The sequence below is a fragment of the Deinococcus multiflagellatus genome, from assembly GCF_020166415.1.
GTDB lineage: Bacteria > Deinococcota > Deinococci > Deinococcales > Deinococcaceae > Deinococcus > Deinococcus multiflagellatus.
Genome location: NZ_JAIQXV010000001.1, coordinates 390,923 through 447,205, shown reverse-complemented (window position 1 = coordinate 447,205; position 56,283 = coordinate 390,923). Strand labels below are relative to the sequence as shown.

Below are 56,283 nucleotides of genomic sequence, written 5' to 3'. Positions count from 1 at the left end.
TAGCGCACGCGCAGCACATTCTGGGGAATGGGAGTGTTTCCAGTGGCGGCTGTGGTGGCCGGAGCGGCGGGCGCAGAGGGTGTAGCAGGCGCCGCCTGCGCCACAGGCTGTTTTGTGGCGTCCACGTTTAGCGCCGCGCCCTTGGCGTAGGCCACGTTCGTACTCCCAGATTTCAGGAACAGTTCGCGGCCCTTATTCAGGTCAAACCACAGATCGGCGCCGGGGTCCTTGTCGTCGCCCTTGTGGACGATAAAGCCCACCTTCTGCGCGCCCGGCTTCAGGGGAATGTCGTAGTACGCGCCCCAGTCGTCTTTGCCGCTCTGGGTCAGCGGTTTGGTCCATTCCACCGTGGCCGTGGTGTCCTCCCACACATGCAGGCCCCAGCCGGCATAGTTGCCATCTGCACGCTGGTAATGCACGCGCGCGGTGTTGGCCGGCAAGGCACTTTGCGCCGCTGCTAGAGCAGCCAGCGCGACCGTTAGCAGGGTCGCCATTTTTTTCATGTTGAGAGAATTGTAGCGGTTCCAAAGAGCAGGTCAGCCTATGAAAACTAATCAAGAGAGGCGAGGGGCCGCCCCCGAGCCTGGGGCCCCGTGAGCAGGTCAGCCTATGAAAACTAATCAAGAGAGGCGAGGGGCCGCCCCTGCGGACCCGTTGAGGCTGAGGGCAAAGTGTCCCTACCAGGCGCCCAGGAATGGCCGAAGGCCAAAGGGCAGTCTGCTCTTAACGCCCTCCACACCCGCGCCCTGCCGCCCATGCCTACCCTGCCCCCATGACTGGACGCCACAGCGACGAAAGCCCAACCCGCCCCGAGGAACACCACAGCCACAGCGACGCCGAGAGCCTGCGCCACGTGCCGCACCACATCAGCGGCGTGCGGCAGGACAGCCCCGGCACCCAAGACATTGGGGTAGAGCACGGCGAGCCCAACCGCCAGAAGGACCCCGACAACGACCGGACGAACGACGGCTAAAACAGAAAAAAGCGGGGTCGGGCATATGCACGCCCGGCCCCGCTGTCTGACCGCTTACGGCACCACTTGCCGGCCCTGCGGGCCATAGTCGGCCAGTACCGCCTGGGCCACGGCCCCGGCATGACCGTCGCGCACCAGCGCCACCACCGCGCCGCCAAAACCTGCGCCGGTCATGCGGGCGCCGTACACGCGTGGGTGGCCTTGCAGGGCCGCCACCAGTTCGTCCACGCGGGGGTGGCTCACGGCGTAGTCGTCGCGCAGGCTGGCGTGGCTGGCGTTCATCAGGGTGCCAAAGCGCACCTCGTCCACCCCGTCTTCCACGGCGGCCAGCACGCGGGCATTTTCGGTGACCACATGGCGGGCCCGCTCGCGCAGCGGTGAGGGCAGGGCGTCCAGCGCCGCCACGTCCGTCACGTCGCGCAGCTGGGGCACGCCCAGCAGGCGGGCGGCTTCTTCCACCTGCGCGCGGCGTTCGTTGTAGCCGCTTTCGGCCAGCTGGCGCGGCACGCCGCTGTCCAGCACCAGCACCTGCGTGCCGGCCGGCAGCGGCAGGGTGCGGCGCTCCAGGCTGCGGGTGTCCAGCAGCAGCAGGGTGTGTTCGTCGGCCACGCTGCTGGCCATCTGGTCCATGATCCCGCACTGCACGCCCACGTAGTCGTGTTCCACGCGCTGGGCGATCAGGGCAATGCGTTCGTCGTCGGCCGTCAGGTCGCCCAGGAGGCGCAGGGCGCGCAGCACCGCCACCTCCAGCGCCGCGCTGCTGCTGAGCCCCGCGCCCATGGGCACGTTGGACGTGACATGCACGTTCAGCCCGCCAGTCGCGCCGCCCAGCGCCAGGGCCCCGGCCACGTAGCGGGCAAACGGCGCCTGGGCGTTTTCACCCACTGGGAACGTGGCGTGCTGGTCCAGATCGGCGGCGTACACATGGTGCTCGGCGGTGCCGTTGCGCCCCACGGTCACCGTGGTGACCTGCGGAATGGCCGTGGGCAGCACGAAGCCCCCCTGGTAATCGGTGTGTTCGCCCAGCAGGTTCACGCGGCCCGGCGCCTGGGCGCTCAGCTCGGGGGGTTGGCCAAAGGTGGCCTCAAAAGTGGTCATAGGGCGGCTCCAGCGTCGGGGTTCACCGCGCGCAGTTCGGCGGCGGCGGTTTCGGGAAACTTGTCGTTGGCGAACTCGCCCGCGCCCTGCTCGGTGCCGGCCAGATACTTCATGCGGCCCGGCGCGCGCAGGTACGGGTACAGTTCAATGTGCAGCGGAAAGGCCGGGTGCGGCCCATCCAGCGGCGCCTGATGCACCGTGAGCAGGTACGGCATGCGCACCCCAAACAGGCCGTCCAGCCGCAGCAGGGTGTCTTTGAGCACCCGCGCGAAGGCCGCGCGCTCGGGGGCCGTCAGGTCGGCCAGCAGGCCCACCGGCCGGGCCGGCACAATCCAGGTTTCAAAGGAGTAGCGCGCAAAGGGCGGCACCACGCTCAGGGCCGCGCCGCCGTCCAGCACCACCCGCTCGCCGCTCTCCCGCTCCTGGGCCACAAAGTCGGCCAGCCAGGGGCGGCCGTGCTCGGCGTGGTAGGCCTCGGCCTGCGCCAGCATGCGCGCCTGCACGGGCGGAATATGGTCGTAGGCGTAGATCTGCCCGTGGGGGTGGTGCAGGGTGACGCCCACCTCCACCCCCCGGTTTTCAAAGCACAGCACACTCTGGATGCGCCCGGTGGCGCCCAGGCGCGCGGTGCGGTCGGCCCACACCGAGAGCAGCAGGTCCAGCTGCGCTTCACTCAGGTCGGCCAGGCGGCCCCGGGCGTCCTGGCTGAACACCACGACCTCGCACGCGCCCACCCCCGCGCGGGTCTGCGCCGGGCCGCCTTCGGGATCCGGCGCCCCCAGGCTGAGGCTGGGAAAGCGGTTGTCGAACACCGCAATGTCGTACTCGCCGGTGGGCAACTCGGTGGGGTGTTCGGGGTCGGTGGTGGGGGCCAGCGGGTTGTATTCGGGCGGCGGCAGAAAGGTGCGGTTCAGGCGGTGGGCGGCGTACATCACCCACTCGCCGCGCAGGGGGTGCCAGCGCAGGACCGGCCGCGCGTCCACCGGCTCCGGGCTGGGGCTGGGAATCGCGCCCGTCACCCTCACCGGGCGCAGGCCATAGAGCGTCAGCGCGCGGCCATCGGGCTTGGTGAAATTGGCGGCGTACAGGGCCGTGGGGGACGGAATGGGGTCAGCCATGTGAGCCTTCACGGTACGAGTGTGGGCGCAGCCCCGCCGCCGTGGTGTCGGTTAGGTTAAAGGTGCCGCGCGAAAAATGAGTGGTGGCCCCACCAAAACTCTGAGAAAGCGTGATCGGGCGGTCCGGCGTGCTCACAGTGAGGCAGCGGCGCAGCAGGGCGAGGCCCGCGTCGTCGAGCAACTCAATGGGGTCGCTGCTGGCGCGCAGGCCGCCTATCACGTCCAGCATCCCGGCCACGGCCTCCCGCTCGTCGTGGCCCAGCAGGCTGAGTTCGCGGCGGCAGATCGCCACGTCCGGGTCGGGCTGATACCAGGGGTGCTGGTACCAGCGCGACAGCGCCGTGTGCAGCGCGTTGCGGGCGCTGGGGCCGGTGGCGTCGCCCAGCCACACGCGGCGCGACTCCTCATCCCAGAAGGGCGCCACGTCCGGGCCGGTGCGCATGGCGTCCACCAGGCCAATGCTCTGGGCCAGCGGGGCGCCGCAGCCCAGCAGGAAGGCGTCCGGGCCGGCGCCGTCGCGCAGGGCCTGCAGGCCCATGCGGTAGGCCTGCGCGCGCCCCACCTCGGGGTCGTGCCGCACGCCGGGCAGCGCCGCGCCGTACAGGAAATCCAGCTTCAGGTAGGTGTAGCCCCAGCCGCGCGCGGTGGCTGCCAATTCGCGCAGCCACGCCAGTACCTCGGGGTGGGTGGTGTCCAGCGCAAAGTACGGCCCGCCCCAGTTGTGGCCCACCGGCAGCGGCTGGCCGCCTTCGCCGCGCAGCATCCAGTCCGGGTGCTCAGCAAACAGGCGCGAGGTGGGCGAGGCCAGAAACGGCGCCAGCCACAGGCCCGGGGTGTAGCCCAGGGCCTGCAGGGGGGCGGGCAAGTCGCGGGCGTGGCCGCCGAAGTGCGCGCTGGGCTCGGTCCAGTCGCCCAGGTCGGCCTGAAAGCCGTCGTCCAGCTGAAACACGTCGAAGGGCAGCCCCGCCGCCCTGGCCCGGCGGGCGTTGTCCAGCATGGCCTCCAGGGTGACGGCGCGGTAGTACGAGTACCACGAGCACCACACCCGCAGCGGCGTAGGCGTGCGCGCGTGCATGGCCTGTCCCAGATCGGCGGCGCGCGCTTCGAGGGTGGCGATCACATCCCGGGTGTCCTCCCAGTGCAGGGGAACCTCGGGGCCTTCCAGGGCGCAGGTGACGGTGATGTGGTCGCCGTGCGCGCGAGCCTCCCACTGAATGAAGGTCTGGGTGGCGTCCCCGGCCATGCCCACCCAGCCGCTGCCGTCCGGGCGCACCAGCGCCAGCATGGTGTGACTGCGCCACACGCCCGCCTGACCGCTGGGCAGAAAGCCGGGGTCGTGGCCCTGTTCGTGGCGCCAGCGCATCAGGGGCACGGCCTGGGTGTCCGTGAGGGGCCGCAGTTCGGCCTCGCTCCACGACTGAAACCCGCTGACCAGCACGCGCACTTCGGCGGGATTCACGTTCAGGGTCCATTCACGCATGGTCGGCCTCCGGCAGCACCTGAAAGCTCACGGGGAGCAGGGTCTGGCCGTTCCACTCGGCAGGCGTAGGGTTCCAGTTCTGCACCAGCACCCGCCCCGCCCGGCGGCTAAGGCGCACGCCCTCGGGCAGCGGGGTGACGGGCACGCCCGCCTCGCTTACCACCTCGGCCAGCACCGCGCGGATCAGGGCCTCGCTGTGCGCGCCAATGACAGTGGCGGTGCCGTGGCGAACCACGGCGGCTTCGCCGTCCAGCGGCCCGCCCGCGTAGGTGGCGAGCACCTGCGCGCCGGTGGGCCGGTAACTTTCTGCCCAGGTGTGGGCCTCAAAGGTGGTGTCCAGTCCCGTCACGCCCTGGGTCAGCCCCGGCCGCAGCGAGTCGTACAGCGACAGCCGCGCGCCCAGCAACTCTGCAAGGGGGCCCGGTTGCCCGGTGACCCAGGTGCCACCGCCCGGGGTGCGAAAGGCCGTGCGCGGCCCGCAGACCAGCGCCGCGCCCGCTTGAACCGCCGCCGCCCAGTGCCCGGCCCGCTCGTCACTCACCAGTGTGACCGCCGGGGCCACCACCACCGCGTAGCCGCTCAGGTCGGCGTCCGGGTGCACCACGTCCACATCTACCCCCAGCGACCGCAGCGCCGAGTAGTAGGTCACGGTCTGGCCCCAGTACGTCAGGCCCGCTGTGTGCGGCTGGGCGTCGTACAGCCACAGGCTCTCGTAGTCGTGCAGCAGGGCCACCCGCGCGGGCACCGGCCCCAGTGGAAACTGCGCCTGCTCCAGCGCCCCCACCTCCGCGTGCCCCGGGCTGGGCGTTTCGTCGTGCCGCAGCAGCCCCGAATGCATGACCTCCTGCGCCATCGTCGCCGCCCGCCAGCGGAAGTAGCTCACCACGTCGGCCCCATGCGCCCACGCCTGCGCCGTCCACAGCGCCGTGGCGCCGGGCGCCGGCTGCGCGTTGTAGGGCGCCCAGTTGACCGGGCCGCACTGCTGTTCCATGACCCAGAAGCCCGGTGAGTGGTGAGTGGGCAGTGGTGAGTGGTCTGGCGCTGTTTCCACTTCCCACTTCCCACTTCCCACAACCCCCCGGTACAGATCATGGTTAAACCCCACCAGATCCGGGTGCCCGGTGCGGGCGTAGTGGGTTTTCAGCGCCTCGTTCACGCCGGGGGGGGCAAAGAATTCCAGCATGCCGGTGGGGTAGTTGTCCCAGCTGGCAAAATCCAGGCCGCGCGCCACCTCGTAGTGGTCGAAGCCGGACTCGAAGATCATGAAATTGTGCGTGATGAAACGGCCCGGCGACAGCTCGCGCAGCAGGGCCACCTGCTCGGCCTGGAACTGGGCAATCAGGCCCGAGGCGAAGCGGGCGTAGTCCAGCAGATGGGCGGGATTGGGCTCGGTCACGGTGAGGATGGGGGGCTTAATCTGCGCCCAGTCGCTGTACTCCATGCTCCAGAACACGTTGCCCCAGGCGTCGTTCAGGGCGTCCAGGGTGCCGTACTTGGCCTGCAGCCACGCTGGAAACTGCTCGGCACTGGCGCCGCCATACGAGCGGCTGGTGGCGTGGCAGCCGAATTCGTTGTCGGTCTGCCAGCCGGTCACGGCGGGATGCCGGCCGTAGCGCTCGGCCAGCGCGCGGGTGATGCGCCGCGAGTGCTCGCGGTACACCGGCGAGGCGAAATCGTAGTGCCGCCGCGAGCCAAATTCGCGCACGCGGCCCTGGGCGTCCACCGCCAGCATCTCCGGGTGGGCGCGCACCAGCCACGCGGGCGGGGTGGCGGTGGGGGTGCACAGGACAATCTTCAGGCCAGCGGCGGCGTAGGTCTCGACCGCTTCATCCAGCCACGCCCATTCGTAGTGGCCGGGGGCGGGCTCCAGGCGGCTCCAGGCAAATTCGGCCAGGCGCACATACGACAGGCCCAGGGCCCGCTGCTGCGCGGCGTAGGGGGCCCAGCGGTCCTGGGGGACGTGTTCGGGATAGTCACAACTGCCAAGCAGCAGGTGAGACGGGAGGTCAGGGGCAGTCATGCAGGGGTGTCCTTAAAAGTGAGAAGGGAGGGGCGCTCAGGAGTGGCTGACCTCGCTCACCCCCTCCCAGCCTCCCCCCTGAAGGGGGAAGAGTGAAGGATCGTGAATCGCGTCAGGCAGGTCTGAAGGTGTCCAGCAGGAAATGCGGCGGCTGAGATTTTGTCCATCAACTTTCAACCATCTACTATTCCCCCTCAGCCATCACCCTTTCACCGCGCCGGTCGCCAGCCCGCCCTGCCAGTAACGCCCCAGGGTCAGGAACGCGGCCACCAGGGGAATGATGCTGACCAGGGCGCCCAGCACGATCACGGTGTAAATGGGTTCCTGGCCGCTGGTGCTGCTGGTCTGGTTCCACACGCTCAGGCCCAGGGTCAGGGGAAACAGGTCGTCGCGGCTGACCGCCACCAGCGGCAGGAAGAAGTTGTTCCAGGCGCCCACGAACGAAAACAGACCCACCGTCACCAGGCCGCCCTGTACCAGCGGCAGGCCCAGGCGCTGGAAGATGGTCCATTCGCCCGCGCCGTCAATGCGCGCGGCTTCCATCAGTTCCTTGGGAAACCCGGCGTCCCAGAACAGCCGCATCAGGTACAGGCCAAACGGATTGACCAGCCCCGGCAGAATCACTGCCCAGTAGGTGTTCAGCAGGCCCAGCTTCTGCATCATCAGAAACAGGGGCAGCACCAGCGCGGTGCCCGGCACCATGATGGTCACCAGAATCAGCGCAAACAGCGCGTTCTTGCCCCGGAAGGTGTAGGCCGAAAAGGCGTAGCCGGCCAGGGCGCTGACCAGTACGCTGCCCAGCGCCGTGGCCCCGGCATACACGAACGAGTTCAGCAGCCAGCGCCGGAAAATCCCGTCCTGGCGCGTGAGGAGGGTCTGCATATTCTCGGCGAGGTGGCTGGGGCTGGCAAACCACAGCCCAAAGGTGGAAAACAGCTGCCCGTTGTCCTTGAACATGGTCACAATGACCCACCACAGCGGCAGCAGGGCGTACACCGCGAACAGCGTGAGGGCCAGCAGTTGCAGCGGCGTGAAGCGGGCGCGGGCGCTCACAGGTCACCTCCCCGGCGGGTAAAGCGCAGAAAGACGGCGCTCAGCAGCAGGGTGAACAGGGCCAGCAGAATCGCCAGCGTGGCCGCGTAGCTGAAGTTGCCGTCGCGCGTGGCGACCAGATACAGGTAGGTGTTCGGCGTGATGTTGTCCGGCACGTAGCCCAGCGGCCGGATCACGAACGGCTCGCTGAAAATCTGCATGGTGCCAATGATCGAAAAGATCAGCACCAGCAGCAGGCTGGGTTTGAGCAGCGGCAGCTTGATAAAGCGCGTGAGGTTCCAGCCGTCGGCGCCGTCAATGCGCGCGGCCTCGTACAGGTCGCTGGGGATGTTCTGCAGCGCGGCGTACAGGGTGATCATGTTGTAGCCGGTCCAGGTCCAGGTGACGATGTTGGCAATGCTCCAGAGCACCACATCGCTGCCCAGAAAGTCGAACGAACGCCCGGTGATCTGGTTGAACGGCGAGAGGTTCTTGGAATACAGGTAGCCCCACAAGAGGCCCGCAATGACGCTGGGAATGGTGTAGGGCAGGTAAAAGGCGGTGCGGAAAAAGCCCTGCAGGCGCCCCCGGCTGGCGTCCAGCGCCAGGGCCAGCGCGGTGGCGAGCACAATCATCAGCGGAATCTGCACGGCCGCAAATTTCAGGATGTTCAGCAGGCTGGCCAGGAAATCACTGTCCTGAAAGGCCCGCACGTAGTTGGTCAGGCCACCAAACACTTCTTTGGCGGGGCCAAAACCTGCGCGCTTTTTAATGAACAGGCTCAGGTATCCGGCGTACAGCACCGGGGCCACGTAAAAGGCGGCAAACAGCACCAGAAATGGGCTCAGAAACAGCCACGGTACAGCGCGCGGCGGTTTCATAGGGTCTCGGGTCCTCTTGCGGGCAACAGCGGTTCAGGCCAGCCGAAGCCAGCAGGAGAAGCGGATTTCAGGCGGGGCATGAACACCCCGGTTCGGTTCCGAGGTGTCCATGAAACAGGCAGCATCTGGTTCATAGGGTCCCCGGGGGGGCAGCGTGAGTCATAGGCACCTTCTCTCAAGGCGGGGGGCGCAGGACTGTTGCGCGCGTCCTGCGCCCCCCGGGTCTGGCGCTCAGCGCACGTCGTAGCCCTGTTTCTTGGCCTCGGCCAGCGTTTCGCGCTGCCACGCGTCCAGCGCCTGGTCGGGGGTCAGGCGGCCCTTGAGCATCAGGTCCATCTGCTTGTTGAAGTTGTCGTTGGCGAAGGGGAACCACGGCGCCCACTGGAAGTTCACGTTCACGCCCCGGCTGGCGCGGGCGTATACCGCGCTGATGTCCTGGCCGCCGAAGAACTTGCTAGGGTTCTTGGTCTTGTCTTTCAGCACGGCGAAGTCCAGCCCGGCGTCGCTGGCGGGGAAGAGACCGCCGTTGACCCAGTTGTTGGAAATGGCGCTCTGCGACAGGTTCAGCCACAGGCTAAAGAGCATGGCGGCTTCCTTGTTCTTGCTCTGGGCGGTGACCACGTTCGAGCTGCCGCCCCAGTTGCCAGAGCGCACGGTGCTCCCGGCGGTCCACTGCGGCAGGTTGGCCGCGCGCCACTGCCCGGCGGTCTTGTCTTTCAGGCTGCCTGCGTAGCCGCCCGGCCCCCAGGCCGCTTCCATGTTGCTCAGGACCTTGCCGGCGCCCACGGCGTTCCAGTAGTCACTGGTAAAGGCGTTCAGGGTGCCAACGTGGCCCTTCTTGATCATGCCGTACCAGTAGTTCAGGACCTTCTTGGCGGTGGGGTTGTTCAGGGTCTGCACCCAGCGGTCGCCGTCGCGCTTGAAGAACTGCGCGCCGTCGGCCCAGGCCAGCGCCATGAACCACGGGGCATAGGTGGCGTAGAAGTTGCCCAGCTTCACCTGCCCGCCGCTCTTGGTGTACACCGTGGCGGCGGCTTTTTCGTACTCGGCCCAGGTGCGGGGCACGCTCACGCCGTACTTTTTCAGCCCGGCGTCGTTGTAGACCATCGCAAAGGGGCCGGTGTCCTGCGGAATGGCGAACACCGCCTTGCCGTCGGGGCTCACCTGTCCCCAGGTCCAGGGCACAAAGTATTTCCTGTAATTGTTCGCGCCCAGGGTGCTCAGGTCGGTCAGGCCGCCCGTGTCCACGAAGGCGGGCAGAAAGCCGTACTCAATCTGCGCCACGTCCGGCGCGCCGGTGCCGGCCTTCAGGGTGGTCAGCAGCTTGGTGTAGGTCTGCGGGCCGCCGCCCAGGTTGGTCACCTTCACGTCAATGTTCGGGTACGCCTTTTCAAAGGCCTGCACGGTCTTGTCCAGGCCGGGCACCCAGGACCAGACTTCCAGCGTCACCTTGCCGCTGGGCGCCTTGGGAAAGGCTGGATCGGCGGCCAGGGCAGAGCCAGCCAGCAGGGCAGTCAGGGCGGTCATCAGCACTTTGTTCATAGGTCCTCCGGGTGGGAAGAGAAGGGGTGCGGGGGTTTGGGGGGCTTGGGTCAGGGGGCTCAGACGAGGTGCAACTCGCGCACCGCGCCGCCCAGGCCCGGGGGGGGTTCGGGGCCCCGGCGGTTGGTGATCAGCGCCGAGACGCCGCCAATAGGTGCAATGTGCGCGCGGCTCACCTGCCCCAGCTTGCTGTGGTCGGCCACCACCACCACCTCCCGGGCCTGGGCCACCATCAGGCGTTTGACCTCGGCTTCCTCGTGGTTGGCGTTGGTGACGCCGTGTTCGGGGTGCACGCCGTTGCAGCCCAGAAACAGGCGGTCGGCGTGAATGTGTTTCAGGACGTCCAGCGCGTAGGGGCTGACCAGCGAGTGCTGCAGCGGGCGCAGCGTGCCGCCCGTGACGATCACCCGCACGCCGCTGAGGCGTTCCAGTTCCAGGGCGATGTTCAGGCCGTTGGTGACCACGGTGACCCCCTGCAGCGTGGGCGACAGGGCGCGGGCGACCTCGGTGGTGGTGCTGCCCACATCCAGAAAGACCGTTTCACCGTCGCGCACCAGGGCCGCCGCCGCGCGGCCGATGCGGCGTTTGGCGGCGCTGTGCTCGTGCCGCGTCTGTTCGAGTGGCGACTCGCGGCGCAGTTCCAGTGGCGGGCGCACGCTGCCCCGGGTGCGGCGCACCTGCCCCGCTTCGGCCAGGGCTTTCAGGTCGCTGCGCACCGTGACTTCCGAAACGCCCAGCAGTTTCGAAAGTTCCGCAACGGGCAATTCGCCGTGGCGATGAACAAGCGAGAGAATCTCGCTTCTGCGCGATTCGATCAAGGAGGCCCCCAAAGAAGTGAGTTTCGTTACTTACGAATCTTATGTTGAAAAGTTTTTCACCGTCAAGCCCTGGGTATGGAGAGGAGGGGAGCGTGGGCGTGGCGTGCTGGGGCTGCGAGAAGGCCCAGGGCCGCCCTTGCGCCGTGTTTGGAAGCGTGCCCAACGGGAGGAGGGCTGGTCGGCGGGGCCGGGTTTTTTCCTCTGGACGCGGAGAGATTGGGCGGCGTTGATCGTCGTGAAGCCAAGGGGAGGTGCAGGCTGGTGGCCTGACCGTGCAGGTTGCATGTGCCTTCCATCGCGGCGTGGGGCCTGCTGTGATGCACTGCCCCTCAATGGTCATCAGAGCAGAGGGCTTCCGCCTCCCGCTCTTCAGATTCCCAGGCATGCTTGCTTCAGCTGGGAAAACATCGGACCTGTCGTGCTGCCGGTGTGCCGCTGATCGGGCCCGCTGATCCCACCAGCCTGCCAACACACGAAAAGCGCCGGAAAGCGGCTGGGCTTTCCGGCGCGGTTGAGAACTGGGGCTTAGCGCACGTCCACCAGTTCCACGTCAAAGATCAGCGTGGCGCCGCCGGGAATCACGCCGGGTACGCCCGCTGCGCCGTAGCCCAGGTGGGCAGGAATGGTCAGTTTGGCCTTGTCGCCCACGCGCAGCTGCGCAATGCCCTGGTCCCAGCCCTGAATCACGTAGCCCACGCCCAGCGGGAACTCAATCGGTTCGCCCCGGTCGCGGCTGCTGTCGAACTTCTGGCCGTTTTCCAGCGTGCCGGTGTAGTGCACCCGCACCATCTTGCCGGTCTGGGCGGGGGCGCCGTGGCCCTCATGGTATTTCTCGACTTTCAGTCCACCTGCGTCAGCGGTCATGCGCGACAGGGTAACGGCTGAGCTGGGGCGCCGTCACGTCGCCGGTTCACTCTGAAGTGACCATGAAGCCAGTTCGGGCCTGAGGCGCCGGCCTTGGCAGGTCCGGGCAAGGCAGCACAAGGCCCGCTGCCACGTTGGGAACCTGCCAGGAGGCGCTGGGGCTGGGCCGTCCGTTCGCTCGCCCCGGTGGCTAGACAACTGCGCCTGTCTGCCCGGCCCCCACCAGAGGCGCTACCCTGGGCGGTCGTGGCCGACCGTTCCTCCTCTTCTGGCTGGCGGGCATGGGTGCTGGGGGGCCTTTTGCCTGTCTACCTGCTCACCACCTTCGGGTTCACGCTGGCGCGGGTGCGCGGCGATTCCATGCAGCCCACCCTGCACAGCGGCGACGCCCTGCTGCTGCTGAAATATCCGCGCTGGCTGCATGCCGCTGGCCTGTGGCGCAGCTATCCCCACCGGGGCGACCTGCTGGTGTTCAAGGCGCCGCAGGACAGCGGTTACGCCTATGAAACGGTGTACGGCCTGCGTCACCGCCCGTACAACATCAAGCGGGTGGTGGGCCTGCCCGGCGACACCGTGGCTGTTCAGGACGGCCGCGTGGTGGTGAATGGCAAGGTGCTGGCCGAAAGCTACGCCAGCGAAGGTTTCGTGCAAGATCAGGCCGCCCAGCGCGTGCCCCCGGGCAAGGTGTGGGTGCTGGGCGACAACCGCCGCCTGGGCGAAAGCCTGGACAGCCGCGCCTACGGCTTCGTGGCCCTGCGGGACGTGGCTGGGCCAGCCAACCTGCGCCTGTGGCCCCACCCGGGGCTGATGAACCGCTGACGGCTGAGCGGTGATCGTGCCCATCTGCCCTGGGGTCAGCACTCACCTTGGCCTGCTACGGTGCGCCCCATGAAGGTTGTTGCCGCGCTTGGTCTTGCCACACTCCTCTCGCCCCTGGCCCAGGCCCAGACCCTGGTGCCGTTCAGCGATCCCCAACTGCCCTTTACCGTCAGCCTGCCCAAAGGCTGGCTGGGCGCCGACTTTCAGGACGGCACCAGCGGCGTAAGCCTGGTGTCGGCCAAGGCGCCGCCCGCCACCATGATCCGCCTGCTGTTCACGCCCAGGAACGGCACGTCGCCCACCCCGGCGGGCGAGTTCCAGAAGTTCGAGGCGGGGATCAAGGGCACCGGCGCCACCCCCAAGCAGACCAGCAGCCGCGCGGTCAGCTACGGCGGCGTGAGCGGTGTGGAGCGCCAGTACGCCGTGACCCACCCCAAGGGGCAACTCACCATGCGGGTGTGGTACGGCGTGGGGGCCAAGAACCTGTATTCGTTCCAGATGACCGATACGCCCGCCCGCTTTGCCCAGGCCAGCGCGCTGTTCAGCAAGGTGCTGGCCAGCGTGCGCTTCAAGCGATGAGACGGGTGCCGGCAGCGGGCGGCCTGCGCGCCGGGCTTCTGGCCCTGGCCTTGCTGGCGTCTGGGGCGCAGGCCAACGAACGCCTGCCCGTCACCGACGTGCGCTTCTCGGCGGGCGCCGAGCGGGTGCTGGCCGTGGTGAGTGGCGAGCGCGATGGCAGCGGGTTTGGCTACGCGGCCCTCACGGTGCTGTCCACGGGCAGCGGGGCGGTGCTGGGCAGCCGCACCGTGGAGGACAAAAACGCCACCGCCGCCCAGGCGCGCCAGACCTTGCTGTCGTCCAGTCAGAGCCTGCTGGGCCGGCTGGGGCTGCTGGGCCGGGTGCCCAGTGTGCCCCGCTATCAGCGCGCGTATCCCACGCCGTACCCGCGCTGGGAAGACGGGGTGCGCCCCGGGGCCGCGCAGGTGACCCCGGTGCGCCTCTGGAGCCGCGCGGTGCCGGTCAGCCTGAAGGTGGTGCCGCTGCCAGCCTCGGCTTGCGCCGAGCCCGATCTGCTGCTGCCGGGCGAACGCCCCGCCGGCTTCGAGCTGCGGGTGAATGGGCAACTCGTGCGGCGCGAGCTGGCCGCCGGGGGCCGCTGCGCCTCGCGCTACAGCCTGGAGCGGGTAGATGTGCAGGGGAACCGCGCCCTGCTGACCGTACGCGCCTACGCCATGGGCTTTGAAGGCCCCGACGCCCTGCCGGTGTTCGTGGCGGTGACGTTACGGTAAGACGAACTGCGGTTCATTTCTGGACCATCAAGTCCTACCCTGACTGGCCCCCACCTTCTGTTCCTTTCAAGTCCAAGGACCGGATATCGGTCCCTGGTTCTGCAGGTTTCTCTGCTGAGGAAGATTCCTGCACACCTGGCGCAACGTTTTGGAAGACGGGTAAAGCCGGTAGAAGGGGCGGCGGCCCCACCCGCTTGCAACATGGCAGAGGGCCCCAGGTGTGGGGCCCTTGTATGCGGATCAACAGTTTTACGGTGCCTGTGCCGCCCAGCCTTACAGCGTTCCTGCCACCTGTCCCAGCAGCGCCCGCGCGGCGTCCAGCTCTTCGCGGTTGATGCTGTGGCCCAGGCCCGGCAGCACGCGGGCGTCCACGGCGGCGCCGCGTGCGCGCAGGTGCTCGGCGGTGTCGGTAAAGCGCCCCAGTGGAATGTGGCTGTCGTGGGGGTCCACGCCCATAAACACCGGCAGGCCCCCCAGGTCGCCCGTGCGGTCCAGGGTGATCAGGCCGCCGCTGAAGGCCACCACGGCGCCGGGACGCTGGGCCGCGCGGCTGGCGTATTCCAGCGCCAGACAGGCCCCCTGGCTAAAGCCCGCCAGCACCACGCGATCGGCGGGAATACCGTGCTCGGCGAGGTGGGCAAAAACCGCGTCCACCGTCGCCAGGGCCTCGTCCAGCTGCGGCTGGTTCTGCTCCACCGGGGCCAGGAAGGAGTGCGGATACCACGTGTTCCCCGGCGCCTGCGGGGCCAGATACGCAAAGGCGCTGAGGTTGAATTCGCGCTCCAGGCTCAGGATGTCCTGCGCCGCGCCGCCCCGGCCATGCAGCAGCACCGCCGCCACGCGGGCCTCGCCCAGGGGGCGGCCGGCGGTCAGCACGTTCACGCCGGGGGCCTCGGCCGGGGCAGGTGCCGCGCCGCCCAGGGGCCGGGTGCCCAGCGTCACGCCGTATTCGGGGCTGCGCAGCTGGGGCAGATGGGCTTCAATCTGCGGGCGCTGCGCCTCGTACCACGCCGGCAGTTTCAGGTGGCGGCCCAGTTCGGCCACCGGCTCATCGCTGGGAAAGCCCGGGGCGTCGGTGGCAATCTCGAACAGCACGCCGTTCGGTTCGCGGAAATAGATGGAATGGAAATACTGCCGGTCCTGCACGGGCGTGGGCCGGTAGCCAGCGGCGTCCAGCGCCGAGAGGTACGCGGCCTGTTCGGCGTCGTCCCGCGTGCGCAGGGCCACATGGTGCACGCTGCCCGCGCCAAAGTGCCCGCGTGCCAGCCCCGGGCGCTCCACCATGTCCACGTACAGGCCCACGCCCGCGCCACTGCCCTGAAAGCGGGTGCGGGGCGAAGCGGTGGCGGGGTCGGCCTCGGTGCCGTGCTCGGTGAAGCCCAGTTGCCCGGCCAGCAGCGCGCGCACCGGGGCCACGTCCCGCACCCAGGCCGTCACGCTGTGAAAGCCGCGCAGGGCGTGTTCGGCGGGCACCGGCGAGGCGGGCCAGGGCTCAACGGCGGCGCCGTCCTCAAAGACCAGTTCGGTGGTCGTGCCGTCGGGGTCCTCGAAGACCAGCACCTCCTGCCCAAAGCGCCGCTGCAGCGTGGCGGGAAAGCCCGCGCTGTGCAGCCGCTCTGCCCAGTAGGCGCGGGAAGCCAGGGGCGCGCTGTAGGCCACCGCCACCACCTCGCCGCTGCCGCGCGTGCCCCGGCGGGCGCCCGGCCAGGGAAAATGGGTCATGACCGTGCCGGGTTGCCCGGTCTGGTCGCCGTAGTACAGGTGATAGGTGCCGGGATCGTCGAAATTCACCGTGACCTTCACCAGCCGCTGCCCCAGCACCCCCGTGTAGAAATCCACGTTGCGCTGCGGATCGCTGGCCATGATGGTGACGTGGTGCAGGCCCTGAACAGGGGTGGTGCCGGGCGGTGTGGTCATGCGGCCATATTACTTAATGTTAAGCGATTCTGGGTGAGAGACAGAGAAGGGGCGCGGGTCATTCGCGCCTCCCTACCGCCGCCCCGTCCGTTCGGCCCCGGCCACTTCATCGCCCTGGGCCTGCAGCGCGCGGCCCAATTTGCGCGTCAGGCGGCTCAGCTGGGCGGTTTCCTCTGGCGTCAGGACGCTGAACACATCCCGAATGCCCTGCACGTGGCGCGGCAGGATACGCTCAATGAGCTTCTGGCCGGCCGGGGTCAGCGACACGCGCATGATGCGGCGGTCGTGGGGGTCGCGGTCACGCCGCACCAGCCCGTCGCGCTCCAGATTGTCAATCACCATGGTCAGGTTGCCGCTGGAGCGCAGGATTTTCTCGGCCAGTTGCCGCTGGCTCAGGGGCCCCAGGTGGTACACGGCCTCAATCACCCCAAACTGGCTGATGGTCAGGCCGTATTCGGCCAGGTGCCGGTTGGCGCTGACCTCCACCGCGTGGGCCGCGCGCCACAGCTTCACGTACGCGTCGAGCGCCGCGCGGTCATCGGGAGAGCCAGCGTAACGGTTGGGCATGGGGCCTATGCTCCGGGTGGGTCTTCATGAAGTCAAGGTGACGCGCCGTGCAGCTGGGGGGCTGCTCTCCCTGTCCGGCGGGCGTGGACGATCTAGGCGCCGCTGACGGGCCGCGCGCGGTGTTCCTCGGTGGCGAGGCGAATGCAGGTGGCCACGGCGCGCATGGCCTCGTACACCTCCTCAACGGGGGGCCGGGTGGGGGCCAGGCGGATGTTGCGGTTGTGGGGGTCCTGGCCGCCGGGGTAGGTGGCGCCCGCCGGGGTGAGGCTCACGCCCGCCGCTTCGGCCAGGGCCACCACGCGCGCCGCCACCGGCTCGGCGGTGTCCAGGCCGATAAAGTAGCCGCCCCGGGGGGTGGTCCAGGTGGCGTACTCACCGCTCCCTCCCAGTTCGGCGCGCAGCACTTCGTCTACCGCGCGGAATTTCGGGGCAATCAGCGCGGCGTGCTGCGCCATCAGGCCTTCCAGGCCGCCCGGGTAACCCTGCAGGAATTTCACATGCCGGGCCTGCTCCAGCTTGTTGGGCCCAATGCTCTGGGCGTTCAGGTACCTGGACAGCCAGCGCACGTTGTCCTCGCTGGTGCCCACAAAGCCCAGCCCCGCGCCCGCAAAGGTGACCTTGCTGGTGCTGGCAAACACAAAGGCGCGGTCCGGGTGGCCCGCGTCGCGGCACAGGGCCACGAAGTTCACGGGGGTGTCCTGCTCGGCCGGGTCGGGGGAGAGGTGGTGGGCGCGGTAGGCGTCGTCGGCCAGGATCGTGAAGTCGGGGGCCGCCGCGTTCAGACCGGCCAGACGGCGGGCCTTCTCGGCGCTGATGGTTTCGCCGCCCGGATTGGAGTAGGTGGGCACGAACAGCAGGCCCTTGACGGCCGGGTCCGCCGCCAGGGCTTCAATGGCATCTACGTCGGGGCCGTCGGGCTGCATGTCCACCGGCAGCAGCTCAAAGCCCAGCGTCTGCAGCAGCAGGAAATGGCGGTCATAGCCCGGCGTGGTCACGATCATTTTGGGCCGCTGGCCCGCCCAGGGCTGGCCGCCGCGCCCGTGCAGCAGGGCGAAGGTCAGCACGTACCCCTGCAGTTCCAGGCTGGCGTTGTTCCACACCACCATGTTTTCCGGCTTCAGGTCCAGGTACTGCCCAAAGAGCGCCCGCGCGGACGGCAGCCCAGTCACGCCGCCGGGGTAGTTGCGCAGGTCCAGGCCGTCCATGTGGGTGTCGGCCGGGCCCAGCACCCCCAGCAGGTCGTTGCTGAGGTCAAAGTCGGCGTCGGCGGGCTGGCCGCGCTGCATGTTCAGCTTCAGCCCTTTGCGCTTCACCGCGTCGTAGGCCGCCTGCGCCTGGGCCAGGGCCGAGCCGGGGGTCGCCTGCACGTCACTCGTCATGGCCTTACCCTACCCGGCGGCCAGGGGGCAGGCGCGCGGCGTGTCTACCAGAGTCGGCCTGATGCATTGAAAGCAGTGGTTTGCCACAGCCGTTTGGTTCAAATCACGCGAGCAGGGGAGGGGTGGCCGTTTGGGCGAAGTAACCACTGTGGCGATGGGGCCCAGTCCGTCACCCCAAGGCAGCCCTCCAGGCGCAGAGAGAACCTCTTGGCCCTCTTCCCAAGAAGTTGGCGGAAGGGGCAGTCTCCGTATTACACTTCGGCCGGCCTGCGCGCAGGCTCTCTTTTTTCCGGCCGCCTTTTTCCCGACCTCGCCTCCCCGTCCGCGTCCCACCCAACAGGAGAACCCACAATGCAGTACGTCGTGCACCGCCCCCGCGTGGGCGTCTTTATTGACACCCAGAACCTCTACCACTCGGCCCGCGACCTGCTGGAGCGCACGGTCAACTTTGAAACCATCCTGAAGTGCGCCACCGACGGCCGCGAACTGGTCCACGCCATCAGCTACACCGTGGAGCGCGAGAACGAGGCCACCGCGCGGCCCTTTATCTATAAACTTTCCACGCTGGGCTTCAAGGTGCGGCGCATGAACCTGACCCTGCACCACGTCACCGACGGCGGTAAGGCCATCTACGAGGGCAACTGGGACATGGGCATCGTGGCCGACATGGTGCGCCTGATGGACCACCTTGATATCATTGTGCTGGGCAGCGGCGACGGGGACTTTACCGACATCGTGGAGGTGCTGCAGGAGCGCGGCAAGCGCGTGGAGGTGATCGCTTTCCGCGAACACACCGCCCAGAAGCTGGTGGACGCCGCCGACCGCTTTACCCACCTGCCCGACATTGAGCATGCCCTGATGCCCGCCCGCGCCCCTCGGGGCGGCAAAGCGGAGGAGTGAGGCGTGGCCGCCTCTTATCCCCAGGACAGCACCCACGCGGCCCCCGACAGCGCCGACGCGGTGCTGGCGCGGCTGCACTTTGAGCTACCCGAGGACCGCATTGCCCAGACCGGCGCCCAGCCGCGCGACGCCAGCCGCCTGATGGTGGTGGGTGAGCCGCTGGAGCACCGCATTTTCCGCGAGCTGCCCAGCCTGCTGCGCCCCGGCGACCTGCTGGTGTTCAACGAAAGCCGCGTGATTCCGGCGCGCGTGATGGCCCGCAAGCCCGTGGACGCCGCTGGTTTTGGTGGCGGACAGGTGGAAGTGCTGCTGCTGCGCGAGGAAGAGAACAACGTGTGGAGCGCCTACCTGAAGCCCGCCAAGCGCGCAGGCAAGGAATTGTGGCTGGGCGGCGCGCCGGGGCAGGGCCACCGCGCCGAGGTGGTGGGCACCCTGGACGACGGCGCGCGGCTGCTGCGCTTTGACCACGACATCAAGCCTCACCTGGACGAGATTGGCCGCCTGCCCCTGCCCCCCTACATTCAGGCGGGCGACAGCGACGAAACGTGGCGCGAGCGCTACCAGACGGTGTATGCCCGCACCCCCGGCAGCGTGGCGGCGCCCACGGCGGGGCTGCACTTCACCCCGGAACTGCTGGCGCAGCTGGACGCCCTAGGCGTGGAGCGCGCGCACGTCACCCTGCATGTGGGGGCCGGCACCTTCAAGCCCATCACGGGCGCGGTGGCCGACCATGTGATGCACGCCGAGCGCTACGCGGTGAGCGAGGACACCGCCCGCGCCATCAACCGCGCCCGCGCCGAGGGCCGCCGGGTGGTGGCGGTGGGCACCACCACCGTGCGCACCCTGGAAAGCGCCTGGAACGGCCACGAGGTGGTGCCCGGCGAGGACGAAACCCGCATTTTCATCACCCCGGGGACCGTGGTGCAGGTGCCGGACCTGCTGATCACCAACCTACACCTGCCCGGCAGCACCCTATTGCTGCTGGTGACCGCCTTTGCCGGCGAAAAGCGCATCCGCGCCGCCTACGACGCCGCGCTGCAGGAGGGCTACCGGTTCTACTCGCTGGGGGACGCGATGCTGCTGGAGAACAGGAAGTGGGCAGTGGGCAGTGGGGTGTAGGGGCCAACGCTCTATGCACTCGCCACAGCTGGTTTTTCCACTTCCTACTGCCCACTGCCCACTTCCCTGACCAGCGTCACCAACGCCGCTTCCCGCACGAACCCCAGCCGCCCGTTGATGCCCAGCATGGGGCGGTTGATCGCGTGGTTGCCGGTGCGCGAGTGGGTGAAGCCGCGTGCCAGGGCGGCGCGGGCGGCGGCCAGTTTCAGCGCTAGGCCCAGCCCCCGGCCGCGCCACGCGGGCAGCACGCCGGTCAGGCCGTTGTGCAGCATGCCGGGGTGCGTGGGCACTGGCTGGGCCAGCTGGCTGGTGCCGATCCACTCGCCGTCCGGGCCCAGGGCGATCATCAGGCCGCGCGGGTCCGGGTTCAGGGCGGCCATGCGGGTGCGCCACAGCTCGTAGGGCCAGACCACAATCGGCTCGCGGCTGGGCACGTCACTCAGCAGGGCGTGAATCAGGGCGTAGTGGCGCTCTGGTTCACCGTCCCAACCGCCCAGGTCGCTGAGGGGGTGAATGGTCACGCCGCCGGCCAGGGCCCGCGCTTCTTCCGTCGCATAGGCGGCGAAATCCAGGGTGCGCAGGTCCAGGGTGCTCAGCCACATCCGGTCGAATTCGCGCCAGCCCTGGGCCAGCAAAAACCCGTGGTCCCACCAGTGTTCCCGCACCCGCGTCACGGCCGTGTGGGCGCCCGCCTGGGCCAGCGTGGTCAGCCCGCGCCGCAGCAGCTCACCTGCCAGCCCGGGGTCTGGTTCGGCGGTGGTCACAGTCAGGTCCAGCCAGCCCTCGTGGGCGTCCATGCGCGGCACACCCGTCTGCACGGCGCCCACAGCCGTCCTGCCCACAAAGGCCCCCTCGCGGGTGAAATGCTCGTCGCCCTGGCGCCCGGCAGCGATCCGGGCCAGGTCGTCCTCGCTCACTGGGTGGTCGGGGTGGGCCTGCGAGAGCAACTCGGCGTAAGCCCGGTCGGGCAGCGGCGCAAAGGTCAGGGGTTCAGGGCGCTCCATACAGGAAGAAAGCACGGCGCTGCTCCGCCGTCACCCCGCCAGGATGCTTAGGCGCCGCGCCTGCCGGGGCGCCTATACTGGCCGGTGATGACGCAAACCATGTCGGCGGCGACCGACGCGAGCAGCAATCCGCTGCTGAACGTCGGCTTTCGCATTCCCTTTGACCAGATCCGGCCCGAGCATGCCGAGGGCGCCGTGGACACGCTGCTGGCCCAGACCCGTGAGCGCATGGAGCACCTCGCCGCCGCAGGCGAGCGCGGCTTTGCCGACTTCATGGACGATCTGGACCGCCTGACCGAGGGGCTGAACACGGTCACGACCATCGTGGGCCACCTGGACAGCGTGTGCAGCACGGACGGCTGGCACGAGGCCAAGATGGCGATTCTGCCCAAGGTCAGCGAGTTCTACACCGCCCTGAGCCTGCACGAGGGCCTGTACGCCGCCGCCAAGGCCTTTGCGGCCACCGAGGCGGGGCAGGCCCTGGACCCGGTGCGCGCCCGGCACCTGAAGCTCACCATTGAGGAGTTTCAGCGCGAGGGCGCCGAACTGCAGGGCGAGGCCAGGGCCCGCCTGACCGACCTGAACACCCGGCTGGCCCAGGTGACCAGCGAATTCGGCAAGAACGTGCTGGACGCCACCGCCGCCTACGAACTCTACGTGGGCCCCGAGCGTCTGGGCGGCGTGCCGCTGCGCGTGCAGGAGGCCACTGCCCGCGACGCCGAAGCCAAGGGCCAGGGCGGCCAGCACCGCCTGACCCTGCACGCCCCGGTGCTGGTGCCGGTCATGACCTACGCCGATGACCAGGAACTGCGCCGCGAACTGTGGGAAGCCAGCGCCCGCCTGGGCGTGGAAGAGGGCCGCGACAACCGCCCCCTGATCCGCGAGATTCTGAAACTGCGCCGCGAGAAAGCCGAGCTGCTGGGCTTTGAGAACTTTGCCGACTACGTGCTGCAAGACCGCATGGCGGGTAGCGGCGCGCGCGCCCTGGCCTTCGAGCGCGATCTGGACGCCCGCACCCGCCCCGCCTTCGAGCGCGAGAACACCGAACTGGACGCTTTCTACCGCCAGCAGGCCGGGGCAGACGCCCCCGCGCTGGCCCCCTGGGACGTGGGCTACTGGGCCGAAAAGCAGCGTCAGGCCAAGTACGACTTTGACGAGGAAGCCCTGCGCCCCTACTTCGCGCTGGACCGCGTGCTGGCTGGCCTGTTTGAAATTACCCGCCGCATCTTTGGCATCACCGTGACCGAGGATCAGGCGCCCGCGTGGCACCCCGAAGTGCGCTACTACGCCATTCACGATGAAGCGGGCACCCACCTCGCCAGCTTCTACACCGACTGGTTCCCGCGCGACAGCAAGCGCGGCGGCGCCTGGATGAATGCCTTCATCACCGGCGGCCCCCGCGAAGACGGCGTCGAGCCCCACCTGGGGCTGATGTGCGGCAACATGACGCCCCCCAACGGCGACACCCCGGCCCTGCTGTCTATCCGCGAGGTGGAAACGGTGTTCCAAGAGTTCGGCCACCTGCTGCACCACGCGCTGTCCAGCGTGCCGGTGCGCAGCCTGAGCGGCACCCAGGTCCCCTGGGATTTCGTGGAGCTGCCCAGCCAGATCATGGAGAACTGGGTCATGGAGCGCGAGGCCCTGGACCTGTTTGCCCGCCATTACCAGACCGGCGAGGCCATTCCCGACGATCTGTTTGCCCGCATGGTCGCGGCGCGCAACTACCGTGCGGCCAGCGCCGCCATGCGCCAGTACTCGTTTGGCCTGACCGACCTGTCACTGCACGTGGAGTTTGACCCCACAGGCGAGGCCGATCCTATCACCTACGCCCGCGACATCATGGCCACGTTCTCGCCCACGCCGCTGCCCGAAACCTACGCCATGATCGCCTCGTTCAACCACCTGTTCAGCAACCCCGTGGGCTACGGCGCCGGCTACTACTCCTACAAGTGGGCCGAGGTGCTCGACGCCGACGCCTTCAGCCGCTTTGCCCAGGAAGGCATCTTCAACCGTGAAACCGGGCGCGCCTTCGTGCAGAGCATCCTCAGCCGGGGCAACAGCGCCGACCCCGCCGAGCTGTACCGTGAATTCATGGGCCGCGACCCCGACGCCGACGCCCTGCTGCGCCGCAGCGGTCTCCTCCCCGCCTGACCCTGAGCGTGATGTGAACAGAGGCTGTGCCGCGAGGCGCAGCCTTTTTTAGTGCTGGGAAGGGGAAAGATTTGGCTGTGCCCTGGGCGGGGCGCTGATGAAAACAGGGGCCACTGCTGAAGCCGAGGTCCAGGGGATTTCAGGACGTTCGGTAGAGGAGACGTTCCAACCGGGCTCGTGCGAAGTCCCTCTCCTTGTGCAAAGCTGCCTGCGTCCCACCCGGCCGCTGGGCAAGCTGGCCCCGTTCCCGGTCAACGCGAAGCACCAAGCACGCCCGTGCCAGTAGCCTCTGTCCTGGTGCCTGCAGGGCGGGTGCAAGCGGGCCGGGTGTCAGGCGAACAGCCTTCTGCCTGAGCGCCTGTGCTTTGCGACACTCGGATGCGGCACGCCTGCCCAGCCTCTCGCCGCTCCACTGCGTACGGCCTCTCATGCTTGCGGAATTTTTCTCATGCTCCTCCATGAACGTGGGTTAAGATTCCCTCACATGCTGAACGTGACCCCCCAGCGGCTGCTGGGCACGCTGGCGGCCCTCGTGGCGCTGGCAACGCCCGCTGCAGCCCAGACCACGGCCGAAAGCCAGCTTGTCTCGCGCCTGAACGAGGTGCGTTCCCAGGGGGTCAGCTGCCCCGGCAGCGGCAAACGGCCGGTGGCGGGCCGGTTAACGTACACCCCGGCGCTGGCGGCCGCCGCGCGGCAACAGGCGGCGTACATGAGCGCTACCGGGCGCATCAGCCACACCGGGGCCGGGGGCAGCACCCCGCGCGTGCGCGCGGCCAGCACCGGGGTCAATGCGGTCAGTGTGACCGAGATCATCTTCATGGGCAGCGGCGTAAACCCCGAAAGCGCGGTCCGCTGGTGGCTGAATTCCCCGGTGCACTGCTTCTGGATGAATGAGGGCCGCTACACCAATGTGGGCGCCGCCGTGGTCCAGGGGTCGCGCGGCACCGCTTACGTGATGGTCCTGAGCAGCCAGCCGCGTTAACGGCAGAGCCAGCAGGGGACAGGCCATGAGCGACTCAACCGTGTTGCTGGCCGCGTTTCCTACGGGTGGTGGGGGGCACTCGACCTCGGCTCCACCCCTCCCTCCCTCCGTTTCTCAGCGGGGATAGGGAGTTGCTCACGGCACAGGGGCCCGTTTCTCATCGGGCTTAGGTGGGCCTCGCCGCGCTGTCATGTCGGGGCGGGGGACGCGGGCCTACAGTGGCGGTATGGCCGCGCCCACCCTGCCCACTGGCTCTGTGCCCTCTTCTGCGCTGGCCAGCAGCGCCGGGCGGGTGACCCCGGCCAGCGGGCGCCTGACTGCCCTGGACGCCTTTCGTGGCCTGACGGTCATGCTGATGCTGCTGGTGAACAACGTGGCGCTGGGGAGTGCCACCCCCGCGCAGCTTCAGCACGCGCCTTTTGGCGGCCTGACCCTGACCGATCTGGTGTTTCCGTGGTTCCTGCTGTGTGCCGGGGCGGCCCTGCCGTTCTCGCTGGCCGCCATGACCCGCGCGGGCCTGACAGGCGGGGCGCGCCTGCGCCGAGTGCTGGAACGGGCCGCGCTGCTGTACCTGCTGGGGGCCTTTGTGAGCAGTGTGACCGCCCACCGCCTCACCCTGGGGCTGGGCGTGCTGCAACTGATTGCCCTGGCCACGCTGTGCGGGGCGCTGCTGGCCCCCCTGCGCGCGCGCACCCAGGCGCTGGTGGCGCTGCTGCTGCTGGCGCTGTACGCCGCGTTCCTGACCGTGGGCACCCACCCGGCGGGCACCGGCATTCTGGACGAACTGCGTAACCCTGTGCAGGCGGTCAACGACCAGTGGCTCTCGCCGCTGGGGCTGCGTGGGTTGCTGTCGGTGATTCCCACCACCGCGCTGGTGCTGCTGGGCGCCCTGGCCGCCCGCCCCCTGGCCACGCGCGAGCCCCGGCAGATCTGGGCCCTGTTGCCCGTGGGGGTGGGGCTCGCGGCGCTGGGTGTCGCCTGGGCCTCGCTGGGTGGGCCGCCCCTGAGCAAGACGCTGTGGACCCCGCCGTACATCTTCACCTGCGCGGGGCTGGGCATGCTGGGCCTGCTGATCTGCTGGCTGTTGGCGGATTCGGGCCGGGTGCGCGGGGGTGCCGCGGTGCTGGCGCCGCTGACCATTCCGGGGCGCAACGCCCTGGTGGCCTATGTGCTGCCCATTCTGGTCAAGGTGTGGATTCTGCAAGACTGGCTGGTGGGCTGGACCGGGCGGGCGCAGCCCATGGGCGCCGCGCTGCTGACCCTGGCGCAGCGGCACCTGGGGCCGGTGGGCGGGGGGTGGACCTATACAGGGGCCTACCTGCTGGCGGTCTGGCTGGGGCTGGCGTACCTTGCCCGGCGTGGCTTGATTCTGAAACTCTAGTGGGTGGAGGTGGTGGGCACAGGGTGGCCGCTTGAAGGCAGGAAGCGGCAGAGGATGGATGGGGCGCCCGCTACAGCGTGGGGTGCCGTTCAGCGTTAGAAAGACCGGGGCCGCGTGCCCCAAAGAGGTAACCTCATGTTTGGACGTTCTCGGTGGTTTCCCGTACTGGCGGCCTCGCTGGCACTGACTTCCCCCCCGGTGGCCCTGGCGGCGGCCCCCGTGGCCCCGCCCGCACCTGCCGATCTGCGTCTGGGCAGCCCGGCGCTGCGGGCCCTGACCGCCGAGTCCTACGCGCGCGCAGGCCTGCAGGGCGATTTCGGCGCGTGGCTGGCCGAGGCCTACCGCCGCTCGTCGGTGCGGCTGGAGGGCGCCGCCACCCTGGACGCGGCGCTGACCGCCCGCCGCGCCCGCCTGCAGGCCGCCAGCGGTGCCGAGCGCGAGCGCCTCGCCCTGGACACGGCGGCCTGGGCCCACCGCTTTCTCAAGGCGGCTATTCCCCGCTTCAGCCTGGAGCGCGGCTTTGAATTTGCCAGCGTGGTTCAATACGGCGAGCGCCAGTGCCTGCTACAAAGCACCCTGCTGGCCGGGCTGCTGCAGGGCACGGGCCTGCGCGCCGGGCTGGTGATGGTCTGGAAAAGCCAGACCGGGCAGGAAAGCAACCTGGGCCATGTGACCAGCGTGCTGCGCCTGCCGGGCGGCGACGTGCAGGTGGACGCCAGCGAGCCCACCCCGTTTGCGCGCCACCAGGGCCTGCTGGGCTGGGTGGCGGGCGGCTGGCGGTTCGTGGCGCCGCAGTTTCAGGGCGACCGCATGGTGGCCTACCGCCTGCAGGGCGCGGCGGGCGAGGTCAAGCCCGAGCAGTTCGGCACCCTGAGCCTGGGGTATCTGCGCTCGCAGTACGACTACTACCGCGCCGAGCGGACGCCGGGCGGCGTGCTGGGCACCGGCACCGGCCGCGCCACGCCACAGGGCCTGGCCACCAGTGAGGCCCTGCTGCGCCGCGCCCTGCGCGAGGAACCGCGCAACGCCCTGGCTGCCGGCGTGCTGGGCACGGTGCTGCGTAAGCTGGGCCGCACGGCCCAGGCCCGCGCCCAGTACCGCGCCGCTGGCGCGCTGTACGCCGCGCAGGGCCACACGCCCGCCGGGGTACAGGCGAACGTGGCCTGGGCCGGACAGACCCGGGACACTGCGGAGACCCGGTGAGGGGAGGGCGCCGCTGGGCCCTCCTCGGCGTGCTGCTGGCCGGACTGCTGGTCCCGGCCCACGCTGCACCCCCACTGCCTGGGCAGGTGCAGCCGGTGGCCCCGGGCACCCGTCCGGCCCCCGCGCTGCCCACCCTGACCCTGGTGCCCCCCGTGCCCGAGGTGCAGAGTGTGCATGTGCTGGGCAACGGGTTTATCACCGTGGCCCACGCAGTGATCACGCTAAACGCGGCGCGCCATGATCAGGCGCGCGCGCTGTCGGCGCTGGTGGCGGCGCGGGTGCTGGCCGCCCGCCCGGACCTGAGCGAGGTGGACCTGAGCGTGTACGACGCCGGCACCTACGCCGGTTTCGGGGGCCCGCTGCCCCTGCTGACCGCCAGCGTACCGCGCACCCGCCTGGCCGATTTTCAGGCGTGGACCGCCGGGCGCGCGGCCTACGAGCGCCAGTGGGTGAATCCGGGCCCCAGCGCCCTGCCCACCGAGCGCGACCCGGACCGCGTGCCCGAGGCCAGCCCCGCCCTGGTGCCCGGCGAAGCGGCCCCCCGCGCAGCGGCGGCCAGCCGGGCGCAGGTGACCGCCACCACGGCCCTGGTGGCCGGGGGCGTCCACGGCGGCCTGCTGTACCGGGGCCGCCGGGACGCGTCGAATGTGGCCGCCCTGACCTTCGACGACGCGCCGCATCCCCTCTACGAGCCGCTGCTGCTGGACCTGCTGCGGCGCAGCGGCATGCACGCCACCTTTTTCGTGATTGGCCGCAATGCCCAGGCCTATCCGTACTTCGTGCGCGACATGGTGGCCCAGGGCCACGAGGTGGGTAACCACACCTACCACCATGTGCGCTTGCCGCCCCTGTCGCCGGGCGCGGCGCGCGACGAACTGCAGTGGGCCAACACGCTCCTGAGCAGCCTGACGGGCCGCCCAGTGCGGTACTTTCGCCCGCCGGGGGGCGACTACACGCCCACCACGCTGGCGGTGGCGCGCTCCCTGGGCCTGACCACGGTGTTCTGGACCAACGACCCCGGCGACTTCCAGAACCCTGGCGATCAGGTGTTGCAGGCCCGCTACCAGCAGCACCTGCGCCCCGGCGGCATTGTGCTGCTGCACGACAACGCCCCCGAGATGCTGGACGTTCTGCGCGACTTCCTGCGCTACGCCCGCGCCCGGGGTGTCACCCTGACCACGGTGGGCGGCCTGCCCAAGTAGGGCGGGGCGCAGGTGTGTGGAGGGGCGTCCGCCCGCCAAGCCCATGACGCCGGGTTGTCACCGGCACTGGGCGGGCGCCCAGGCAGACCAAACGCCCGTTAGGTGTTGTGCCGTACACTGTCTGGCAATGAACAAGGTGTACTCAGACGCTCGGGCGGCCCTGGCCGATGTGGTGCGCGACGGTCAGACCATTGCGGTGGGGGGCTTCGGGCTGTGCGGCATTCCCGAACAGCTGATCCTGGCCCTGCGCGAGACCGGGGCCCGGGACCTGACCGCCGTGAGCAACAACGCGGGCGTGGACGGCTGGGGCCTGGGGCTGCTGCTGGAAACCCGCCAGATCCGCAAGATGATCTCCAGCTACGTGGGCGAGAACAAGGAGTTCGAGCGGCAGTTCCTGGCCGGCGAACTGGAACTGGAATTCACCCCCCAGGGCACGCTGGCCGAGCGCATGCGCGCCGGCGGCGCCGGCATTCCCGGCTTCTACACGAAAACGGGCGTGGGCACCGTGGTGGCCGACGGCAAGGAGCACAAGGACTTCGACGGCGAAACCTACATCCTGGAGCGCGGCATCCGCGCCGATGTGGCGCTGGTCAAGGCCTGGAAGGGCGACCGCGCCGGCAACCTCGTGTACCGCAAGACCGCGCGCAACTTTAACCCCATGGCCGCCACCTGCGGCCGGGTAACCGTGGCCGAGGTGGAAGAACTCGTGGAGATCGGCCAGCTGGACCCCGATGAGGTGGACACCCCCGGCATTTTCGTGCAGCGCGTGGTGCATAACCCGGCGCCCGAAAAGCGCATTGAGCAGCGCACGACGCGCCCCGGGTAAGCAGCTGCGCCGCAGTGGAGGGACGGGCCGCGCCGCACAGACAGCGGTCTTGCGTTCCGTTGAGGGGTGCTTTCCTCCCCTCTACGCCACGCCCATCGCCCTCTACCGCGGTCACTCGCGCCGCTCGAACCACATGACCTAAAAGCTTCGCCTTCAGGTCATGTGGTGAGCGCTATCACTCGCGCAGAAACTTCAGGCCATCTGTCACCTGCTCAAGACACACGCGCCGGGGGCCTGGGTACGCCGACCACCGTTCTGATCGCTGCTCCCGCATGTCGGCCGTCCAACTGCTGAACACTTCTTGCTGCCGCCCGGTCAGAAAGTTCACGCTGAGCAGGTCGGTGCGGCCAGTGTTGCGCTCATGGGTGGTGCGGTCATAGCCGATCACCCGGAAACAGCCATCCTGAAAACGCACGGTGAAGATCACGCTGCTTTCTGTCCATGAGCCGGCGCTGAAAAACTCAGTCAGCAGCAGGGAAAAGCCGCCTGGGCGCAGGTTCAGGGCCTCGAAGGGGTCACTCATGGTGGCCTCCTCATGGCGGGGAATCACCCGGCTCTGAAACGCCAGGCGGTATCCGCCTGAACGCTGGCCGAAGGCGCCCACCAGCAAGCGGGGATTCGTGTTCAGCGGCCACGCGCCCAGCGCAAAGCCGGCGGGTTTCCTCAAGAGATTGCGAGGGTCATTCATCCGCAGCACCAGCAGGGTATCGGCCATGTGGTCGCCGTTAAAATCTGCGTTCAGCCGCTTCTCGATCACCCAGCCACGCGGCACCAGCGCCTGTACACTGGCGCCAGCGGCAGGCAGGGTGGGAAAGACCACAGGCGGCGCGTCTGTGGCGCAGCTCAACGAAACGCCCAGCGCGGTGCACAGGCTCAGAAGAGATCGGCGCATTCCTCCAGCGTAAAAGACCGCCCCGCCCCTGGCGCGCCACTTTGCCTACGGCTTGGCCGCTGGTGCTTTTGCGCGTGCGGCCCGGGTCTTGTAAACCTGATGCATCTGGTCCAGTTCGCCCGTACACGGCTGCTGGGTGTTCAGCGGCAGGGCGCTGCCTTTGTCATCCAGGGTCACGCACCAGCGCGCGGCGAACATCTTTTTCACGGCCTTCAGGGCTGGGCCTGACCCTTCGCCGCCGTTCTGGAAAAAGGCCACGACGGCAAAATTGGGGCTGCCCAGGGGGCCATAGCCCTCGTACCACGCATGGGTGTAGGCCAGGCCATTTCTCTGACTCAGACCGTTTTGTGCGGTGCCTGTTTTGCCGCCTGTGCGGACCGGAAACAGCCGTGGGCCGATCTCATGCTGGGCCGTGCCGTAGCGGGTGCCGGCCGTGGTGCCACTCATGCCTTCTTTGACCAATTGGAACACCTGCGTGTTGCCCTTGCGCACCACACTCACTGCCGGCTTGCGGGGCTGCACCTTGCCCCCAATGGCCTTGAGGACCGTCAGCGGCCGTTTCTGACCGTCGTTGATGATTGTGGACATCACCGAGACCACCTGCGCCGGGGTCACGTCCACATCGCCCTGTCCAATGCTCATGTTGAGGGCAAACCCCGGAAACCAGGGAAACTGCGGGTTGGTGTATTCCTCCGGGACCATCAGGCGCCCGGTCTTTTCGCCCACCAATTCCAGACCCGTGGGGCTGTTGTAGCCCAGTTCGGTCAGGCGTGTCTTGAGCTGGTGCGCGTAGTCGCTGGGGCCAGCGCGAACGGCCGAATCGTAGTACCAGGGGTTACAGGAATAGGAGATGGCGAGCCGGGCGTCCACCATGCCCAGGGGAAACCGCGCCCAGTTCCGTTTGGCCGAGCGCCCGTAGTAATAGACCGGATTGCACGGCAGGGTGAAATTGCCCCACTTTTCCACATACATCAGGGTGGTGGCGATCTTGAACACGCTGCCGGGGTTGTACTCCTGCACCACGCGGTTGCTGGTCACGGCGTCCAGTTTGGCCAGGGGACGCGTGGAGTCTATGGCCCAGTTCTTGGCGGCCGGATCGGCGCTGGGCACGCGGGCAAACCAGTTGGGGTCGTAGGCCGGGCTGCTGGCCATTGCCAGGACTTCATTGGTGCGCGGGTCAATGGCAATGATGGCGCCGCGTGTGTAGGGCTCGGGCGGCTTGCCATGCTTGACACGTCCGGCATTCACATCTGCCAAACCTTCTCGAAGCGCCCGCTCTGCGGTGCGTTGCAGCAGCGAATCAATGGTCAGGGTCACGTCCTGCCCCTTGGTGCCGGGGTCAATCACCCGCTCGGTCTGCGGCTTGCCCCCGGCCGTGACTTCGCGGCGGCGCAGGCCATTTTTGCCCTGCAAGGTGCTTTGCAGGCTGTATTCCAGCCCGGAGCGGCCCACCAGATCGCCGGGGGCGTAGCCGTCGTCCTTCACCTGGGTCTCGGTGGCTTCCTGCACGTAGCCCAGCAGGTGCCCGGCCATCTTGCCCTGGGGGTAAACGCGCTCCACGCGCTCGCGCAGTTCCAGGCTGGGCACCAGCACGGTGTATTCGTACAGGGCGGCCAGCTTGTCCTGGGGGATGTTGCGCGACAGCACCGTTTCGGTTTCGCGCTCGAAATTGGGCTCGCGCGGCTGACCGTTGACCAGCACGTCGCCCCCAATCCCGGCCAGATAGACGATCTTGTCCCAGGCGGGAATGGCCTGCTCCGGGTCGGTGGGGCGCCGCCGCCCGGTGTACACGAGGTCCACGGCGAGGCGGTTGGTGGCCAGCAGCACGCCGTCGCGGGTGCGGATCTCGCCGCGCAGGGCGCGCACGATCTCGTCGCGCTGGTAGTTGCTGGCCGACTGCACCGCAAACTGGTCGTGCTGCACCACCTGCAACTGGTACAGGCGCGCGCCCAGCCCCAGCAGACACAGGTTGAACCCCAGCGCAATCCAGGCCACCCGCGTGGCCCCCTGGCGCGCCTTGCGCCGGGCGCGGGCGCGGGGCGTTCCGGCGCGGCGCCCGCGCTTGCGGCGGTCGATCAGGTCGCCGGCGCGGCTCATCCCAGGCCTTCCTCGGGGCCGGTGCGGGGCCCAAAGGCCCAGCTCACCACCCGCTCCCACAGCGGAAACACCAGCAGCGTGCCCAGCAGCAGCGTGGGCAGGGCCCCGCGCAGCAGGTCCAGCGTGACCAGCGTGGAGCGCAGCCAGTAGGTGAGCAGCAGGAACATCAGCCACTGGCCGGCCACGGCCAGCAACACCGTGAACACAGCCTGCAGGGGCCCGGAATCCGCCATGTAGCGCCGCACGCCCAGCACCAGCAGCGCCCCGCCCATCACGCCCGCCGCGTGCAGGCCCAGCACGCCGCCGCCCAGCAGGTCCTGGATAAGCCCGGCGCTGTAGGCCCCGGCCAGCGCCCAGGCCGGTTTCAGGCGCCACGCCAGCGCCGCGCCGGTCAGCAGGAACAGGTCCGGGGCACTCAGGCCAGCGGCGTCGCCCAGGCGCGAGAGCACGCCCTGGACCAGCAGCAGCAGCAGCACGTAGGCGCCGACGCGCAGCCAGCCCGGGGGGCCCCGCCGGGGCCGCAGAACGTCACGCCTCATGCCCCTGTCCCCCGGCCCTTCACAGGCCCTCCAGAATCGTCACGTCTTCCACCACGCCCACATCCACCGCCGGCTTGATGATCACGGTGCGGCCCAGGTCGTTGGGCCCCAGCGGCAGCACCTTCTCCACCGTGCCCACGGGAATGCCCACCGGGAACACGCCCCCCAGGCTGTTGGTGACCAGCACGTCGCCCGGCTTGACCGGCACCGAGCGCGAGAACTGGGCGCGAAGGCGGTCTGGCGGCACCCCCCGCGCCACGCCGCGCCCGCCCCGGTTGCCCTGCAGGGTCACGCCCACGGTGCTTTCGGGGTCCACCAGGGCCAGCACGGTGGCGTGGCCCGCACTCACGTCCGTGATCTGGCCCACCAGGCCGCGCGGCACCGTGACCGGCATGCGCAGCCGCACGCCGTCGCGCGCGCCCTTATTGATGTCCAGCCGGGCCAGCAGCGGGCTGGGGTCCACCGCCACCACCTGCGCAATCCCCAGGGCGTTGGGCGCCTGGGTGGTCGTGATTTTCACCACCTGACGCAGCCGCGAGACCTCGCGGGTCAGCAGTTCGTTGCGCTGGCGCAGCACGTCGTTTTCCTTTTGCAGCGTGCCCACCTGCGCCGCCAGATGCCGCTCGGACACCAGGGTCTGGTAGGCGCGGCGCACGTTGTCGGCCGAGACCACCGCCAGCTGCGAGAGCGGCGCAATGCCCGAGCGCAGTGCGCCGGGCGGCACCACCTGAAAGCGGGTGGTGACCATGCTCAGGGCCAGCAGCCCCAGCAGGGTCAGCAGCGCGGCGCGCCCCTTCACGCCCCGGGCACCCCGGCGGCCTGCCCCCACACCGGCACCCCGGCGGCGCGCAGCAGGCGGGTGGTCACCGTCAGCGGCAGGCCCACCACGTTGGCGTATTCGCCGTCCACCCGCGCCACCAGGGCCATGCCCACCGCTTGAATGCCGTAGCCCCCGGCCTTGTCCAGGCCCTCGCCCGTGGCGGCGTAGTAGGCGATTTCGGCGTCGCTGAGGGCGCGGAAGGTCACAGCGGTGCGCGCCACCTCCACCTGTTCACGCCCGCCTTGCAGCACCGCCACGCCGGTGAACACCTCGTGGGTGCGCCCCGAGAGGCGGCGCACAAAGGCCTCGTTCTCGGCGCGGTCGGCGGGTTTGCCCAGCAGCTCACCCTCAATGGCGACCACTGTATCGGCCGCCAGCACCACGGCTCCCGGCGCCGTGCGCGCCACCGCGCGGCCCTTGAGGCGCGCCAGTTCGGCCGCCAGCCGGGCGGGGTCCGTGTCACTGCTGTCCTCGGCCTCACCGCTGACCTGCACGGTAAAGCGCACCCCCAGCAGCCCCAGCAATTCCCGGCGCCGGGGGCTGCCCGACGCCAGAATGACCTGCGGCCCCGCGTCTCCGGCGCCGCTGCCTTGGGGGGTCACTCAGTACCCCTCGCCCAGCTGTTCACCGGCCACCAGCGCCACCCCGCCCGAGGTGCCCAGGCGCGTGGCCCCTGCCTCGATCATCGCCTTGGCGTCCTCGGCGCTGCGCACGCCGCCCGCCGCCTTGATCTGGGCGCGGCCCGCGATCACGTCTCTCATCAGGCGCACGTCGTCGGGGGTGGCGCCGCCCGTGCCAAAGCCGGTGCTGGTCTTCACGAAGTCGGCCCCGCCGCGCACGGCCGCTTCGGTGGCGGCGCGCTTTTGCTCGTCGTTCAGGTAGCAGGTTTCGATGATGACCTTCAGCACCGCGCCCGCCGTGGCTTCCCGCACGGCGCGCACATCGGCCTCCACGCTGGCCCAGTCGCCGTCCAGCGCCGCGCCGATGTGAATAACCATGTCCACCTCGTCAGCGCCGGCCTGCACGCTGGCGCGGGCCTCGGCGGCCTTCTGCTCGGGGCTCACGGCGCCCAGGGGAAAGCCGCATACGGTGGCCACTTTCACGTCGCTGCCGGCCAGCTGCGCCTTGGCGAGCGGAATGTAAACCGGATTGATGCACACGGCGAAGAAGCTGTGCTTGCGCGCTTCCTGGCACAACTGGATGATGTCTGCCCGGGTGGCGGTGGCTTTGAGGAGGGTGTGGTCAATGTACGGCGCAAGCTTCACGCCCCCCAGAATACCCCCGATGTCTTGAGAAAGATTGAGCCGAAAGGAGGAGGGGGCAGGGGTTTGGTGAGGAGTTGGGGGCGGGGGTAGGCGGCTGTCGGGGAAGGGTCGAGAAGTCGAGGAAAGGTCGAGGGGTCGAGACCAATGGTGCGGACAGTCCTCGGGCCCGGCGGGCGGCATTTGCGAAAATGTCGTCCCGAACGCCATGCCCGCTTCCCCCCTCTGCTGCGCCGCTTTTCAAGCCCCAGCCTCTGCTGCGCAGCTCTGCGAGTCCCCCACAAGGGGGGAGGAGAAAAACAGCGTGTTGGTCGGTTCGCAGCCTGCGAACTGTTGCCACTGTCCGAGCCATTGCGAGAGGGGGTCTGGACGGGACCGGGATTGGCCGGGAAGTGGAAGGCCCTCCAAAACCTTCCTGTCGTCCCTCCCCTCGACTTCTCGACGCCTTGACCCCTCGACCTCACACAGCGCCACGCCGCGACCTCGTAGACCTGTCAACTCTCCTCGCCCTCTTGACCCTCAATCCTCCGCCCCGCGCTACCCTGAACGCCATGAGTGACGCGTCCCCCGCCAGCCCCCAGCCGGGCCAGCCCTTTCCCGACTTCGCCCTGCCAGATGCCCAGGGGCAGACGCACCGCCTGTCTGACTACGCGGGGCGCTACGTGGTGCTGTACGTGTACCCCAAGGACGACACCCCCGGCTGCACCAGGGAAGCCTGCGATTTCCGCGACAACGCGCTGTTAAAGGCCCACGGCGCGGCCATTCTGGGCGTGAGCGCCGATGACGCCCAGAGCCACACCCAGTTTGCCGAGAAGTACAGCCTGCCCTTTCCTCTGCTCAGCGACGACGGCGCGGCGTTCCTGCGCCAGATCGGCTCGTACGGCACGAAGAACATGTACGGCAAGGTCACCGAGGGCATCAAGCGCCAGACCTTCCTGATTGGCCCGGATGGCACGCTGGTCAAGGGCTGGCTGGCGGTGAAGGTGGACGGCCACGCCGATCAGGTGGCCGCCGCCATTGACAAAGACCGCGCCGCGCGGGGGCCCGCATGAGCGACCTCGAAGCCCTGAAAAAAGAAGCCGCCCTGCGCGCCGTGGCCCTGGTGCAAAGCGGCATGCGGGTGGGCCTGGGCACCGGCAGCACCGCCAAGTACGCCATTGAGGAAATTGGTCGCCAGTTGCAGAGCGGCGAACTGCGGGACGTGGTGGGGGTGGCGACCAGCGAGGCCAGCGACGCCCTGGCCCGGCAGGTGGGCATTCCGGTGGAGGCGCTGGACCCCCGCCCCCTGGACATTGCCATTGACGGCGCCGACGAGATTGCCCCCAACCTCGACCTGATCAAGGGCCTGGGCGGCGCCCTGCTGCGCGAGAAGCTGACCGAGGTGCAGGCGCGGCGCTTTCTCGTGATTGCCGACCACACCAAGCTGGTGACGCGCCTTGGCGAGAAGTCGGCCCTGCCCATCGAGATCGCCCGGTTTGGCTTCCTGAGCACCATCGAGCGCCTGCGAGAGGTGCTGCCCGCCGGTCGCCTGCGTCACAGTGGGGCCCAGCCGTACGTGACCGACAACGGCAACCACATCTTTGACGCCCAGATTCCGGAGGGCCAGGACATTGCCGCGCTGGAACGCACCTTGAAGGGGCTACTGGGTGTGGTGGACACCGGCCTGTTCCTGGGCATGGCGGAGCGGGCCTTTGTGGCGGCCCCGGACGGCGTGACCGAACTCACCCCGGCGCGCTAAGGGCCCCGGGACCAGCAGGCGCGCGCCCCATGTCCAGTCCCTCACCTGCAGGCCCCCCGCGCCGCTGGCTGGCCCGCTCCCCGCGGTTCTGGGCCCTGGGGGCGGCGCTGATCCTGGGCCTGGTGGCCGCCTTTGCCATCAACGCCACGCCCGCCGTGGGGCTGCTCTATCCGCGCGCCCGGGCCGAGGTGGCGGCCCTGCCCCCGGCGCCGGGTTTTGCGTCGGGCCGCCGCGTGCTGCTGGTTAGCCCCCACCCGGACGACGAGAGCCTGTGCTGCGCCGGGCAGCTGCAGGAAGCGCAGCGGGCCGGCGCGCAGGTGTACGTGGTGTGGCTGACCAGTGGCGACGGCTTTGAGCTGGACGCCGCCGCCCTGGGCCGCACCGCCCGGCCCCACGGCGGGGCCACCGAGCGCCTGGGCGCGCGCCGCATGGCTGAAGCGCGGGCAGCGGCGCGCGTGCTGGGCGTGCCGGCGGCCCACCTGACCTTCCTGGGCTACCCGGACGGCGCCCTGCTGCGGCTGTACCGCGCGCCCCAGGCCCAGGTGGTGCGCTCGCCGCACACCGGGGCCACCCGGGTGCCGTATGCCGGGACCCTGCACCCCGGCGCCGCTTACACCGGGGCCAACCTGCGCCGCGATCTGGCCGAGGTGTTTGACCGCGTGCGGCCCGACGTGGTGCTGCTGCCCAGCAGCAAGGACGCCCACCGCGACCACCGGGCCACCAGCCTGCTGGTGCAGGACCTGTTGCAGGCGCGGGGCCAGACCGCCCGCGCGCGCTACTGGGTGGTGCACGGCGGCCTGGAATGGCCGCTGCCCAAGGGCCTGCATCCCCAGGTGCCGCTGCTGCTGCCGCCCCGGGGCCACAGCCTGACCTGGACCCGCGCGGACCTCAGCCGCGACGAGACGGCCCGCAAGGCGCAGGCCATCGCCGCGCACCGCTCGCAGATGGCGGTGATGCCGCGCTTCTTGCAGGCCTTTGTGCGGACGAACGAACTCGTGGCCCTGGATGATCCCCATTCGCCGCAGGGTGGTCATGGCCGCTGACGGGCTGGTGCTGCGCCCGGTGGGCCCCCAGGACGGGCCCGCGCTGGCGGCCGTGGCCTACCACACCGCCTTTTTCGGTGAGAGCGCCGCCGCCTTTTTCCCCGATGCCGCCCTGTTCGCCGCGCTGTGGACCGCGCCGTATCTGCACGCGGGCTTTGGCGGCCATGTGGCCCTGCGCGGGGCCGAGGTGGTGGGCTTTATCCTGGGGGCCCCGGACCCGGGGCGTTACCGCGCCGCGCTGCTGGCCCAGGTGGCGCGCGTGCTGCCCACCGCCCTGGCGCGGGCCAGCGGCTGGGCCAGCCTGCCCTACCTGCGCCGCACGGTGTCCTGGCCCGCCCCCCACGCCGATGAACATGCTTTTCCGGCCCACCTGCATCTGAACCTGCTGCCCCAGGCGCGCGGGCTGGGTGCGGGTGAGGCGCTGCTGCGTGCCCACCTGCGCGTGCTGGCGGGCGCCGAGGTGCCGGGGGTGCAGCTGTCCACCACCACCGAGAACCGCGCCGCCCTGGGGCTGTACCACAAGCTGGGCTTTGCGGTGACGGCCCGCCGCGTCACGCCCCTGTGGGTTCCGTGGCTGGGCCACCCCGCCGAGCACCTGTGCCTGACGCGGCGCCTGCAGCCGGCCGACCTCGCACTGTGATAAAGGCATGCCGACCGGGTCGCTGACCGGACCATCCAAGCCGAGTCGCCACCGGCAATGATGCGAACCTTCGCTCAACCCGGTCAAAGGGCAGTTGAGCATGGCGGCGGGTGGACGCCACGCCTGTTCATCTCCTCCTGCGGCGCAGTTTTCCCACCTCGAAGGATTGGCAGCGCGGTTCTGCGAATTCCCCACGAGTGATGCGAAAAAATCCATTCTGTTCATCGAGACGCGGCGATGGACCCGCGCCGTGCCCTTCCCCCACCTGCAGCCCTTCTAGCCCAGGGCCGAAAGCTGCCGCTCCAGCGTGGCCGGGTCGCGGGTGGGGAGGTCGCAGGCGTGGTTCACGCACAGGTAAGCGGTGCCGTCCCCAGGGCGGCCTTGCACCAGTGGTAAGGTGCCGCCCGGTTCGGTTAGGGCCAGGGCGGTGAAGGGCAGGCTGAAGCGCGAGGCCACCTGTTCCAGTGGCGCGCGCTGCTCGGGCGTACCCAGAATTGCCAGTTCGGTGTGCGGCGCGTGCACGAAGGCTGCCGCCTGCCACAGGCCCCCAAACCCCCCGGCCGCCGCCAGCATGTCCCCCCGGAACGCCGAGAGCACCCGCCGGGCCCTGGCCTCGCCCGTCTCGTCACCGAAATAGCGGTGCATCCACAGCCCCAGCAGCGCGCCCGCCGCGTTGTCCGACAGCACGGCGCTGTCAAAGCCCGGGGCGGGGCGGGTGAGCAGGGCCTCGGCCCGCCCGCCCGAGGCCAGAAAGACGCCCGCCTCTTCCTGCCAGAAGTCGCGCGCGCACACGGTCCACAGCTCGCGGGCCCAGGCCAGCCAGCGTTCGTCGCCGCTCGCCTGGAACAGCGCCACCAGCCCCAGGCCCACCAGGGCGTGGTCTTCGGTCAGGCCCTCCACCCGCGCCTGCCCGCCCGCCCAGACGTGGTACAGGCCACCGCCCGGGGCCTGCATCCGGCCCTGCAGGAAGCTGGCGATTCCCTCGGCCACGGTGAGGTAAGGCCTTTCGCCCAGAATCCGCGCGGCGTCGGCAAAGGCGGCCAGCGCCAGCCCATTCCACGAGGTCAGCACCTTGTCGTCGGTGCCGGGCTGGGGGCGGCCCTGGCGCAGCAGGAAGAGGCGGGCTTTCAGGCGCTCCAGATGGGTGCTCAGGCCTTCCTCGCTTTGGCCCCGCTCGGCGGCGAGGTCTGAGGCGGGCACGGCCACATACGGCACGCTGCGGCGCCCCGCGTCCGGGCGGTGGGGGTCGTGGAAGTTGCCGGGGTCCTGAATGCCCAGGTGCCGGCAGAGCAGTTCGGCGTCGGCTTCGTCATTCAGGGCGGCATGCACTTCCGCCGGGGTCCAGGTGAAGGTCAGGCCCTCCACGCCGTTGGTGTCGGCATCCTGAGCGCTGTAGAAGCCGCCATCGGGTGAACGCATCTCGCGCGTCAGGTAGGCCAGGGTGCGCCGCGCGGCGTCCGCGAAGGCCGGGTCGCCGCTGACCTGAAAGGCCCGCAGCAGCGTGCGGGTCAGCTGCGCGTTGTCGTACAGCATCTTTTCAAAGTGGGGCACCCGCCACTGCCCGTCCACGCTGTAGCGGTGAAACCCGCCGCCCAGCTGGTCGTGAATCCCGCCCGCGATCATGCGCCGGAGCGTGTGCAGCGCCATCAGGCGGCCGTCCGGGCGGGTCAGCAGGAAATCCAGCGTGGTGGGGGCCGGGAACTTGGGCGCGCCGCCAAAGCCGCCGTTCGTCTCGTCGAACACCCGGCGCAGGTTGGCCGCCGCGCGCTCCACCTCGTCCGGGCCCACCTCGCTTTCGCCCGCGCGGGGCTGGGTGGCTTCGCGCACATGCTCGGTCAGGGCCTGGGCGTTGCCCAGCAGTTTGGGGCGGTCCTCCTGCCACGCCCGCGCCACGCTGGCCATCACGCGCCCAAAGCTGGGCATGCCGTACCCGTCGCGCGGCGGAAAGTAGGTGCCGGCATAGAACGGCTCGCCGTCCGGGGTCAGGAACACCGTCATGGGCCAGCCGCCCTGCCCGGTCATGGCCTGGGTGGCCGCCATGTACACCGCGTCCACGTCGGGGCGCTCCTCGCGGTCCACTTTCACGTTCACAAAGTGCGCGTTCATGTAGGCGGCTGTGGCCTCGTCCTCAAAGCTTTCGTGGGCCATCACGTGGCACCAGTGGCAGGTGGCATACCCCACCGACAGCAGCACCGGCAGGTCGCGCGTGCGGGCCTCGGCAAAGGCGTCTGGCCCCCAGGGCCACCAGTGCACCGGGTTGTCCGCATGCTGGCGAAGGTACGGACTGCTTTCCTGCGAGAGGCGGTTCATGCGGGCAGCGTAGCCTGCGGGGGAGGGGGCCCGGGATGAGGCCACGGGCAGGAGAGGCTTCACGGGAGAGAAGGAGGAGGAGCGGGACGCCTCATGGTTGGAGGGGCCGGACCTGGGGGGCGGGCCTACGTTCTGCTCTGGGTGACGCCCGCGACCTCTGGTCTTGAGAGGCGGCCCGCACTCCGGCGCGCCTTGTCCCCAGCGAAAGGCAACAGCGGCCTCCTGTCGTCAGCCGCCGCTCTAAGCTCACCCTATGCCGCTGTTCTGCCCACCAGCCACTCTCCTTCGTGTGGGCTTGCGGAGCGCCCTGCTGCTGCTCGCCCTGGGCCCTGTCGCTTCAGCCCAGCGCTTCACGTTGCAGGTGCCGCCCTCGCCGCTTTACCTGGAGGACACCGGCCAGATCACCCTGAGCGCCGTGCTGGACAACACCGGCCCGCGCCCCGTCACCCTGACCTGCCTGAGCCCCGGCGCCCCCATCCTGCGCGGCGACCTGGGGACGGCGGCCGGCTGGGCGGGGCAGACGCGTCTGGTCCCCCAGGGCGCGGCGCCCACCTGCACCCGTACCGGGCAGGTGCTGACTGTCCCCCCGGGCGCCCGCTACGAATACCACCGCCGCGTGCCCCTGCGCCGCGCCGGGCAGGGCCAGTACCGGGTGGGCTGGAATGTGCGCCCCGCGTCGGGCCGCGCGTGGCTGGTTGCGAACCCGGTCTGGGTGGTGGTCAGTCCCGGCCGGGCCCCCCGCCCCACCCCCACCCCAGAGGCCTACCGCGCCGCCCTGCGCGAAAGCCGCGCCGGGGTGGCGGGCCTGAGCATGGTGGGCCCCCGCCTGCAGGTGACGGTGGTGGACGACCTGTCGCGCGTAGCTTTCCTGCAAGCCTTAAAACGCCGGGGCCTGGACCCGGCCGCGCTGGACCTGACCGTTCTCCCCCCTGTGACCTTCGGCGCCCGCGCATGGCCCCACCGCGCGGCCCTCACCGTGCGGCGCCAGGGGGAGGGCTACCTGCTGACCCTCATGGTGACCAACCGGGCTGCCCGGCCGCTGACCGGCATGACCGGCCCGTGCCATCCGCTGGCCGTGACCGCGCTGAGCAGCGGCGTGCGCGTGTGGCAGGACGGCCACCGCCTCTGCGCCGACCTGGGCGTGACGGTGCGGCTCTCACCCGGCGCCGCGCAGACGGTGACCTTCCGCTGGAACGGCCGCACCAGTCTGGGCGAGCGGGTGCCAGCGGGCCGTTACCGGGTCACGGCAGGCTGGTTCGGCTTCTCGGCCTCGGCGGTGCTGGCGGTGCCGTAGCCGCCTCCCGTACACTGCGCAGTTATGGACTTGAAGGCACAACTTAGGGCAGCGGTGGAAGCGGCGGCCACCCAGATGGGCGCCCCGCTGGACGCCGCCATTCAGGAAACCCCGGCCAACAAGCCCGGCGATTACGGCACCCCCGCCGCTTTTCAGATGGCGAAGATGCTGGGCCAGAACCCCGCCCAGGTGGCGCAGACCCTGGCCCAGACGGTGCAGTTGCCGGCCGGGATCAGCCGCGTGGAGGCCGCCGGGCCCTTCCTGAACTTTTTCGTGGACACGGCCGCCTTCGTGCGCGGCGTGGTGGAGACCCCCTTCGCCATGCCCGCGCAGGGCGGCAAGGTGGTCATTGAGCACACCTCGGTCAACCCCAACAAGGAACTGCATGTGGGCCACCTGCGCAACGTGGTGCTGGGCGACTCCATGGCGCGCATCTTCCGCGCGGCGGGGTTCGCCGTGGAAGTTCAGAACTACATTGACGACACCGGCCGTCAGGCCGCCGAGAGCCTGTTCGCCATGAACCACTACGGCCGCACCTGGGACGGCACGCAGAAGTACGACCACTGGCTGGGCGAAGGCTACGTGCAGCTGAACGCCGATCCCGCCAAGGAGAGCCTGGAAGCGGGTATCCGCGAGGTCATGCACAAGCTGGAAGAAGGTGCGCTGCGCCCGCTGGTGGAGCAGACCGTTCAGGCCCAGCTGGACACCTGTTTCCGCATTGGCGCCACCTACGACCTGCTGGTGTGGGAGTCCGACGTGGTGGGCAGCGGCTTTCTGGCCCAGGCCATGAACATTCTGGAGGGCAGCCGCTACACCTCGCACCCCACAGAGGGCAAGTTTGCCGGCGCCTTCGTGATGGACGTGTCCGAGTTCATGCCGGGCCTGGAAGAACCCAACGTGGTGCTGCGCCGCAGCGACGGCACCGCCATGTACGTGGCCAAGGACATTGGCTACCAGTTCTGGAAGTTTGGCCTCTTTGAAGGCATGAAGTTCAGGCCCTTCATGCAGGACCCGGCCGGCCACACCATCTGGACCAGCGCCCCCGACGGTCAGCCCGACACCGAGAAGCGTTTTGGGCACTGCGACGAGGTCATCAACGTCATTGATTCGCGCCAGAAGCACCCGCAGATGCTGGTCAAAAGCAGCCTGGGCGTGGCCGGGGAACAGGAAAAGGAAGCGCGCTCGATTCACCTGAGCTACGAATTCGTGAACCTGAACGGCCAGACCATCAGCGGGCGCAAGGGCATTACCCTGGCGGTGGACACCGCCCTGGAAGAAGCCAGTGGGCGCGGCTTTGCCGAACTGAGCGACAAGAACCCTGAGCTGGCGGGCCGCGCCGACGCCCCGGAAATTGCCCGCCGCATCGGCGTGGGCGCCCTGCGCTTTGCCATGCTGCGCAACGAGCCCAGCCGCTCGTTTGACTTTGACCTTGAAAAGGCCAGCAGTCTCAGTGGCGACACCGCGCCGTACATCCAGTACGCCGCCGTGCGCGCCGCGAACATTCTGCGCAAGGCTCAGGAGGCCGGGTACGCCGTGGACGGCACGGGCGCCAACTGGGACGCCGTGCCCGAGGTGGACCTCATTCTGGCCAAGCAGGTGGCGAAACTGCCGGAAATCGTGGCCCAGGCGGTGCGCCTCCACTCGCCGCACGGGGTGGCGCAGTATGCCCTGGATCTGGCAACCAGCTTCAACGCCTGGTACAACGCCAAGGACAAGCAGGGCAAGCCCGCCACCAACGTGCTGCAGAGCCCTGAAGGGCTGCGCGAGGCCCGTCTGGCGCTGGTGGCCCGTCTGCGCGCGGCCTTTGAAGACACGCTGGGTCTGATTGGGATTGAGATTCCGGCAGCGATGTAAGGAGCGGGAAGCGTGGCGTGTGGAGCGTGGTCCAAGGGCCGCGCTCCACCGCTTTTCTGAAGTGATCAGCTGGGGGAGGCCACCCGGCCTTTCAGCACCTGCTCAATAAATTCGCCTTTGAGAGCGGTATAAACCCGGCGCTGCTCTGGGTGGGCCTGGGCCAATGTTTGCTTGAGGCGGGCGTAGTCGTCGCGCAGGTCCGCACTCTGGCGCAATGCGTCCCGGAAAGTCAGGTAGGCGTGCCAGTGCGGGTGATCGGCGCTCAGCACATGCAGGTAATGGGTGCGGGCCTCGTCGCTGCCCCGGGCAAAAAAGGCCTCCCCCTTGCCCACCGGGTCCCCCATGAAGACGTACCCCAGGGTGGCGAGGGGTTGCGCACAGGCGACTATCGCCTGCTGGTCCGGCACGGCCACCGCGAGGTCCAGCACCGGTTTGGCCACCAGCCCCGGAATGCTGGTGCTGCCGATGTGCTGGATACCGCTGGCAAGAGGCCCCAGCACCCCGGCCACGCGGGCGCGTTCCTGTTCAAACAGCGCCGGGTAGGCCGGCGACCAGGGCCGCAGTTCGACCGTGCCCCGTTTCAGCCCAAGGGTCATGGGGGCAGTGTAGGGCGCGGGCGTCGCTGGAAACGGCAGGGCTGGGCAGCCTTATGGGTGAGTTGCCAACTCCTTCAGCGTCACTGACCTCAATCCCCGCTGTTGCATGGCCCGCAGCAGGTCCGGCAGCATGGGCACCGTGACCCGCGCGCCGGGTCCCGCGTCGTGCAAGACGACCACCGCGCCAGGGCGCAGGCGGGGAAGAAGGGCCTGCACCGTGCCCTGCGGCGTTGCCCCCTTCTGCCAGTCGCCGCCCTCCACGCTCCAGTGGGCGCCGCGCAGCCCTGCCGTCCGCTGGCCCAGAATGGTCGCCAGGGTGTAGGCCCCGTGGGGCGGGCGGTGCAGGGTGACCGGCTGCCCCGTCACGGCCGCAATGCGCCGCGCCGCCTCACCAGGGTCCAGAAACGCCGACCACGGCGACCGCACCCAGGCATGGAGGTGCCGCGCGGCGTGGGCCTGCACCTCGTGGCCCTCGGCCAGCAGGCGCCGCACCAGGGCCGGGTGCGCCTCGGCGTGGGGGGCCAGCACGAAGAAGGTGGCGTGCATCCCCGCCGCCTTCAGGGCGTCCAGCACAGCGGGCGTGGTCTGGGGGTCTGGGCCGTCGTCAAAGGTAAGGGCCAGCTGCCCGGGGCGCGGCGGCCCCTCGCGCAGCACCCCCAGATTCAGCCGCTGCACCAGCAGGTACGGCAGGCCGATGTACCCCAGCAGCAGGGCGCCCCCCCAGGCCAGGGTGCGCCTCATGCCCGCCCCAGGCGGCGCAGCAGTTCGGCGGCCACGCGGTCGGCGGCGTCGGGCTGGCTGGCGGCGCGGGCAGCGCGGGACATGCGGGCGTGCTCGTCCCTGTCCAGGGCGCGCCGCACGGCCGGGCGCAATTCGGCCAGCGTGCGGGCCCAGATGGCCGCGCCTCGGCGTTCGAGGTACAGGGCGTTGTATTCCTCCTGGCCGGGGATGGGCGCGTGAATCACCATCGGCACGCCCAGGGTGGTGGCCTCGGCCACGGTCAGCCCACCCGCCTTGCCCACCACCAGATCGGCGGCGGCCAGCAGTTCGGGAAACGAGGTGGTAAAGCCCAGGCGGTGCAGCGTGGCCCCGCCCAGCTCCGCCACTCCGTGCCCGTCGGCGCCGGCCAGCACCAGCACCTGCACGCGCACCCCCAGGTTTGCCAGTTCGGTCAGCACCCGGCCCTGCGCGCGGTAGCTGCCGGTGCCGCCTGCCGAGAGCAGAATCAGCGGCAACTCTGGGTCCAGGCCGTGTTTGGCCCGCAGCGCCGCCTTGTCCGCGCCTATCAGTTCGCGGTAGATGCCGGCAATGGGAATGCCCGTGACCGCCACGCGCTCCGGCGGAATGCGGCAGCCCAGCATCTGCTCGCGCGCCTCCTCGCTGGGCACCATCAGCAGGTCGGCTTCAGCGCGGGCCCAGTGCTGGTGCACCCGGTAATCGGTGACCACCAGCGCGTTCAGGAATTCGGCCCCGGTGCGGCGGCGCACGTTGTCGGCCAGGGCCACGGGCGTGGGGTACGAACTCACCACCGCTTCCGGGCGCACCTCGTGCACGTCGCGGCGCATGGCGCGGTAGCCCAGCCAGCCGAACACCTGCGCGGTGGGCGCCTGCTCGCGGTCGGTCCACTGGTAGAAGGCGCGGTACACCGCCGGCATGTGCCGCACCCACAGGTCATAGGTGCCCGCCGTGACCGTGCGTTCCACCGGGCTCATGTATTTCAGCAGGTCGGCGTGGCGCACCTGCAGCGGTACGCCCCGGGCCCGCAGGGCGGCGTCCAGCGCCCCGTTCGCCTGGTGGTGCCCACTACCGAACGACGCCGACACGATCAGCGCGCGCAGCGGGTCCCCGGCGGTCACGCGCGCCTCAGCAGGGTCAGCCCCAGGGCCAGAAACGCGATATTCGCCAGCCACACACCCAGTTCAGGGAAGGCGGGAGAAGCCCCCGCCACCGTGAGCCCCACCAGAAACAGCAGGTAATACGCCACGGCCAGCGCCAGCGCCACCCCCAGGCTGACCCCCAGCGTGCGGCCAAAGCGCAGGGCGAACGGCAGCGCCGCCAGCGCCAGCACGAGGTTGGCAAAGGGCAGCGCCAGCTTGCGGTTCAGGCTGAGGCGGGCCTGCTGCCGGTCCTCGGGCTTGGCCGCCGGGTCGCGCAGGATGGCGGTCAGCTCGCGCCATCCCTGGGCATCGGCCCCGATGGCGTCGGCGTATTTCGCCAGCGTCTCCTTGCGGCTCAGGCCCGTGTCCACGGTGAGGGGATCACTGGTCTTTTCCGGCACGATCACGCTGGGAAACACCGCCTGCACCGCCGCGCGAAAGGCCGCCGGGTCGCCCTCGGGCAGCCGGGTAAGTTGCCGGGCCGCTGCGAAATCCACGGCAAAGGTGGCGTAGTCCCGCAGGGTCAGCCGCTGCCCTTCGTAGGTCCCCCGCTCGGCCAGGATGAGGGTGCCGCGCTGGTGGTTGTCCGCCTGCCACTTCTCCACCCGCACGCCCTGCAACTCGCGCGTTGCGGCGTCATAGCCGCGCAGGTACAGGGTCAGGCCACCTCCCAGGTCCACCGTTTTGCCTGCCAGCTGCCCCAGCCCGGCGCCGGTCAGCGTGTCCCAGTACAGGCCGCGCGTCTCTACATTGGCGCGTGGCGCCACCCACAGGCTCAGCCACACGCTCAGCGCTGTGACCAGCAGGGCAGTCACCGCCGCTGGCCGTGCCACCTGCCCCAGGCTGATCCCCCCCGACTGCACCGCCACCAGTTCGCGCTCGGTGTTCATGCGGCCAAAAGCCACCACGGTCATCAGCACCACCGCCATGGGGAGCACCTTCACCAGCGTGTCGGGCACCTGATACGCGATCCATTGCCCCACCAGCCCCAGCGGCACGCCCTGCAACCACTGGCTGGACACGAAAAAGTACCCGAAGCACAGAATGGCCGTGAACAGCGCCGTCCCGGCCAGCAGCGGCGGCCACAGCTCGGCGGTGACAAGGCGGGTGAGTCGGGTCATGAGGGGCCTTCGGCCCCGGAAGTGGGGCGTGGGTTGTGGGAAGTGGGGAAAGGCAGAAAACCAGCTCCCCTGGTCCGCTTTGCCTGGAAAAAGGGCCTAGGGCTGCGTTGTTTCCACTCCCCACTCACCACTGACCACTTACCCTTTGGCAACGGCAAACAGAATCGTCGCCTCCGCCGCCAGTTCCCCGTCCACCTCGGCGCGGCAGGTGGTTTTGCCCAGGCCCCGGCGCAGGAATTCCAGCTTGACGTGCAGGTGCAGCTGATCGCCGGGAATCACCTTGCGTTTGAAGCGGGCGCCTTCCACGCCGGCCAGATAGCCCACGGTGCCGGGTTCCAGTTGCCCGTGCAGGCAGAACATGCTGGCCTGCGCCAGGGCTTCCACGATCAGCACGCCGGGCATCACGGGTTCCTGGGGAAAGTGCCCCGGAAAGTAGGGCTCGTTCACGCTGACATTTTTCAGCGCATGCACGGTACCGCCCTCGGCCGAAAGCACCCGGTCCACCAGCACAAAGGGAAAGCGGTGGGGCAGGGTCTGCAGGACCTCTTGAATCAGGATGGGGGACATGAAGCCTCCTTTTGAGCTCTGGGCTCTGGGCCATGAGCCATGGGCAAAAACAGGGGAGAGCGCGCCGGGGCGACCCTCTCCCACCTCATGGCCCAGAGCCTCTGGCCCACGGCTGTCTTTTTACCGCCGCAGGTAGTTGTCGCTGCTGACCAGGCTGTCGCCCAGGACCGGAATCATTTCCAGGGCCATGCCGGTGCCCACGGCCACGGCCTCCACGGCGTTTTCGGCCACCGCCACCGGAATGCCGGTGGTCTGGCGCAGCAGTTCGTCGAAGTTGCGCAGCAGCGAACCGCCGCCGGTCATCACGATGCCACGGTCAATGATGTCGCTGACCAGTTCGGGCGGGGTGATTTCCAGCACCCGCTTCACGCCCTCCACGATCTTGGTGACGGGTTCCGACAGGGCCTCGACCACATCGGTGGAATCCAGGCTGATGGTCTTGGGCAGACCGTTCACCAGGTCGCGGCCACGCACCTCGGCGGTCAGGTTCTCGGCGTCATCGAGCAACATCGCTGCGCCCACCTTCACCTTGATTTCCTCGGCAGTGCGCTCACCAATCAGGACGTTGTGCTTGCGCCGCACGTAGCGGATGATGCTTTCGTCGAACTCGTTGCCTGCCACGCGCATGGACTCGGAGACCACGATGCCGCCCAGCGAGATCACGGCCACGTCAGTGCTGCCCCCGCCGATGTCCACGACCATGCTGCCCACCGGCTCGGCGATTTTCAGGCCCGCGCCAATGGCGGCGGCCAGGGGTTCTTCGATCAGGAAGGCGCGCTTGGCATTGGAGTTCAGCGCGGCGCGCAGCACGGCGCGTTTTTCCACGTCGCTGACGTTGCTGGGCACGCCCAGCATCAGCTGCGGCTTGAAACCGAACAGCCGGCCCGCGCTGCCCTGCACCTTCTGAAGGAACATGGAAATCATCTTCTCGGTCAGGCCCTCGTCGGCAATCACGCCGTCCTTGATGGGCCGCACCGCCACGATGCCGCCGGGGGTGCGCCCGATCATGCGGTACGCCTCTTCCCCCACGGCCTTGACCTGCTTGTTGTCGCGGGCCATGGCAATCACGCTGGGTTCCTGGAGCACCAGGCCCCGGCTCTTGCTGTAAATCAGGAACGTGGCCGTTCCCAGGTCAATTCCGATGTCTTCAGACAGCCTCACTTTGCCTCCGGTACAAACCCCACAATCGTACCACGCACCATGAGGGCCGCCTAAAGCGGCGTGAGAAGCGCACGAACCCGCGCCCCGCGCTTACCCCCGGGGCTTGACATATGCCGCCGCCGCCGCCACCAGGCTGGTGAGCACCATCAGGCTCAGGGCCTGGGCCACGCCGCTCCAGTGGGCCACGCCCAGCGCCTCGGCCAGGGGCCGCACCAACGCCCCCAGCGAGCGCAGCCACAGCGGCCCGCCCCCGGAAATCGAGCCCAGCAGCCCCAGGGTCAGCAGCCCCAGCACGCCGGTCAGGGCAAACAGCAGCAGGCACAGCACCCAGCCCAGCACCCGCCCCGCGCGCCCTCTTACGTCCGTCTGTGCCATTGCGTGCCGCCCCCGATCATTGCGGGGCATTGTAAAGGGCCAGGGGCCGGGACGTGCGCCCTCCAAGTAGCTCGCTGTTGATCTTTAGATCAACCGAGCGGAGCGAGAAGCGAACAAAGTGCCTCACCCCGAGAATGGAAACGTTTCTGCGCTGTTCTGAAACGTTGGAATGGGAGGGGTGAGGCACTTAAAAGGAGGGGAACGCTAGACTTCCCCGCGTGACCCTGCCCGCCCGCGTTCGCGTGACCTGCCCCCCGCTGCCCCTGGCCCCCGCCCTGCGCGCCGCCGCCGCGCGCCTGTGCCCCCAGGCCCCCGCCGCCCATCTGACCGCCGCCGCCCTGGCGATTGCCGGCGGCACCGTCATTGGCGCCCACCTGCGCTGGGACGGCGGCGAGGCCGCTGCCGTCGAAACCGGCTGGCGCGGCCGGGGCATTGAAGAGGCGCTGGCGGAGGCTGTGGGCCGTAGCGTGTAGGACAATCGGGCCTGATGGGGTCTCTGGCCCTGACGAACGTGAACCCCAGAGCGAGGCACCACAGCAACCCCATCTGACAGGACGCAGGCCCTTCCCGCGCACCGCCCCCTGCGGCCCGCCTCCCTCGTTTCCCCCAATCTCCCTAACGCCCGTTTGGTAGCCTGCACCCATGACCGTCACCGACGCCCCCGGCATGACCTTCGCGCTCAGCGACGACCAGCGCCTGATCGTGCAGCATGTGCGCGACTACGCCCGCGCGGAACTGGCGCCCAAGGCCGCCGAGTATGACCGCAGCGGCGAGTACCCGCGTGAACAGCTGCGCGGGCTGGCCGAGCTGGGCCTGCTGGGCGCCACCGTCCCCGAACGCTGGGGCGGCGCGGGCCTGGACAGCGTGACCTACGCCCTGTGCCTGGAAGAAATTGCCGCTGCCGACGCCAGCGTGGCCGTGATTGTCTCGGTGCAAAACGGCCTGCCAGAACAGATGATTCTGCGTTACGGCACCGACGAGCAAAAAGCGCGCTACCTGCAGCCCCTGGCGAGTGGAGAGCACATCGGCGCCTTTTGCCTGACGGAAAGCGGCGCGGGCAGCGACGCCGCCAGCCTCCGCATGCAGGCGGTGCGCGACGGTGACCACTGGGTGCTCAGCGGCACAAAGGCCTGGATCACCAGCGGCGGGCAGGCCGACACCTATCTGGTCATGGCGCGCACGGGCGGCAGCGGCGCGCGCGGCGTGTCGTGCTTCATCGTGGAAAACGGCACGCCGGGGCTGTCCTTTGGCAAGCCCGAGGAAAAACTGGGCCTGCACGCCTCGCACACCACCACGGTCACCTTTGAGGAGGTGCGCGTGCCCCACGCCAACATGGTGGGCGAGGAAGGCCAGGGGCTGATCATCGCGCTGGCCAGCCTGGACGCCGGGCGCATTGGCATTGCCATGCAGGCCCTGGGCATTGCCCGCGCCGCGCTGGAACATGCCACGCACTACGCGGCAGAGCGCGAGCAGTTTGGCAAGAAACTGCGTGAATTCGAAGGGGTGTCTTTTAAGATTGCCCGCATGGCTGCGCGCATTGAGAGTGCCCGGCTGGTGGCCCTGAAAGCCGCGTGGCTCAAAGACCAGGGTAAGCCTTACGGCAAGGAAGCCAGCATGGCCAAACTGCTTGCCAGCGAGGCGGCGGTGGACGGCACCCGGGACGCCATTCAGATTTTCGGCGGCAACGGCTACAGCCGCGAGTACCCCGTCGAGCGCCTGTACCGCGACGCCAAGGTGACTGAAATCTACGAGGGCACCAGCGAGATTCAGCAGCTGGTGATCAGCCGCGCCGTGTTCGCCGAACTGACCTGACGGGCGCTGGGCCGGTGCGGGGCGCCGGCACCGCCGGTGGTGCGCCAGCAGGGGAGAGCCGCAAAGACGGGGTCCCCGGATGCCTGCTGGTGGAGGCCACCGCCCGGGTATAGGGGGTTCGGCAAGGCGGTTGGGGCCGCTGTGCTCCACCGTGCGAGAGCCGGGTCTGCCCATGCGTGGCACAAGCTCACCGCTGCGGGTGGCTCCAAGAAACTTTCGTGCGGTTCTGGATGCGCCCGCACCCACGGCCCCGACCGTCGCAGGTGCTCGGACCGCGCCTCCCTTCCCCCCAGGGCCCAGGCGCCGAACATGAAGAGAGCCCACCTCGCGGGGCTGTTTGACCAAGCGCGACAATACCCGCCATGCGCCAACTCCTGTGGATTCCCGGGCTGGTTCTGGTGGTCGGCGTGCTCGTGGATCTGCTGGTCACCTGTATTCAGGCGGGGGAGGGCCGCCTGAACCGCGCCGCGCAGCGCCTGCTGTATGCGGGGCTGCACCTGATCGCGCAGCGCACGCGCCGCCGCGGGGTGCTGTACTGGAGCACGCCTGTGCTCATCACTGGCTCGCTGGTGGTGTGGACCATGCTGACGTGGCTGGGCTGGACCCTGATTTTCTGGTCCCAACCGGGGGCGCTGATAGGCGCAGACAGTGGGCAGCCCGCCACCTTCCTGGCCACGTTTTATTTCGTGGGCTATACCCTCAGCACCCTGGGCCTGGGCGAGATCATCGCCCCCGAGCCCATGTGGCGCATCCTGACCGACGTGGCTGCCATTTCAGGCTTTTTTCTGCTGACGTTTGCCATCACCTTTATCGTGCCCGTGGCGCAGGCTCGGGCCGACCGGCGCGAACTGGCGCTGGCCCTGCACCGCGCCGGCCCGGGCGCCCAGGCCCTGATCCTGAACGCCTACACCGACCATGACCGGGGCCTGCACAGCCTGACGGTGGACCTGCACAGCGTGCTGAACCGGGTGGACGCCGCCCACATGAATACGCCGTACCTGCACCGCCTGCGCGACCACCATGCCCAGGACGCCCTGGACCTGCACCTGCCGGCTCTGGGCGAAGCGCTGCTGATTCTGTTCTCGGCGCTGGACGCTGAGCCTCCGCGCGGTCTGCGCCGGGCCCTGACCAGTGTGGACAGCCTGAGCCGCACCTTCGTGGAGACCCAGGGCGGCCCCCTGCCGCCCCCACCTCCCTTCCCAGATCTGGGCGCCCTGCGCCGCGCTGGTCTGCCCCTGAAAAGCGACGCCGAACTTCAGGCAGGCCTGCACGCGCACGCCGAACTGCGCCGCCGCCTGCACGCCATGAGCCGCGCGGGCCTCTGGGACTGGGCGGAGGTGGCCGAGCCGCAGGGCACGCCGCCCCTGAACACCAGGGCGTCGTAACCGAAGGAGCCCCCTCTTGCGGTGCGGGAGGGGCCGGGCTTGCCCAGCCGTGTCCGCAATGGTCCGGACCAGTTTTCAGGCGGTGGGGTGGCCGGCAGACCTGCTTCTTGCTGTTCCCCTGGGGCTTCGTTTTGTCTCGATAGGGACGGCCTGCATGGCATACGGGCGTCACGTCTGACCTCAGCGGTGGCCCCACACCCCGGTGTGCCTTGGTCCCAAATCGTTCTGTGGAGCAGGGGCGGCGAGCCGATCATCACTGGTGCGCCCAGGTTTCAAACCCGGGCAGGCCGAAACGGTGAAAACGTCGTCTGACAGCGGTATTCCGTTCCGCCCTGGGGATGAAGGGACCCCCTCAACTCTAACCGCTGTCTGTCGCGGTCACTCGCTCCGTTCGCCCCACAAGACCTGAAGGGGAACCCTTCAGGTCTTGTGGTTACCGCTATGAAACGCTTGGGACCCTTCTCCTGCCCCGCTTTTCAAGCCCTGACCTCTGTTCCGCACTTCTTTCACTACGCCAACAAAGGACAGAAGCGCCGCGGTAGCCGAGCCGCCAAAGCCTCGATCAGTCGGCGTCGGGCTCCACGTCGTAGAGGGCGGGATCACCCGCTGTGCGTTCGGCCAGCAGCTGCTCAAAGACCCCCAGAATAGGCGCCACATCCTCTTCGGGCAGTGGCAGGGCGTGGTCCTGGCCGGGGGCTGCGTCGGGGAGCACCTGCAGCGCCGCGGCGACAATGGTGGGATCAAATTGTCGCCCGGCCTGCGCCTGAATCTCCTGCAGCGCCTGCTGGGTGGTCCAGGCCGCCTTGTAGGGCCGCGACTGCGTCAGAGCGTCAAAGACATCGGCCACCGCCACAATGCGCCCGGTCAGCGGAATGGCCTCGCCGCGCAGGCCCAGGGGATAGCCGCTGCCGTCCCAGCGTTCATGGTGCGTGCGCGCAATCTCCTCGGCCAGGCGCAGCAGCGCTGACTGCCCCCCCGACAGGATGCGCCCACCAATCAGGGTGTGCTGCTGCATCTGGCGGTATTCCGCCGGGGTCAGGTGCCCCTTTTTCAGCAGGATGCGGTCCGGAATGCCAATCTTGCCCACATCGTGCAGGCGGGCGGCGATGCCCAGCATGCTGGCCTGGGCCGGGGGCCAGCCCAGCGCCTGGGCAATGCGGGCGGCGGCGCGGCCCACGCGCCGGGTGTGGTCGCCAGTGGTGTCGTCGCGGTACTCGGCGGCCATCGCCAGGCGCGTGACCACCTCGTGCTGGGCGCGGGCCAGTTCGGCGGTGCGTTCTTCCACCTGCCGCTCGGCCGCCTCGCGCGCCTCCTGGGCCAGGGTGGTGCGCATCTGGTACAGCCGCGTTTCCTGGTGGGCCCGCTCCACCTCGAACAGGATGGCCAGCTGCCGGGTCTGCCGCTCGCGCTCACTGTCAAAGCGCTGGCGTTCCAGGCCGCGCAGGGTGTGGGCGTAGGCCAGGGCGCGCGCCGGGTCGCCCCGCCCTTCGTACACCTCCATCAGCGCCTCGGCGGCGTCGCCGTGCTCCTTGGGCAGTTCGGCCTGCACCGCCAGCCGCTCGGCTTCGGCCAGGTGCGCCTCGGCCTCGTCCAGGCGACCGGCGCGCAGGTGCAGGCGCCCCAGGTGCAGGCGCGCTTCGACCTGCCCCTGCACCAGACCGATTTCCAGTGCCAGGGCCAGCGCGGCGCCAAAGGCGTCCTGGGCCGCCTGGGCGGCGCCGGTGCGCTCATAGAGGATGCCCAGGGAATCCAGGGCATTGAGTTCGCCCATGCGAAAGCCCAGGGCGCGGCTGTGCTCCAGCGCAAGGTCCAGGTGCTGCCGCGCGGCCTCCAGCTCGCTGACCTCCAGCGCGAACGCCCCCAGGTTCAGCGCGCTGATGGCCTTGTGCTGCGGGTTGTGGCCGGCCGCCGTGGCCTGATACGCCGCGCCCATGACCTCGTAGGCCAGCCGGTGGTCGCCGTTCATGTGGTGCACCTGCGCCAGATTGTTCAGGATGGGCGCCACCAGCGCCGGATCGTCCGGCAGGGTGCGCGCCAGCCCGTAGGCCTGGTTCAGGTGCTCCAGCGCCTCTTTGTACTGGCCCAGCCAGCTTTCCTGGGTGCCAATGTTGGTCAGGCAGTGCACCTGCCCGGTCACGTCGCCGCGCTGCACGCGGATTTCCAGTGCCTGGTGCAGGTATTTGAGGGCCTGCGCCGCTTCGCCGCGGTGGTGGCTCACGGCCGCCAGCTGGTTCAGGGCCGTGGCCTGCTGATCCGGCAGGCCCTGGGCCGCCAGATCGTGCGCGCGCCGCAGCGCCGCGTGGGCGCCGTCCAGGTCGCCCCGCGCCAGCTGAATGCGGCCCAGCAGCAGCAGGGCCTCGGCCAGCGCGCTGGGGTGGGCCTGCGCGTCCAGGGTCTCGGCGGCCGCCTGCAGGCTCTGCAGGGCGCCGGGCAGATCCCCGGTGGCGTGCAGGGCCCGCCCGCGCCACAGCAGCCGCTGCCCCGCAGGGGCGGCCCCGGGGTCCAACTCTTCGAGCAGCGCCAGGGCGCCGGCCGGGTTGGTGTCCAGCAGCGCTTCGACCGGGTGCGGGGTGCGGGAAGCCGCAGAATCGGAGGTCTGGGCTGCCACGCCGCCTAGTTCCGCAGGACGCTCGTCAGGAAAGCCGGGAGGTCCAGGCGGCCCTTGGTGCCCAGGCGATCCTTGTAGGCGCTGTTGGCGCCATTGGCATACACGTTGAAGGCCGAATCCGCCATCTTGCGGCTGAGGTCTGACAGGGACACCTTGAGGGGTTCGCCCAGAGCCAGGGCCAGCCCGCCCGTCACCATGGGCGCCGCCATGGACGTGCCGCTCCAGGCCGCCACGCGGCCATCGGGCGCGGGGGCCGAGACGGCTTCGCCCGGTGCCACCAGTTCCAGGTTGGTGCTGTAGTTGGAAAAGCTGGATTTCAGGTCGCGCAGGTCCACGCTGCCCACGCTGAGCAGGTGGTTGCCCAGCGTGCCCTTGGTCTCGGCGAGGCTGGCCGGCGAGGTCAGGCGGTCCATGTCGTTGTTGCCCGCCGAGGACACCACCAGCACGCCCGCCTCGGTGGCGCGGCGCACGGCGTCTTGCACGGTGGGCGAGTTCTGGTCGCTCCCCAGGCTCAGGTTGATCACGCGCGCCCCCTGGGCCACGGCGTAGTCAATGGCCTGCGCGACCATCACCACGTCGCCCGAGCCGTCGGGGCCCAGCACCCGCAGCGGCAGGATTTTGGCGCGCGGGGCCACCTGCAGCACAATGCCCGCCACGTTGGTGCCGTGGCCGTAGGCGCCCTGGCCCGCCACGCCTTCTTCCTGGGGCCGCGCGTCACCGCCGTAGAAATCCTTCCAGGTTGAGGGCGGTGTCAGGGCGCCGGCAAACGCCGGGTGCGCCAGGTCAATGCCGCTGTCAATCACGGCCACCGTGACGCCCGACCCCAGATTGCGGGCCATGCCCTGGGCCTGTTCCAGCCCGATTTTCTGCCACAGCGCGGTGTTCTGGGGCAGCATGGCGTAGCTGCCGCCCGCCCACATGCTCATGGAGCCCCCGGCCCACATACTCATGGAGCCGCCCGCCCACATGCTCATGGAGCCGTTCATGACGGCTGTCACGGCCCCGCCGCCGCCAAAGACGTCGCGGTTGGCTTCCTGCTGCACCGTGCGGCCACCCAGGGCCTGCAGGCCGCGCACCGGGGGCGCCTCTAAGCCAATGAGGGCCACGCAGGCCTCGGCGCAGTCGGCCTCTGGCCATGACAGCACGGTGCCGCCCAGGGCGCGTGCCAGCGTCTCCGGGGTGTCCCCAGGAAGCACCGACACCCGCGCCACAGTGGTGGGCCGGGCCACCTGGGGGGCCCCCGGCGCGGTCCAGGTCGAGGTCGCGCAGCCCGCCAGCAGGGCGGCAGTGACGCCAAGCAGAGGAAGAAAACGGTTCACAGGCGGCCTCCAGGCCAGAAATGAGAGGGAAGAGAGAACAACACGCCAGCTTGTATTGTGGCCATGCGCCGGGGTTTTGCCTATCCCACCGCTGGTGGATTCGGTGCAAGCCCGTTGTGAGGATTTATACGGCACGGTCATGTTTCACCTGGAACTTGGGGGGAAAGACCTGCCGTATGACAGTTAGAGTAAGCCAAAACCTGCCAGATGTTCAGCCTTCCACCCCTGGATGCCCCCGATGGGTGGCGTGACGGCGGATCAGCTCCTCGCGGGCCATGACCGCCAGCCGCGGCACGTGGACTTTCTCTGGATCAGAGACCCCGTAGGCGCGGCGCAGGGTCCGCGACCACCAGGTCAGGCGGCGGCGGTGCGCGGGCGGCAGGTCGAGGACCGTGAAGCCGTACAGCG

The 56,283-nt window shown here is 69.3% G+C and carries 52 protein-coding genes (2 of these 52 only partly in view); 21 read left to right on the top strand and 31 right to left on the bottom strand.

Features of this window, described 5'->3' with window-relative positions; translation table 11 throughout:
* On the bottom strand, positions 1 to 503 hold the beginning of the coding sequence (pulA, locus tag K7W41_RS02125; RefSeq protein WP_224604203.1) for a pullulanase-type alpha-1,6-glucosidase. 3,205 nt of this gene lie to the left of the window's left edge; only the first 503 of its 3,708 coding nucleotides appear in the window; the start codon lies at positions 501 to 503; its stop codon lies off the left edge, out of view.
* A 269-nt stretch (positions 504 to 772) separates the two neighbouring features.
* Between pulA and K7W41_RS02120 the strand changes: the two genes are divergently transcribed.
* Complete coding sequence (locus K7W41_RS02120; RefSeq protein ID WP_224604202.1) at positions 773 to 973, top strand: hypothetical protein; 201 nt, start codon at positions 773 to 775, stop codon at positions 971 to 973.
* Between the two features lie 54 nt (positions 974 to 1,027).
* Here K7W41_RS02120 and galK read toward each other — a convergent pair whose 3' ends face one another.
* From galK to K7W41_RS02075, 9 genes are all read right to left on the bottom strand, one after another.
* Positions 1,028 to 2,071: a galactokinase gene (gene galK / locus K7W41_RS02115; protein WP_224604201.1), complete on the bottom strand. Its 1,044-nt coding sequence runs from the start codon at positions 2,069 to 2,071 to the stop codon at positions 1,028 to 1,030.
* Complete coding sequence (galT, locus tag K7W41_RS02110) at positions 2,068 to 3,189, bottom strand: galactose-1-phosphate uridylyltransferase (RefSeq protein ID WP_224604560.1); 1,122 nt, start codon at positions 3,187 to 3,189, stop codon at positions 2,068 to 2,070. The genes galK and galT overlap by 4 nt, the downstream gene beginning before the upstream one ends.
* Positions 3,182 to 4,669, bottom strand: coding sequence for a glycoside hydrolase family 36 protein (locus K7W41_RS02105; RefSeq protein ID WP_224604200.1), 1,488 nt, complete (start codon positions 4,667 to 4,669; stop codon positions 3,182 to 3,184). The genes galT and K7W41_RS02105 overlap by 8 nt, the downstream gene beginning before the upstream one ends.
* Complete coding sequence (locus K7W41_RS02100) at positions 4,662 to 6,689, bottom strand: beta-galactosidase (protein ID WP_224604199.1); 2,028 nt, start codon at positions 6,687 to 6,689, stop codon at positions 4,662 to 4,664. The genes K7W41_RS02105 and K7W41_RS02100 overlap by 8 nt, the downstream gene beginning before the upstream one ends.
* Positions 6,690 to 6,890: 201 nt before the next feature.
* Positions 6,891 to 7,742 carry a carbohydrate ABC transporter permease gene (locus K7W41_RS02095; RefSeq protein WP_224604198.1) on the bottom strand — a complete coding sequence of 284 codons (852 nt, stop codon included), beginning with the start codon at positions 7,740 to 7,742 and terminating at the stop codon, positions 6,891 to 6,893.
* Positions 7,739 to 8,602, bottom strand: coding sequence for a carbohydrate ABC transporter permease (locus tag K7W41_RS02090; protein ID WP_224604197.1), 864 nt, complete (start codon positions 8,600 to 8,602; stop codon positions 7,739 to 7,741). Before K7W41_RS02090 ends, K7W41_RS02095 begins: the two co-directional genes overlap by 4 nt.
* A gap of 231 nt (positions 8,603 to 8,833) precedes the next feature.
* On the bottom strand, positions 8,834 to 10,144 hold the full coding sequence (locus tag K7W41_RS02085) for an extracellular solute-binding protein (RefSeq protein ID WP_224604196.1): 1,311 nt from the start codon (positions 10,142 to 10,144) through the stop codon (positions 8,834 to 8,836).
* Positions 10,145 to 10,203: 59 nt separating this feature from the next.
* Positions 10,204 to 10,962 carry a DeoR/GlpR family DNA-binding transcription regulator gene (locus tag K7W41_RS02080; protein WP_224604195.1) on the bottom strand — a complete coding sequence of 253 codons (759 nt, stop codon included), beginning with the start codon at positions 10,960 to 10,962 and terminating at the stop codon, positions 10,204 to 10,206.
* A 525-nt stretch (positions 10,963 to 11,487) separates the two neighbouring features.
* Complete coding sequence (locus K7W41_RS02075) at positions 11,488 to 11,826, bottom strand: FKBP-type peptidyl-prolyl cis-trans isomerase (RefSeq protein ID WP_221090400.1); 339 nt, start codon at positions 11,824 to 11,826, stop codon at positions 11,488 to 11,490.
* A 246-nt stretch (positions 11,827 to 12,072) separates the two neighbouring features.
* Here K7W41_RS02075 and lepB point away from each other — a divergent pair, with 246 nt between their 5' ends.
* From lepB to K7W41_RS02060, 3 genes are all read left to right on the top strand, one after another.
* On the top strand, positions 12,073 to 12,645 hold the full coding sequence (gene lepB / locus K7W41_RS02070; protein WP_224604194.1) for a signal peptidase I: 573 nt from the start codon (positions 12,073 to 12,075) through the stop codon (positions 12,643 to 12,645).
* 69 nt (positions 12,646 to 12,714) lie between these two features.
* A complete protein-coding gene (locus tag K7W41_RS02065; RefSeq protein WP_224604192.1) occupies positions 12,715 to 13,224 on the top strand; it encodes a hypothetical protein in 510 nt (169 codons plus the stop codon).
* Positions 13,221 to 13,934: a DUF2259 domain-containing protein gene (locus K7W41_RS02060; RefSeq protein WP_224604190.1), complete on the top strand. Its 714-nt coding sequence runs from the start codon at positions 13,221 to 13,223 to the stop codon at positions 13,932 to 13,934. The genes K7W41_RS02065 and K7W41_RS02060 overlap by 4 nt, the downstream gene beginning before the upstream one ends.
* Before the next feature lie 273 nt (positions 13,935 to 14,207).
* On the opposite strand, the gene K7W41_RS02055 is transcribed toward K7W41_RS02060, so the two are convergent.
* The 3 genes from K7W41_RS02055 to K7W41_RS02045 form a co-directional block, all read right to left on the bottom strand.
* Positions 14,208 to 15,851 (bottom strand): VOC family protein, encoded by a 1,644-nt coding sequence (locus tag K7W41_RS02055; protein ID WP_224604188.1) that lies wholly within the window; start codon positions 15,849 to 15,851, stop codon positions 14,208 to 14,210.
* A gap of 72 nt (positions 15,852 to 15,923) precedes the next feature.
* Positions 15,924 to 16,418 (bottom strand): MarR family winged helix-turn-helix transcriptional regulator, encoded by a 495-nt coding sequence (locus K7W41_RS02050; RefSeq protein ID WP_224604185.1) that lies wholly within the window; start codon positions 16,416 to 16,418, stop codon positions 15,924 to 15,926.
* A gap of 92 nt (positions 16,419 to 16,510) precedes the next feature.
* Positions 16,511 to 17,797, bottom strand: a complete 1,287-nt coding sequence (locus tag K7W41_RS02045; protein ID WP_224604182.1) for a PLP-dependent aminotransferase family protein — start codon at positions 17,795 to 17,797, stop codon at positions 16,511 to 16,513.
* 351 nt (positions 17,798 to 18,148) lie between these two features.
* Here K7W41_RS02045 and K7W41_RS02040 point away from each other — a divergent pair, with 351 nt between their 5' ends.
* The gene (locus K7W41_RS02040) at positions 18,149 to 18,697 is read left to right on the top strand and encodes a LabA-like NYN domain-containing protein (protein WP_224604179.1); all 549 of its coding nucleotides are present in this window, start codon (positions 18,149 to 18,151) and stop codon (positions 18,695 to 18,697) included.
* A gap of 3 nt (positions 18,698 to 18,700) precedes the next feature.
* A complete protein-coding gene (queA, locus tag K7W41_RS02035) occupies positions 18,701 to 19,816 on the top strand; it encodes a tRNA preQ1(34) S-adenosylmethionine ribosyltransferase-isomerase QueA (RefSeq protein ID WP_224604176.1) in 1,116 nt (371 codons plus the stop codon).
* Between the two features lie 44 nt (positions 19,817 to 19,860).
* On the opposite strand, the gene K7W41_RS02030 is transcribed toward queA, so the two are convergent.
* A complete protein-coding gene (locus K7W41_RS02030; RefSeq protein WP_224604173.1) occupies positions 19,861 to 20,820 on the bottom strand; it encodes a GNAT family N-acetyltransferase in 960 nt (319 codons plus the stop codon).
* 87 nt (positions 20,821 to 20,907) lie between these two features.
* Between K7W41_RS02030 and K7W41_RS02025 the strand changes: the two genes are divergently transcribed.
* From K7W41_RS02025 to K7W41_RS02000, 6 genes are all read left to right on the top strand, one after another.
* Complete coding sequence (locus K7W41_RS02025) at positions 20,908 to 22,971, top strand: M3 family metallopeptidase (RefSeq protein ID WP_224604169.1); 2,064 nt, start codon at positions 20,908 to 20,910, stop codon at positions 22,969 to 22,971.
* A 484-nt stretch (positions 22,972 to 23,455) separates the two neighbouring features.
* Positions 23,456 to 23,953: a CAP domain-containing protein gene (locus tag K7W41_RS02020; RefSeq protein ID WP_224604166.1), complete on the top strand. Its 498-nt coding sequence runs from the start codon at positions 23,456 to 23,458 to the stop codon at positions 23,951 to 23,953.
* Between the two features lie 226 nt (positions 23,954 to 24,179).
* Positions 24,180 to 25,334: a heparan-alpha-glucosaminide N-acetyltransferase domain-containing protein gene (locus K7W41_RS02015; RefSeq protein WP_224604163.1), complete on the top strand. Its 1,155-nt coding sequence runs from the start codon at positions 24,180 to 24,182 to the stop codon at positions 25,332 to 25,334.
* A gap of 135 nt (positions 25,335 to 25,469) precedes the next feature.
* Entirely contained in the window at positions 25,470 to 26,537 is a 1,068-nt protein-coding gene (locus K7W41_RS02010; protein ID WP_224604161.1) for a hypothetical protein, read from the top strand.
* Positions 26,534 to 27,739, top strand: a complete 1,206-nt coding sequence (locus tag K7W41_RS02005) for a polysaccharide deacetylase family protein (protein WP_224604160.1) — start codon at positions 26,534 to 26,536, stop codon at positions 27,737 to 27,739. Before K7W41_RS02010 ends, K7W41_RS02005 begins: the two co-directional genes overlap by 4 nt.
* A 127-nt stretch (positions 27,740 to 27,866) precedes the next feature.
* The gene (locus tag K7W41_RS02000; protein ID WP_224604159.1) at positions 27,867 to 28,565 is read left to right on the top strand and encodes a CoA transferase subunit A; all 699 of its coding nucleotides are present in this window, start codon (positions 27,867 to 27,869) and stop codon (positions 28,563 to 28,565) included.
* A gap of 175 nt (positions 28,566 to 28,740) precedes the next feature.
* On the opposite strand, the gene K7W41_RS01995 is transcribed toward K7W41_RS02000, so the two are convergent.
* Genes K7W41_RS01995 through deoC form a run of 6 tightly spaced genes read right to left on the bottom strand, consistent with a single transcriptional unit; the run spans position 28,741 to position 34,178 of the window.
* Positions 28,741 to 29,457: a hypothetical protein gene (locus tag K7W41_RS01995; protein WP_224604158.1), complete on the bottom strand. Its 717-nt coding sequence runs from the start codon at positions 29,455 to 29,457 to the stop codon at positions 28,741 to 28,743.
* Positions 29,458 to 29,502: 45 nt separating this feature from the next.
* A complete protein-coding gene (locus K7W41_RS01990; protein WP_224604157.1) occupies positions 29,503 to 31,554 on the bottom strand; it encodes a penicillin-binding transpeptidase domain-containing protein in 2,052 nt (683 codons plus the stop codon).
* A complete protein-coding gene (locus tag K7W41_RS01985; RefSeq protein WP_224604156.1) occupies positions 31,551 to 32,093 on the bottom strand; it encodes a Rod shape-determining protein MreD in 543 nt (180 codons plus the stop codon). Before K7W41_RS01985 ends, K7W41_RS01990 begins: the two co-directional genes overlap by 4 nt.
* 19 nt (positions 32,094 to 32,112) lie before the next feature.
* Entirely contained in the window at positions 32,113 to 32,892 is a 780-nt protein-coding gene (mreC, locus tag K7W41_RS01980) for a rod shape-determining protein MreC (protein WP_224604155.1), read from the bottom strand.
* Entirely contained in the window at positions 32,889 to 33,515 is a 627-nt protein-coding gene (locus K7W41_RS01975) for a Maf family nucleotide pyrophosphatase (protein WP_224604153.1), read from the bottom strand. The genes mreC and K7W41_RS01975 overlap by 4 nt, the downstream gene beginning before the upstream one ends.
* Positions 33,516 to 34,178 (bottom strand): deoxyribose-phosphate aldolase, encoded by a 663-nt coding sequence (gene deoC, locus K7W41_RS01970; protein WP_224604151.1) that lies wholly within the window; start codon positions 34,176 to 34,178, stop codon positions 33,516 to 33,518.
* Positions 34,179 to 34,726: 548 nt separating this feature from the next.
* Between deoC and K7W41_RS01965 the strand changes: the two genes are divergently transcribed.
* The 4 genes from K7W41_RS01965 to K7W41_RS01950 are packed head-to-tail and all read left to right on the top strand — an operon-like array spanning position 34,727 to position 37,596.
* Positions 34,727 to 35,227, top strand: a complete 501-nt coding sequence (locus K7W41_RS01965) for a peroxiredoxin (protein ID WP_224604148.1) — start codon at positions 34,727 to 34,729, stop codon at positions 35,225 to 35,227.
* The gene (rpiA, locus tag K7W41_RS01960; RefSeq protein WP_224604146.1) at positions 35,224 to 35,913 is read left to right on the top strand and encodes a ribose 5-phosphate isomerase A; all 690 of its coding nucleotides are present in this window, start codon (positions 35,224 to 35,226) and stop codon (positions 35,911 to 35,913) included. Before K7W41_RS01965 ends, rpiA begins: the two co-directional genes overlap by 4 nt.
* Positions 35,914 to 35,942: 29 nt before the next feature.
* Complete coding sequence (locus K7W41_RS01955; protein WP_224604144.1) at positions 35,943 to 36,956, top strand: PIG-L deacetylase family protein; 1,014 nt, start codon at positions 35,943 to 35,945, stop codon at positions 36,954 to 36,956.
* The gene (locus K7W41_RS01950; protein WP_224604143.1) at positions 36,946 to 37,596 is read left to right on the top strand and encodes a GNAT family N-acetyltransferase; all 651 of its coding nucleotides are present in this window, start codon (positions 36,946 to 36,948) and stop codon (positions 37,594 to 37,596) included. Before K7W41_RS01955 ends, K7W41_RS01950 begins: the two co-directional genes overlap by 11 nt.
* 276 nt (positions 37,597 to 37,872) lie before the next feature.
* Here K7W41_RS01950 and K7W41_RS01945 read toward each other — a convergent pair whose 3' ends face one another.
* Positions 37,873 to 39,906 (bottom strand): thioredoxin domain-containing protein, encoded by a 2,034-nt coding sequence (locus K7W41_RS01945; RefSeq protein WP_224604141.1) that lies wholly within the window; start codon positions 39,904 to 39,906, stop codon positions 37,873 to 37,875.
* Positions 39,907 to 40,195: 289 nt separating this feature from the next.
* On the opposite strand from K7W41_RS01945, the gene K7W41_RS01940 reads away from it, so the two are divergent.
* Positions 40,196 to 41,200, top strand: a complete 1,005-nt coding sequence (locus tag K7W41_RS01940) for a flagellar hook assembly protein FlgD (protein ID WP_224604139.1) — start codon at positions 40,196 to 40,198, stop codon at positions 41,198 to 41,200.
* Between the two features lie 24 nt (positions 41,201 to 41,224).
* Positions 41,225 to 43,054, top strand: coding sequence for an arginine--tRNA ligase (locus K7W41_RS01935; protein ID WP_224604138.1), 1,830 nt, complete (start codon positions 41,225 to 41,227; stop codon positions 43,052 to 43,054).
* Positions 43,055 to 43,119: 65 nt separating this feature from the next.
* Here K7W41_RS01935 and K7W41_RS01930 read toward each other — a convergent pair whose 3' ends face one another.
* The 7 genes from K7W41_RS01930 to K7W41_RS01900 form a co-directional block, all read right to left on the bottom strand.
* Entirely contained in the window at positions 43,120 to 43,650 is a 531-nt protein-coding gene (locus tag K7W41_RS01930; protein WP_224604136.1) for a GrpB family protein, read from the bottom strand.
* A gap of 51 nt (positions 43,651 to 43,701) precedes the next feature.
* Positions 43,702 to 44,391, bottom strand: coding sequence for a polysaccharide deacetylase family protein (locus K7W41_RS01925; protein ID WP_318010889.1), 690 nt, complete (start codon positions 44,389 to 44,391; stop codon positions 43,702 to 43,704).
* Positions 44,388 to 45,506, bottom strand: coding sequence for an MGDG synthase family glycosyltransferase (locus tag K7W41_RS01920; RefSeq protein ID WP_224604134.1), 1,119 nt, complete (start codon positions 45,504 to 45,506; stop codon positions 44,388 to 44,390). The genes K7W41_RS01925 and K7W41_RS01920 overlap by 4 nt, the downstream gene beginning before the upstream one ends.
* On the bottom strand, positions 45,503 to 46,648 hold the full coding sequence (locus tag K7W41_RS01915) for an LptF/LptG family permease (protein ID WP_224604132.1): 1,146 nt from the start codon (positions 46,646 to 46,648) through the stop codon (positions 45,503 to 45,505). The genes K7W41_RS01920 and K7W41_RS01915 overlap by 4 nt, the downstream gene beginning before the upstream one ends.
* 138 nt (positions 46,649 to 46,786) lie before the next feature.
* Entirely contained in the window at positions 46,787 to 47,215 is a 429-nt protein-coding gene (gene fabZ, locus K7W41_RS01910) for a 3-hydroxyacyl-ACP dehydratase FabZ (protein ID WP_224604128.1), read from the bottom strand.
* A gap of 120 nt (positions 47,216 to 47,335) precedes the next feature.
* Positions 47,336 to 48,376 (bottom strand): rod shape-determining protein, encoded by a 1,041-nt coding sequence (gene mreB, locus K7W41_RS01905; protein ID WP_107136290.1) that lies wholly within the window; start codon positions 48,374 to 48,376, stop codon positions 47,336 to 47,338.
* Positions 48,377 to 48,466: 90 nt separating this feature from the next.
* A complete protein-coding gene (locus tag K7W41_RS01900; protein WP_224604125.1) occupies positions 48,467 to 48,751 on the bottom strand; it encodes a hypothetical protein in 285 nt (94 codons plus the stop codon).
* A gap of 218 nt (positions 48,752 to 48,969) precedes the next feature.
* Here K7W41_RS01900 and K7W41_RS01895 point away from each other — a divergent pair, with 218 nt between their 5' ends.
* The 3 genes from K7W41_RS01895 (at position 48,970) to K7W41_RS01885 (ending at position 51,948) form a co-directional block, all read left to right on the top strand.
* Complete coding sequence (locus K7W41_RS01895; RefSeq protein ID WP_221090425.1) at positions 48,970 to 49,224, top strand: hypothetical protein; 255 nt, start codon at positions 48,970 to 48,972, stop codon at positions 49,222 to 49,224.
* A 169-nt stretch (positions 49,225 to 49,393) separates the two neighbouring features.
* Positions 49,394 to 50,563 (top strand): acyl-CoA dehydrogenase, encoded by a 1,170-nt coding sequence (locus K7W41_RS01890; protein ID WP_318010888.1) that lies wholly within the window; start codon positions 49,394 to 49,396, stop codon positions 50,561 to 50,563.
* A gap of 362 nt (positions 50,564 to 50,925) precedes the next feature.
* Positions 50,926 to 51,948, top strand: a complete 1,023-nt coding sequence (locus K7W41_RS01885) for a potassium channel family protein (protein WP_224604122.1) — start codon at positions 50,926 to 50,928, stop codon at positions 51,946 to 51,948.
* Between the two features lie 562 nt (positions 51,949 to 52,510).
* Here the strand turns inward: K7W41_RS01885 and K7W41_RS23445 are convergent.
* The 3 genes from K7W41_RS23445 to K7W41_RS01865 form a co-directional block, all read right to left on the bottom strand.
* Complete coding sequence (locus K7W41_RS23445; protein ID WP_318010887.1) at positions 52,511 to 54,556, bottom strand: HD domain-containing phosphohydrolase; 2,046 nt, start codon at positions 54,554 to 54,556, stop codon at positions 52,511 to 52,513.
* 5 nt (positions 54,557 to 54,561) lie between these two features.
* Entirely contained in the window at positions 54,562 to 55,875 is a 1,314-nt protein-coding gene (locus tag K7W41_RS01870; protein WP_224604118.1) for a S8 family peptidase, read from the bottom strand.
* Between the two features lie 211 nt (positions 55,876 to 56,086).
* Positions 56,087 to 56,283, bottom strand: partial view of a YkoP family protein gene (locus K7W41_RS01865; RefSeq protein WP_224604115.1) — the end only. 1,018 nt of this gene lie beyond the right edge of the window; the window shows 197 of its 1,215 coding nt (coding positions 1,019–1,215); the start codon falls outside the window, past its right edge; its stop codon occupies positions 56,087 to 56,089.

Bases quoted from the DNA above. Each gene is read 5' to 3' on its own strand.
- K7W41_RS02025 (WP_224604169.1), top strand. From the start codon at position 20,908: ATGACGCAAACCATGTCGGCGGCGACCGACGCGAGCAGCAATCCGCTG.
- K7W41_RS01900 (WP_224604125.1), bottom strand. From the start codon at position 48,751: ATGGCACAGACGGACGTAAGAGGGCGCGCGGGGCGGGTGCTGGGCTGG.
- K7W41_RS01950 (WP_224604143.1), top strand. From the start codon at position 36,946: ATGGCCGCTGACGGGCTGGTGCTGCGCCCGGTGGGCCCCCAGGACGGG.
- K7W41_RS02065 (WP_224604192.1), top strand. From the start codon at position 12,715: ATGAAGGTTGTTGCCGCGCTTGGTCTTGCCACACTCCTCTCGCCCCTG.
- K7W41_RS02040 (WP_224604179.1), top strand. From the start codon at position 18,149: ATGCAGTACGTCGTGCACCGCCCCCGCGTGGGCGTCTTTATTGACACC.
- rpiA (WP_224604146.1), top strand. From the start codon at position 35,224: ATGAGCGACCTCGAAGCCCTGAAAAAAGAAGCCGCCCTGCGCGCCGTG.
- K7W41_RS01955 (WP_224604144.1), top strand. From the start codon at position 35,943: ATGTCCAGTCCCTCACCTGCAGGCCCCCCGCGCCGCTGGCTGGCCCGC.
- K7W41_RS01995 (WP_224604158.1), bottom strand. From the start codon at position 29,457: ATGCGCCGATCTCTTCTGAGCCTGTGCACCGCGCTGGGCGTTTCGTTG.
- K7W41_RS02120 (WP_224604202.1), top strand. From the start codon at position 773: ATGACTGGACGCCACAGCGACGAAAGCCCAACCCGCCCCGAGGAACAC.
- K7W41_RS01985 (WP_224604156.1), bottom strand. From the start codon at position 32,093: ATGAGGCGTGACGTTCTGCGGCCCCGGCGGGGCCCCCCGGGCTGGCTG.
- K7W41_RS01935 (WP_224604138.1), top strand. From the start codon at position 41,225: ATGGACTTGAAGGCACAACTTAGGGCAGCGGTGGAAGCGGCGGCCACC.
- K7W41_RS02090 (WP_224604197.1), bottom strand. From the start codon at position 8,602: ATGAAACCGCCGCGCGCTGTACCGTGGCTGTTTCTGAGCCCATTTCTG.
- K7W41_RS01925 (WP_318010889.1), bottom strand. From the start codon at position 44,391: ATGAGGCGCACCCTGGCCTGGGGGGGCGCCCTGCTGCTGGGGTACATC.
- K7W41_RS01945 (WP_224604141.1), bottom strand. From the start codon at position 39,906: ATGAACCGCCTCTCGCAGGAAAGCAGTCCGTACCTTCGCCAGCATGCG.
- K7W41_RS02055 (WP_224604188.1), bottom strand. From the start codon at position 15,851: ATGACCACACCGCCCGGCACCACCCCTGTTCAGGGCCTGCACCACGTC.
- K7W41_RS02060 (WP_224604190.1), top strand. From the start codon at position 13,221: ATGAGACGGGTGCCGGCAGCGGGCGGCCTGCGCGCCGGGCTTCTGGCC.
- K7W41_RS02045 (WP_224604182.1), bottom strand. From the start codon at position 17,797: ATGACGAGTGACGTGCAGGCGACCCCCGGCTCGGCCCTGGCCCAGGCG.
- K7W41_RS02030 (WP_224604173.1), bottom strand. From the start codon at position 20,820: ATGGAGCGCCCTGAACCCCTGACCTTTGCGCCGCTGCCCGACCGGGCT.
- K7W41_RS02020 (WP_224604166.1), top strand. From the start codon at position 23,456: ATGCTGAACGTGACCCCCCAGCGGCTGCTGGGCACGCTGGCGGCCCTC.
- K7W41_RS02105 (WP_224604200.1), bottom strand. From the start codon at position 4,669: ATGCGTGAATGGACCCTGAACGTGAATCCCGCCGAAGTGCGCGTGCTG.
- K7W41_RS01890 (WP_318010888.1), top strand. From the start codon at position 49,394: ATGACCGTCACCGACGCCCCCGGCATGACCTTCGCGCTCAGCGACGAC.
- galT (WP_224604560.1), bottom strand. From the start codon at position 3,189: ATGGCTGACCCCATTCCGTCCCCCACGGCCCTGTACGCCGCCAATTTC.
- K7W41_RS01885 (WP_224604122.1), top strand. From the start codon at position 50,926: ATGCGCCAACTCCTGTGGATTCCCGGGCTGGTTCTGGTGGTCGGCGTG.
- K7W41_RS02000 (WP_224604159.1), top strand. From the start codon at position 27,867: ATGAACAAGGTGTACTCAGACGCTCGGGCGGCCCTGGCCGATGTGGTG.
- K7W41_RS02010 (WP_224604161.1), top strand. From the start codon at position 25,470: ATGTTTGGACGTTCTCGGTGGTTTCCCGTACTGGCGGCCTCGCTGGCA.
- K7W41_RS02050 (WP_224604185.1), bottom strand. From the start codon at position 16,418: ATGCCCAACCGTTACGCTGGCTCTCCCGATGACCGCGCGGCGCTCGAC.
- K7W41_RS02085 (WP_224604196.1), bottom strand. From the start codon at position 10,144: ATGAACAAAGTGCTGATGACCGCCCTGACTGCCCTGCTGGCTGGCTCT.
- K7W41_RS02100 (WP_224604199.1), bottom strand. From the start codon at position 6,689: ATGACTGCCCCTGACCTCCCGTCTCACCTGCTGCTTGGCAGTTGTGAC.
- galK (WP_224604201.1), bottom strand. From the start codon at position 2,071: ATGACCACTTTTGAGGCCACCTTTGGCCAACCCCCCGAGCTGAGCGCC.
- K7W41_RS01990 (WP_224604157.1), bottom strand. From the start codon at position 31,554: ATGAGCCGCGCCGGCGACCTGATCGACCGCCGCAAGCGCGGGCGCCGC.
- fabZ (WP_224604128.1), bottom strand. From the start codon at position 47,215: ATGTCCCCCATCCTGATTCAAGAGGTCCTGCAGACCCTGCCCCACCGC.
- K7W41_RS01915 (WP_224604132.1), bottom strand. From the start codon at position 46,648: ATGACCCGACTCACCCGCCTTGTCACCGCCGAGCTGTGGCCGCCGCTG.
- K7W41_RS02015 (WP_224604163.1), top strand. From the start codon at position 24,180: ATGGCCGCGCCCACCCTGCCCACTGGCTCTGTGCCCTCTTCTGCGCTG.
- K7W41_RS01930 (WP_224604136.1), bottom strand. From the start codon at position 43,650: ATGACCCTTGGGCTGAAACGGGGCACGGTCGAACTGCGGCCCTGGTCG.
- K7W41_RS02075 (WP_221090400.1), bottom strand. From the start codon at position 11,826: ATGACCGCTGACGCAGGTGGACTGAAAGTCGAGAAATACCATGAGGGC.
- K7W41_RS01965 (WP_224604148.1), top strand. From the start codon at position 34,727: ATGAGTGACGCGTCCCCCGCCAGCCCCCAGCCGGGCCAGCCCTTTCCC.